The 54,520-nt window shown below is 70.8% G+C and carries 51 protein-coding genes and 3 pseudogenes; 31 read left to right on the plus strand and 23 right to left on the minus strand.

The genetic code is table 11. The annotated features are described in order from the left end of the window. Positions 1 to 28: 28 nt before the first annotated feature. Positions 29 to 451 (plus strand): hypothetical protein, encoded by a 423-nt coding sequence (locus tag ACFWRT_RS17265; protein ID WP_380951197.1) that lies wholly within the window; start codon positions 29 to 31, stop codon positions 449 to 451. Between the two features lie 109 nt (positions 452 to 560). On the opposite strand, the gene ACFWRT_RS17270 is transcribed toward ACFWRT_RS17265, so the two are convergent. Further along, positions 561 to 1,679 (minus strand): alkene reductase, encoded by a 1,119-nt coding sequence (locus ACFWRT_RS17270; RefSeq protein WP_380951196.1) that lies wholly within the window; start codon positions 1,677 to 1,679, stop codon positions 561 to 563. Between the two features lie 119 nt (positions 1,680 to 1,798). Between ACFWRT_RS17270 and ACFWRT_RS17275 the strand changes: the two genes are divergently transcribed. Next, positions 1,799 to 2,212: a MerR family transcriptional regulator gene (locus tag ACFWRT_RS17275; RefSeq protein WP_380951195.1), complete on the plus strand. Its 414-nt coding sequence runs from the start codon at positions 1,799 to 1,801 to the stop codon at positions 2,210 to 2,212. Here ACFWRT_RS17275 and ACFWRT_RS17280 read toward each other — a convergent pair. Continuing rightward, positions 2,188 to 2,667 (minus strand): annotated as a pseudogene (locus ACFWRT_RS17280) (MerR family transcriptional regulator). The gene ACFWRT_RS17275 and the pseudogene ACFWRT_RS17280 overlap by 25 nt on opposite strands. A 139-nt stretch (positions 2,668 to 2,806) precedes the next feature. Then, the gene (locus ACFWRT_RS17285; protein ID WP_380951194.1) at positions 2,807 to 3,148 is read right to left on the minus strand and encodes a cupin domain-containing protein; all 342 of its coding nucleotides are present in this window, start codon (positions 3,146 to 3,148) and stop codon (positions 2,807 to 2,809) included. Between the two features lie 341 nt (positions 3,149 to 3,489). Between ACFWRT_RS17285 and ACFWRT_RS17290 the strand changes: the two genes are divergently transcribed. After that, positions 3,490 to 3,957, plus strand: a complete 468-nt coding sequence (locus ACFWRT_RS17290) for an AMIN-like domain-containing (lipo)protein (protein ID WP_380951193.1) — start codon at positions 3,490 to 3,492, stop codon at positions 3,955 to 3,957. 70 nt (positions 3,958 to 4,027) lie between these two features. Here ACFWRT_RS17290 and ACFWRT_RS17295 read toward each other — a convergent pair whose 3' ends face one another. From ACFWRT_RS17295 to ACFWRT_RS17305, 3 genes are all read right to left on the minus strand, one after another. Further along, entirely contained in the window at positions 4,028 to 4,444 is a 417-nt protein-coding gene (locus ACFWRT_RS17295) for a hypothetical protein (RefSeq protein WP_380951192.1), read from the minus strand. 288 nt (positions 4,445 to 4,732) lie between these two features. Next, complete coding sequence (locus ACFWRT_RS17300; RefSeq protein ID WP_043972808.1) at positions 4,733 to 4,927, minus strand: DUF397 domain-containing protein; 195 nt, start codon at positions 4,925 to 4,927, stop codon at positions 4,733 to 4,735. A 13-nt stretch (positions 4,928 to 4,940) separates the two neighbouring features. Further along, positions 4,941 to 5,792: a DUF5753 domain-containing protein gene (locus tag ACFWRT_RS17305; protein ID WP_380951191.1), complete on the minus strand. Its 852-nt coding sequence runs from the start codon at positions 5,790 to 5,792 to the stop codon at positions 4,941 to 4,943. 242 nt (positions 5,793 to 6,034) lie between these two features. Here ACFWRT_RS17305 and ACFWRT_RS17310 point away from each other — a divergent pair, with 242 nt between their 5' ends. The 4 genes from ACFWRT_RS17310 to ACFWRT_RS17325 all read left to right on the plus strand — a co-directional run bounded on the left by ACFWRT_RS17310 (position 6,035) and on the right by ACFWRT_RS17325 (position 10,211). Then, on the plus strand, positions 6,035 to 6,493 hold the full coding sequence (locus ACFWRT_RS17310; protein WP_380951189.1) for an ATP-binding protein: 459 nt from the start codon (positions 6,035 to 6,037) through the stop codon (positions 6,491 to 6,493). 124 nt (positions 6,494 to 6,617) lie between these two features. After that, on the plus strand, positions 6,618 to 8,159 hold the full coding sequence (locus ACFWRT_RS17315; protein WP_380951188.1) for an MFS transporter: 1,542 nt from the start codon (positions 6,618 to 6,620) through the stop codon (positions 8,157 to 8,159). Between the two features lie 102 nt (positions 8,160 to 8,261). Beyond that, positions 8,262 to 8,810 carry a TetR/AcrR family transcriptional regulator gene (locus ACFWRT_RS17320; RefSeq protein WP_380951186.1) on the plus strand — a complete coding sequence of 183 codons (549 nt, stop codon included), beginning with the start codon at positions 8,262 to 8,264 and terminating at the stop codon, positions 8,808 to 8,810. Between the two features lie 174 nt (positions 8,811 to 8,984). Continuing rightward, positions 8,985 to 10,211: a hypothetical protein gene (locus ACFWRT_RS17325; protein ID WP_380951185.1), complete on the plus strand. Its 1,227-nt coding sequence runs from the start codon at positions 8,985 to 8,987 to the stop codon at positions 10,209 to 10,211. A 34-nt stretch (positions 10,212 to 10,245) separates the two neighbouring features. Here ACFWRT_RS17325 and ACFWRT_RS17330 read toward each other — a convergent pair whose 3' ends face one another. Both ACFWRT_RS17330 and ACFWRT_RS17335 read right to left on the minus strand, forming a co-directional pair. Next, positions 10,246 to 11,421, minus strand: coding sequence for a methyltransferase domain-containing protein (locus tag ACFWRT_RS17330; RefSeq protein ID WP_380951184.1), 1,176 nt, complete (start codon positions 11,419 to 11,421; stop codon positions 10,246 to 10,248). Between the two features lie 220 nt (positions 11,422 to 11,641). Next, positions 11,642 to 12,637, minus strand: coding sequence for a GlxA family transcriptional regulator (locus tag ACFWRT_RS17335; protein ID WP_380951183.1), 996 nt, complete (start codon positions 12,635 to 12,637; stop codon positions 11,642 to 11,644). A 155-nt stretch (positions 12,638 to 12,792) separates the two neighbouring features. Here ACFWRT_RS17335 and ACFWRT_RS17340 point away from each other — a divergent pair, with 155 nt between their 5' ends. Then, on the plus strand, positions 12,793 to 13,377 hold the full coding sequence (locus ACFWRT_RS17340) for an isochorismatase family protein (protein ID WP_380951181.1): 585 nt from the start codon (positions 12,793 to 12,795) through the stop codon (positions 13,375 to 13,377). A 24-nt stretch (positions 13,378 to 13,401) separates the two neighbouring features. Here the strand turns inward: ACFWRT_RS17340 and ACFWRT_RS17345 are convergent, their stop codons facing one another. From ACFWRT_RS17345 to ACFWRT_RS17360, 4 genes and pseudogenes are all read right to left on the minus strand, one after another. Beyond that, positions 13,402 to 14,568 (minus strand): hypothetical protein, encoded by a 1,167-nt coding sequence (locus tag ACFWRT_RS17345; RefSeq protein WP_380951179.1) that lies wholly within the window; start codon positions 14,566 to 14,568, stop codon positions 13,402 to 13,404. A 153-nt stretch (positions 14,569 to 14,721) separates the two neighbouring features. Then, positions 14,722 to 15,198, minus strand: a complete 477-nt coding sequence (locus ACFWRT_RS17350) for a nuclear transport factor 2 family protein (RefSeq protein ID WP_380951178.1) — start codon at positions 15,196 to 15,198, stop codon at positions 14,722 to 14,724. A gap of 73 nt (positions 15,199 to 15,271) precedes the next feature. After that, positions 15,272 to 15,922, minus strand: coding sequence for a hypothetical protein (locus tag ACFWRT_RS17355; protein WP_380951176.1), 651 nt, complete (start codon positions 15,920 to 15,922; stop codon positions 15,272 to 15,274). 185 nt (positions 15,923 to 16,107) lie between these two features. Further along, a pseudogene (locus ACFWRT_RS17360) lies at positions 16,108 to 17,336 on the minus strand (amidase family protein). Between the two features lie 415 nt (positions 17,337 to 17,751). Here ACFWRT_RS17360 and ACFWRT_RS17365 point away from each other — a divergent pair. Next, positions 17,752 to 18,885, plus strand: a complete 1,134-nt coding sequence (locus ACFWRT_RS17365) for a MarR family transcriptional regulator (RefSeq protein ID WP_380951175.1) — start codon at positions 17,752 to 17,754, stop codon at positions 18,883 to 18,885. Between the two features lie 133 nt (positions 18,886 to 19,018). Here ACFWRT_RS17365 and ACFWRT_RS17370 read toward each other — a convergent pair whose 3' ends face one another. Next, positions 19,019 to 20,842, minus strand: coding sequence for a bifunctional metallophosphatase/5'-nucleotidase (locus ACFWRT_RS17370; RefSeq protein WP_380951174.1), 1,824 nt, complete (start codon positions 20,840 to 20,842; stop codon positions 19,019 to 19,021). Positions 20,843 to 21,201: 359 nt separating this feature from the next. Here ACFWRT_RS17370 and ACFWRT_RS17375 point away from each other — a divergent pair, with 359 nt between their 5' ends. The 12 genes and pseudogenes from ACFWRT_RS17375 to pstB all read left to right on the plus strand — a co-directional run bounded on the left by ACFWRT_RS17375 (position 21,202) and on the right by pstB (position 33,968). Next, the gene (locus ACFWRT_RS17375; RefSeq protein ID WP_380951173.1) at positions 21,202 to 22,239 is read left to right on the plus strand and encodes a PDDEXK nuclease domain-containing protein; all 1,038 of its coding nucleotides are present in this window, start codon (positions 21,202 to 21,204) and stop codon (positions 22,237 to 22,239) included. An 85-nt stretch (positions 22,240 to 22,324) separates the two neighbouring features. Next, positions 22,325 to 23,248: a mycothiol synthase gene (mshD, locus tag ACFWRT_RS17380; RefSeq protein WP_380951172.1), complete on the plus strand. Its 924-nt coding sequence runs from the start codon at positions 22,325 to 22,327 to the stop codon at positions 23,246 to 23,248. 533 nt (positions 23,249 to 23,781) lie between these two features. Further along, on the plus strand, positions 23,782 to 24,105 hold the full coding sequence (locus ACFWRT_RS17385) for a MerR family transcriptional regulator (RefSeq protein WP_018511156.1): 324 nt from the start codon (positions 23,782 to 23,784) through the stop codon (positions 24,103 to 24,105). Between the two features lie 146 nt (positions 24,106 to 24,251). Next, entirely contained in the window at positions 24,252 to 24,674 is a 423-nt protein-coding gene (locus ACFWRT_RS17390; RefSeq protein ID WP_380951171.1) for a GntR family transcriptional regulator, read from the plus strand. Continuing rightward, positions 24,671 to 25,171 (plus strand): annotated as a pseudogene (locus ACFWRT_RS17395) (ATP-binding cassette domain-containing protein); the annotation flags it as partial. The gene ACFWRT_RS17390 and the pseudogene ACFWRT_RS17395, both read left to right, overlap by 4 nt. 464 nt (positions 25,172 to 25,635) lie before the next feature. Continuing rightward, the gene (locus ACFWRT_RS17400) at positions 25,636 to 27,888 is read left to right on the plus strand and encodes an RNA degradosome polyphosphate kinase (RefSeq protein ID WP_380951170.1); all 2,253 of its coding nucleotides are present in this window, start codon (positions 25,636 to 25,638) and stop codon (positions 27,886 to 27,888) included. Beyond that, on the plus strand, positions 27,875 to 29,137 hold the full coding sequence (locus ACFWRT_RS17405) for a CHAD domain-containing protein (RefSeq protein WP_380951168.1): 1,263 nt from the start codon (positions 27,875 to 27,877) through the stop codon (positions 29,135 to 29,137). The genes ACFWRT_RS17400 and ACFWRT_RS17405 overlap by 14 nt, the downstream gene beginning before the upstream one ends. After that, the gene (locus ACFWRT_RS17410) at positions 29,134 to 29,565 is read left to right on the plus strand and encodes an NUDIX hydrolase (RefSeq protein ID WP_380951165.1); all 432 of its coding nucleotides are present in this window, start codon (positions 29,134 to 29,136) and stop codon (positions 29,563 to 29,565) included. Before ACFWRT_RS17405 ends, ACFWRT_RS17410 begins: the two co-directional genes overlap by 4 nt. 191 nt (positions 29,566 to 29,756) lie before the next feature. After that, positions 29,757 to 30,896, plus strand: a complete 1,140-nt coding sequence (gene pstS, locus ACFWRT_RS17415; protein WP_380951164.1) for a phosphate ABC transporter substrate-binding protein PstS — start codon at positions 29,757 to 29,759, stop codon at positions 30,894 to 30,896. Positions 30,897 to 31,065: 169 nt separating this feature from the next. After that, on the plus strand, positions 31,066 to 32,067 hold the full coding sequence (gene pstC / locus ACFWRT_RS17420; RefSeq protein WP_380951162.1) for a phosphate ABC transporter permease subunit PstC: 1,002 nt from the start codon (positions 31,066 to 31,068) through the stop codon (positions 32,065 to 32,067). After that, positions 32,064 to 33,152, plus strand: a complete 1,089-nt coding sequence (gene pstA, locus ACFWRT_RS17425; RefSeq protein WP_380951160.1) for a phosphate ABC transporter permease PstA — start codon at positions 32,064 to 32,066, stop codon at positions 33,150 to 33,152. The genes pstC and pstA overlap by 4 nt, the downstream gene beginning before the upstream one ends. A gap of 39 nt (positions 33,153 to 33,191) precedes the next feature. Continuing rightward, positions 33,192 to 33,968: a phosphate ABC transporter ATP-binding protein PstB gene (pstB, locus tag ACFWRT_RS17430; RefSeq protein ID WP_380951158.1), complete on the plus strand. Its 777-nt coding sequence runs from the start codon at positions 33,192 to 33,194 to the stop codon at positions 33,966 to 33,968. Between the two features lie 154 nt (positions 33,969 to 34,122). Here the strand turns inward: pstB and ACFWRT_RS17435 are convergent, their stop codons facing one another. Together ACFWRT_RS17435 and ACFWRT_RS17440 are read right to left on the minus strand one after the other, a co-directional pair. Beyond that, a complete protein-coding gene (locus tag ACFWRT_RS17435) occupies positions 34,123 to 35,121 on the minus strand; it encodes an inorganic phosphate transporter (RefSeq protein ID WP_380951157.1) in 999 nt (332 codons plus the stop codon). 5 nt (positions 35,122 to 35,126) lie between these two features. After that, complete coding sequence (locus ACFWRT_RS17440; RefSeq protein ID WP_030566597.1) at positions 35,127 to 35,747, minus strand: DUF47 domain-containing protein; 621 nt, start codon at positions 35,745 to 35,747, stop codon at positions 35,127 to 35,129. A 302-nt stretch (positions 35,748 to 36,049) separates the two neighbouring features. Here ACFWRT_RS17440 and ACFWRT_RS17445 point away from each other — a divergent pair, with 302 nt between their 5' ends. Next, positions 36,050 to 36,484, plus strand: a complete 435-nt coding sequence (locus tag ACFWRT_RS17445) for a metal-sensitive transcriptional regulator (RefSeq protein ID WP_380951156.1) — start codon at positions 36,050 to 36,052, stop codon at positions 36,482 to 36,484. Positions 36,485 to 36,523: 39 nt separating this feature from the next. On the opposite strand, the gene ACFWRT_RS17450 is transcribed toward ACFWRT_RS17445, so the two are convergent. After that, a complete protein-coding gene (locus ACFWRT_RS17450) occupies positions 36,524 to 36,826 on the minus strand; it encodes a hypothetical protein (RefSeq protein ID WP_380951300.1) in 303 nt (100 codons plus the stop codon). A gap of 182 nt (positions 36,827 to 37,008) precedes the next feature. Beyond that, entirely contained in the window at positions 37,009 to 37,896 is an 888-nt protein-coding gene (locus ACFWRT_RS17455) for an SCO4651 family lipoprotein (RefSeq protein ID WP_380951155.1), read from the minus strand. Positions 37,897 to 38,059: 163 nt separating this feature from the next. Between ACFWRT_RS17455 and ACFWRT_RS17460 the strand changes: the two genes are divergently transcribed. Then, positions 38,060 to 38,266 carry a hypothetical protein gene (locus tag ACFWRT_RS17460; protein ID WP_380951154.1) on the plus strand — a complete coding sequence of 69 codons (207 nt, stop codon included), beginning with the start codon at positions 38,060 to 38,062 and terminating at the stop codon, positions 38,264 to 38,266. A 123-nt stretch (positions 38,267 to 38,389) separates the two neighbouring features. Here the strand turns inward: ACFWRT_RS17460 and ACFWRT_RS17465 are convergent, their stop codons facing one another. The 5 genes from ACFWRT_RS17465 to ACFWRT_RS17485 all read right to left on the minus strand — a co-directional run bounded on the left by ACFWRT_RS17465 (position 38,390) and on the right by ACFWRT_RS17485 (position 43,745). Then, positions 38,390 to 39,121 (minus strand): phosphatase PAP2 family protein, encoded by a 732-nt coding sequence (locus ACFWRT_RS17465; RefSeq protein ID WP_380951153.1) that lies wholly within the window; start codon positions 39,119 to 39,121, stop codon positions 38,390 to 38,392. A gap of 336 nt (positions 39,122 to 39,457) precedes the next feature. After that, complete coding sequence (locus ACFWRT_RS17470; protein WP_380951283.1) at positions 39,458 to 40,441, minus strand: C40 family peptidase; 984 nt, start codon at positions 40,439 to 40,441, stop codon at positions 39,458 to 39,460. 402 nt (positions 40,442 to 40,843) lie between these two features. Further along, on the minus strand, positions 40,844 to 41,320 hold the full coding sequence (locus ACFWRT_RS17475; protein ID WP_380951152.1) for a hypothetical protein: 477 nt from the start codon (positions 41,318 to 41,320) through the stop codon (positions 40,844 to 40,846). Positions 41,321 to 41,400: 80 nt separating this feature from the next. After that, positions 41,401 to 43,239 carry an alpha/beta hydrolase gene (locus ACFWRT_RS17480; RefSeq protein ID WP_380951151.1) on the minus strand — a complete coding sequence of 613 codons (1,839 nt, stop codon included), beginning with the start codon at positions 43,237 to 43,239 and terminating at the stop codon, positions 41,401 to 41,403. After that, positions 43,236 to 43,745: a hypothetical protein gene (locus ACFWRT_RS17485; protein WP_380951150.1), complete on the minus strand. Its 510-nt coding sequence runs from the start codon at positions 43,743 to 43,745 to the stop codon at positions 43,236 to 43,238. The genes ACFWRT_RS17480 and ACFWRT_RS17485 overlap by 4 nt, the downstream gene beginning before the upstream one ends. A gap of 526 nt (positions 43,746 to 44,271) precedes the next feature. On the opposite strand from ACFWRT_RS17485, the gene ACFWRT_RS17490 reads away from it, so the two are divergent. The 6 genes from ACFWRT_RS17490 to ACFWRT_RS17515 all read left to right on the plus strand — a co-directional run bounded on the left by ACFWRT_RS17490 (position 44,272) and on the right by ACFWRT_RS17515 (position 51,591). Continuing rightward, the gene (locus ACFWRT_RS17490; RefSeq protein ID WP_015610155.1) at positions 44,272 to 44,580 is read left to right on the plus strand and encodes a hypothetical protein; all 309 of its coding nucleotides are present in this window, start codon (positions 44,272 to 44,274) and stop codon (positions 44,578 to 44,580) included. Positions 44,581 to 44,761: 181 nt separating this feature from the next. Next, complete coding sequence (locus ACFWRT_RS17495; protein WP_380951282.1) at positions 44,762 to 45,634, plus strand: hypothetical protein; 873 nt, start codon at positions 44,762 to 44,764, stop codon at positions 45,632 to 45,634. Continuing rightward, positions 45,624 to 47,003 carry a hypothetical protein gene (locus ACFWRT_RS17500; RefSeq protein WP_380951149.1) on the plus strand — a complete coding sequence of 460 codons (1,380 nt, stop codon included), beginning with the start codon at positions 45,624 to 45,626 and terminating at the stop codon, positions 47,001 to 47,003. The genes ACFWRT_RS17495 and ACFWRT_RS17500 overlap by 11 nt, the downstream gene beginning before the upstream one ends. Next, on the plus strand, positions 47,000 to 48,550 hold the full coding sequence (locus tag ACFWRT_RS17505) for an SCO6880 family protein (RefSeq protein WP_380951148.1): 1,551 nt from the start codon (positions 47,000 to 47,002) through the stop codon (positions 48,548 to 48,550). Before ACFWRT_RS17500 ends, ACFWRT_RS17505 begins: the two co-directional genes overlap by 4 nt. 67 nt (positions 48,551 to 48,617) lie before the next feature. Further along, positions 48,618 to 50,036: an ATP-binding protein gene (locus ACFWRT_RS17510; RefSeq protein ID WP_380951146.1), complete on the plus strand. Its 1,419-nt coding sequence runs from the start codon at positions 48,618 to 48,620 to the stop codon at positions 50,034 to 50,036. 1 nt (position 50,037) lies between these two features. After that, positions 50,038 to 51,591 (plus strand): type IV secretory system conjugative DNA transfer family protein, encoded by a 1,554-nt coding sequence (locus ACFWRT_RS17515; protein WP_380951145.1) that lies wholly within the window; start codon positions 50,038 to 50,040, stop codon positions 51,589 to 51,591. Positions 51,592 to 51,609: 18 nt separating this feature from the next. Here the strand turns inward: ACFWRT_RS17515 and ACFWRT_RS17520 are convergent, their stop codons facing one another. Then, positions 51,610 to 52,167 carry a GNAT family N-acetyltransferase gene (locus tag ACFWRT_RS17520; RefSeq protein WP_380951144.1) on the minus strand — a complete coding sequence of 186 codons (558 nt, stop codon included), beginning with the start codon at positions 52,165 to 52,167 and terminating at the stop codon, positions 51,610 to 51,612. 160 nt (positions 52,168 to 52,327) lie between these two features. On the opposite strand from ACFWRT_RS17520, the gene ACFWRT_RS17525 reads away from it, so the two are divergent. Both ACFWRT_RS17525 and ACFWRT_RS17530 read left to right on the plus strand, forming a co-directional pair. Continuing rightward, positions 52,328 to 53,314: an ABC transporter ATP-binding protein gene (locus tag ACFWRT_RS17525; RefSeq protein WP_380951142.1), complete on the plus strand. Its 987-nt coding sequence runs from the start codon at positions 52,328 to 52,330 to the stop codon at positions 53,312 to 53,314. A gap of 184 nt (positions 53,315 to 53,498) precedes the next feature. After that, positions 53,499 to 54,407 (plus strand): helix-turn-helix transcriptional regulator, encoded by a 909-nt coding sequence (locus ACFWRT_RS17530; RefSeq protein ID WP_380951140.1) that lies wholly within the window; start codon positions 53,499 to 53,501, stop codon positions 54,405 to 54,407. Positions 54,408 to 54,520: the final 113 nt, after the last annotated feature.

The following is a 54,520-nucleotide window of genomic DNA, read 5'->3' on the forward strand; positions in this document are numbered from 1 at the left end:
GTACCGAACGCCGGATGGGGAGAGAGCCATGGTGGCCGCCGACTGGGTGGGAGACCGCAAGCGCCTCGCGGAGTGGGTTCCGGAGGGTGAACGGATGACGGCCGGCTGCCTGGTCGTCCACGAACGCCGCTGGGGAGGCCTGGTGGAACGGCGGGCGTCCCTGCTGCTGACCGACCGCAGAGTGCGCCTGCTACGCCACCGGGGCGGCGACCCGCGGTACGCCATACGCGGAGTGCTGTTCGAGATGATGCGCGGCGAGGGTGAAGCGACCTGCGTCGATCCTCAGGTGCGCGTGCAGTTGGACCACGGCCAGGAGATCGAACTGCGACGGCATGACGGAGAGACGCAGCGGGTGCGCGTCAGCGAGTACGACGCGGTGCACGCCCGGGCGCTGTACGAGGCGTTCCCGCCCCCGGCACGGGAGGAGGGGGAGGGCCCCGCGACCCCGTGACCCGTGAGCCGGAGCGCCGGTGAGCCGGAGCGCCGGAGCGCCGGTGAGCCGGAGCGCCGGTGAGCCGGAGGGCCCCGCGCGGGGCCCTCCCCCCGGCCCTGCGGACGCCTCAGCCCGCGTGCTGGTACGCCGGATACGTGACGTACCCCGCGTCACCCCCCTGGAAGTACGTCTCCGCGTCCTCCGCGGCGAGCGGCAGTCCGGCCCGCAGCCGCTCGACCAGGTCCGGGTTGGCGATGAAGGCCCGGCCGAAGCTGATGAGGTCCGCGCCCAGCCCGAGCCAGCGGTCGGCGTCCGGACGCTCGGCCCGCCGCGCCCCCATCGGCAGCACCGGGTTCATGATCAGGGTGCCGGGCCAGGCGCGCCGCAGAGCCACCAGGATCTCCTCCTCGACGGTCGCCTCCAGGTGCACGTACGCCGGTTCCAGCCGCGCCAGCTCCCCCAGCAGTACGGCGTACAGCTCGGGTACGTCCTTCTCCTCGACGCCCCAGAACGTCCCGCCCGGCGACAGCCGGATCCCGGTCCGCGCCGCGCCCACCGCGTCGATGGTCGCCTCCACCGCCTCGACGGCGAACCGTACGCGGTTGGCGACGGACCCGCCGTAACGGTCGGTGCGCAGGTTGGCGTTGGAGGAGAGGAACTGGGAGATCAAGTAGCCGTTGGCGCCGTGGAGTTCCACCCCGTCGAACCCGGCCTCGACGGCCCGGCGGGCGGCCGCCGCGTACGACCGGGCGTGCTCGGGCACCTCGGCGGCCTCCAGGGCGCGGGGCATCGGCGCGGCCTGGGGCCCGGTCGGCGTGAACACCTCACCGACGGCCGGCACGGCGGACGGCCCGACCGGCACGAGGCCGTTCGTGTCGGGGTGCGAGACCCGCCCGCCGTGCATGATCTGCGCGAAGATCCGACCCCCGTTCGCGTGGACGGCGGCGGTGACCGGCCGCCACGAGGCGACCTGCTCATCGGTGTGCAGCCCCGGCGTACCCGGGTTCGACTGCCCGATCAGGCTCGGCTGCACACCCTCGCTCACGATGAGCCCGGCGGTCGCCCGCTGGGCGTAGTACGTGGCCATCGAGGGGGTCGCGAGCCCTCCGGCGGCGGCCCGGACGCGGGTCATGGGGGCCATCACGACCCGGTTGGGGAGGGTGAGGCCACCGAGCCGGTAGCCGGTGAAAAGGCTGTCGGACCGGCTGGTGGAGTGGGTCTCGAAATCGCTGTCGACAAGGGTCATGCCGAACGTCCTCCTCGTTCCGTGGCGCCCGCGAACCGGACACTGCGGCTACGCTAAAACCTGACATCAATGTCAGAGGCAAGCCCGACAGAGGACCGAAAACGAAGAGGACGGACAGCATGCGCATCGGGGAACTCGCGAAGGCGGCCGGCGTCAGCGTCCGGTCCCTGCGCTACTACGAGGAGCAGCGCCTGCTCACCAGCACGCGCAGCCCCAGCGGGCAGCGGCACTTCCAGGAGGCCGACATCGACCGGGTCGGCTTCATCCAGCGGCTGTACGCGGCCGGCCTGTCCAGCCGCACGATCACGGAGCTGCTGCCCTGCGTGGACGCCCCGAGCGAGGCGACGTCCGACGCCGCCATGGAGCGGATGGAGCAGGAGCGGGAACGGCTCTCCGCCCACATCGAGGAGCTGGTCCGCACCCGGGACGCGCTGGACGGGCTGATGGCCACGAACCGGGCCCACCGCAGGACACTGCGGCGGGCCCCGGCCGCCCCTTCCTCCGGAGGTCAGCCCAGCCGGGCGGTGGCGTAGGCCTCGATGGCGTCCCGCTGGTACGCGGCCAGGCCCGGTGCGATGGCCTCGTACGCGGCTCGTCACTGCTCGTTGCCCACGCAGGAGCGCCCGCCCGCCCGGAACTCGTCGGCGGAGACGGGGCTCAGCTCGGTCAGCGCCCGGTACTGCCCGTCGATCTCGGCGAGTACGGCATCGGTGCCGGGCTCCACCCCCGCGGCCATCAGCTCCGCGAGCCGGATCATCAGCGCCGTACGCTCACGCTGCCCGGCCTCCACCTCGGCGGGACTCATCGCGGCGGCCCGACGGGCACCCGCCTCGGCGAGCGCCGGGAAATCCCGCAGGTTCTCCTCGTAGCGGCGGTGACCGTTGGTCCCGATCCGGGCGGGCGGCAGCAGTCCGATCTCGTCGTAGTGCCGCAGGGTGCGGGCGGTGACGCCCGACATCCGGGCGACTTCCGCGATCGGCCAGTCCATGACCGCTCCCCTCTCCGTCGCGCCTTCCGCACGAACGCGTGTCCAGGGCCGGTTCTCCCGGCCCTGGACACGACGGTAGGAGCTGCCGCAACGGCAACTGCAAGCTCAGGCGCTCAGGCGCTTCGGACGCCCACGCGTCTCAGGCGCTCATCATGGAGATGCCGAGCATCCGCGCCCCGGTCTCCGTACGCGGCCGGTGCTCACTCCCCGGCGCGAACACGACATACGAACCCGGACCGTGCCGCTCACCGCCATCGATCACCTCGCCACTGATGACGAAGTACCTCTCCTCGGTGGGGTGTTCATCGACCTCGGGCCACTCCGTACCGGCGGCGAAGTCGATCAGCCAGCCCCGGGCGTAATCGGTGGTGGGCAGCTTGCGGCGCAGGATACCGGGGGCCACTTCGCGGGGCTCCACGTCCTCGACATGGATGACCGTCTTGAGGTTGTTCCCGGTGCCGGATTGTGTCTCGTTGCTCATGACCTCACCCTGTCGCGGAAGGTGGCGTCCGGGCGAGCCTCACACGCGGTATCCAGCGTCGCCATCCGGCCAGGTCTTGCCGTCCAGGAGCATGGACCGCCTGCGGCCAGGTGGCCGGTGCTGAACGTCTCTGTGCGTTCGAGTTCGCTTCTGTTCGAGTAAAGAGACGGTCAAGGGGCAGGCGTTGGACACGAGTTGAGCGATCCGGGAGGCGGGGCTTCATGCGCGTACGACGCGTGGCTGGTTGGTCGAACGTAGCGCTGGCGTCAGCGGTGGTGATGGCGCTGACCGCTTGTGGCGGTGGCGAAAGCGAGGGGTCGAACGAGACGCGGAGCGAGTCCGTGGCGGCCACGCCGTCACTGGCGCCCTCCAAGACGCCGCAGGCCGAGGTGAGCAGCCCGCCGGAGGCGGGGGAGGGGGCAGAGGAGGGGGAGCAGGCCGCACAGCCGCCGAAGGTCACGGAGGTGAAGGTGACGGACACGGCGCAGGGTGACCGGGTCACCTTCACGTTCAACGCTGCCGCGCCCGAGTATCTGGACTCCTACGAGAAGGAGCTGAACGGCCCGGAGGGCAGGCCCATCGAGATCGAGGGCAGCAAGTTCCTCCGGGTGGCCTTCATCGGTGTCGACCCGGAGAGCCACTTCTCCCCTCCGAGCCCGAACGAGCGGGTGCTGGAGGTGCGTCACCTCATGAACTTCGAAGGTGAGACGTCCGTCGGCATAGGCATCGTGGCGCCTGACGGAGCCGCCGATCCCGCCTACGACATCACCACCAAGGGCACCCAGGTATTCATCGACATCAAGGAATGACCCGCGCGGACACATCGGATTCCAAGATCACCGGCAGCGTCAGCCACTGAGGCCCAGAAGCAGGACCGCCTCAACGGCCCTGCGCACAGAGCGCGCACACACCGCACGGCGCGGCTTCCGCGAACGACGGGTCCGTCGCACCCGCCGGATCGGCGGAGTCCCTGGGGACGGGCCGCACGACCCACTCGCTCCAACCGTCCCCGTGCCGCAGCGAGAACCCGCAGGTACGGCCTGCGTGCAGGGCACCGAGGGCCCGTACGCGGCCCACCCCCTCGGCCCATCCCAGCGCCGGGCGCTCCGCCTCCGGTAACCCGGCGAGCAGGACCTTCGCCTCGTCCCGGATGCGCTGGATCGCCAGTTCGGGCGTGGCGGCGGAGTACCGCGCGAAGCAGTCGGGCTCGTCGCGGTCCTCCGAGGCGTAGGTGGACCGCTCGCACCAGTACGCGTACGGGGCGGGGTTGGCGGGTTCGGGGACGTGGTCGAGCATGGCGCGGCCTCCTGGCAGGGACACCAGGGACGCCCCCTGCCCGCGGCCGGCGTGACGAGCTGCGGGTCGGGGGCGCCCTGGCTCACGGCTCCCCCAACGGGCGCAGACGACAGGGGAGTTGGCCGCCACATGACGAGGGCGGCACATCAGGAAGCTAGCGCGCCGGGCGCACCCGTATCAAGTGTTTGACGTCTAACGAGTGATTCTTAGCGCTAAAACAAGTGATACGAATGACAAGTGGCCCCCGCCTGCGCCGGCGAGGGCCACTCACTACCGGATCACGAAAACTCAGGCGAAGTCGTCGAACTCGCCTTCCTTCGCTCCTCCGAGGAACGCCCGGAGCTTGGCCCGCGTCGTGTGGACGACCACATCGGGGTTGTCACTCTCGCGCAGCAGGATCTCACCGCCGTACTCGGCAAGCTCCAGGCAGTTGTTGCCCTCGGCCCCTGACGACTTCGAGGACTTGCGCCACTGAATTTCCACGTACCTCACGCCTTCACACTTGTTGTGCGATCTCACGGATGAAGTCTCTCGACTTCCGAGGGTCGAGAGACAGCCCCTCGACCCGGTCCATCGTTGCCCGGTAGTTCGCCAGACGCGTCTCGGCGTCCAGGAACGCGGGCCCGGTTGCCGTGTCCGTCTGGACGGTATCCAGCTGCGGGACAGGACCGTAGACATAATGCGTCGAGCTTCCCGTCTCCGGGAAACCGCCTGCGGCGAACGGAACGACCCTGACGATGACATTCTCGCGCTCGGATTCGCGCAGCAGGTAGGCCAACTGGCCCCGCGCGACGCCGGAGTCGCCGTAGACCATCCGCAGCGCCGCCTCATGGATGAGGAACGTGCAGGTGGGCGCAGCCTCCCGGTCCAGGACGTCCCGGCGCTTCAGCCGATGGGAGAGCAGCCGGCGCCTGCGGGCCAACGGCAGCTCGGGCACCGCTTCCGCGAAGACGGCCCGCGCGTAGTCCTCGCTCTGGAGCAGCCCCGGCATGTGCATGAGCTGCACCGACCGGATGCCGGCCGCATGGTGCTCCAGCTCGGCCAGATCGAGCGGCCCGCTGGTCAGCTCGTTCCGGTAGTCCTCCCACCAGCCGCGCCCCCGCTCCTCGGCCATCGCGACGAGCGCCTCCACGTACGCCTCGTCGGCACACGCATAGCCCGCCGCCCAGGTGCGGACCCGCTCGCCGCTCACCCCGAAACGGCCCGACTCCGTGTTGCTGATGGTGGTGCGGTCCGTGCTGAGCAGGGTGGCGGCCTCGGCGAGGGCGAGGCCCGCGTTCTGCCGCATCTTGCGCAGCTCGATCCCCACCCGGCACTGCCGCGCCGTGGGCGCCTTCCTCGGTGGCATCGGCCCCTCCTTCTGTCGCCCCACAGTGTCGCTGGAGGCCCCACCGTAATCCATCTGGTTACTCAATGGTCCGCTTAGGTAAAACTAGTGAGACTTCGCGCTATGGTCCCCTCAGCGCCGCACTTCGGAGGCCCGAAGTGCGCCTGCATGGGCGCATGTTCACACGCGCGCCCATGCAGCCGTCAGCACGGGCCTGAGGCGGCGAGCCAGTTCGCAGAACCGGACCTCATGGGGAGACCGACATGTCCGCTGCAACCCCAACTCCCGTACAGCCGAACCCCCTTGGCGGCGAGAGCTACTGCCTCACCCTTCCGAACACCGCCAACGCCCCCAGACTCGCGCGGGACTTCCTCACCTCACTGCTGAGGGTCAGCCGACACCCCGGCCTCGTCGACGACGCCCGCCTCTGCGTCACCGAGCTGGTCACCAACGCCCACCGCCACACCCGTACGCCCCTCATCCGGGTCCACGTCGCCGTCAACCGGAAGCGCGTCACCGTCGCCGTAACGGATGACGGCGGAACGGCAGGCACGGCGCTCGCCAGGACCCCGCGGACGGGTGACGAGCAGGAGGAGCACGGGCGCGGGCTCGTCCTCGTGGAGAGCCTGGCGCTGGCGTGGGGGACGGGGAGCGGGGGCGGGCGGCACCCCGGGCGCACGGTCGTGTGGTTCACGCTGGGGCGGCCGGAGGTGACCGCGTGAGTGGCGGCGACCCCAGGCGGGAGAGCGGCATCGGACGAGAAATCCCCAGGTCAGCATGTCCGCGAGCCCAGAGAGACCGTGCACCGCACTCGTAACTGTACCTTTCGGAAGGTACAGTTACGGCATGAGAACGGTACCGACCGAGAGGTCTGCGGAGACAGCTCCGAGTGCGCGGCACCGCTGGCTGCTGCTGGCGGTGGTGAGTGCGGGGCTGCTCCTGATCACCCTGGACAACTCGATCCTGTACGCGGCACTGCCGACGCTCGTCCAGGATCTCGGCGCGAGCAGCTCCGAGGGGCTGTGGATCATCAACGCGTATCCGGTGGTGATGGCCGGGCTTCTGCTGGGCAGCGGCACCCTGGGTGACCGGGTGGGGCACCGGAGGATGTTCCTGATCGGTCTGGTGGTCTTCGGCGCCGCCTCGCTGGCCGCCGCGTTCTCCCCGACCCCGGAGACCCTGATCGCGGCGCGGGCGCTGCTGGCCGTCGGGGCGGCGGCGATGATGCCCGCGACGCTGGCGCTGATCCGCATCACGTTCGAGGAAGAGCGCGAACGCAACGTGGCTATCGCGATCTGGGGCACGCTGGCGATCGTCGGCAGCGCGCTGGGCCCGATCATCAGCGGGCTGCTGCTCCAGAGCTTCTGGTGGGGGTCGGTGTTCCTGATCAACGTGCCCGTGGTCGTCGCGGCGCTCGTGGCCACGCTGGTCCTAGCGCCGCCCAACGAGGCGGACCCCGGCCGGAAGTGGGATCTGTCCTCGTCCTTTCTCGCGCTCGTCGCCCTGGTGGGGCTCGTCATCGCGATCAAGGAGACCGCGAAGCCGGAGCCGGCCCTCCTGCCCATCGTGGCGGCCGGGCTGGCCGCCGTGGTCGGCGGGTGGGCGTTCGCCCGGAGGCAGCGCCGCCTGCCCGACCCGCTGCTGGACTTCTCGATCTTCCGCAACCGGGCCTTCCTCGCCGGGGTCCTGGCCGCCGGGTTCTCCCTGTTCGCCATCGCCGGTATCCAGCTGATCACCACCCAGCGGTTCCAGTTGGTGGAGGGCTTCACCCCGCTGCGCGCCGGGCTCCTGGTCGCCGCCGTCGCCCTGGGAGCGCTGCCGACGGCGATGGCGGGCGGGGCCACCCTGCACCGGGTCGGGCTGCTGCCCATCATCGCGGGCGGCCTGGCCCTGAGCACGGTCGGCTCCGCGCTGATCCTGCTGACCTTCGACACCAGCATGGGCCTGCTCGTCACCGGGCTGCTCATCACCGGGGCGGGCCTCGGCGCGGCCATGTCGGTGGCCTCCAGCGCGATCATGGGCAACGTTCCGGCCCGCCGCGCGGGCATGGCGTCCTCCGTCGAGGAGGTCTCGTACGAATTCGGCAGCCTCATCGCGGTCGCCCTCCTCGGCTCCCTCCTGACCTCCGTCTACACCGCGACCATCGATCTGCCGGCCGGGGCCCCGGACTCCGCGCGCGACAGCCTGGACAGCGCGCTCGCCCAGGCCGCGGACCACCCGGGCCTGATCGACGCGGCGTCCACCGCCTTCGACGGCGCCTACGCCACCGTCATGGTGGTGGTCACCGCCGTCATCGCCGTCGGTGCGATCATGACGGGCGTCCTCCTGCGCCGCCACGGCCCCGGATCGGCCCTTTCCACCCCCAGCACTGACACCGCCGGGCACTGACACCAACCGGTACTGACACCCCCCAGCACCGACACCGCCCGGCACTGACACTCCCGAGCACCGACACCCCCCAGCACCGACACCCCCGCCCAGGGAGCACCCATGCGGACGAGCAAACGGACCCAGATCCTCGAAGCGGCCACGCGGGTCGTGGAGCGCGAAGGCGTCAAGAGCGTCACCTTCGACTCCGTGGCCGCCGAAGCCGGCCTCACCAAGGGCGGCCTTCTCTACCACTTCGCCTCCCGCGACGACCTCGTACAGGCCATCCATCAGCACCTGGCCGACGCGTGGGAAGCCCAGATGGTCGCGGCGGCGGGCAAGCCGGCCGATCTGGCCACCCCTGAGGAGAGGCTGACCGCCTACAGCCGCATCTCCTCCCAGAGCGCCAACCGGGCCGAGCTCCTCCTCATGCTCGAAGGGTCCACCACTCCCGGGCTCGCGGCTCCCTGGGACGCGGTCATGGAACGGTGGGCCCCGTCCCTGACCACCGACGACGTCGACGACCGAGCCGCGCTCGACCGGTTCATCGCCCGCCTGGCCGCCGACGGCCTGTGGCTGTACGAATCCCTCAACACCGAACCGCTGGCCCCGGAGCTGCGCCGCGCTCTGGCCGAGCGCATCGCCGGGGCCCTCGACCACGAGGGGACCTGAGCCCGCGCCGGCGAGGCGTCGAACCGGGCCGGACCGGGCCGGTTGTCAGTGGTGTGCAGCATGATCGGTGCTACGCGGCCGGCTCGCCCAGCGCCACGGTGGCCGTCCTCGACAGGGGATACAGGAGATACAGGGGATACAGGGGGTGCCGTGCGCAGGCCGGTCTCAGGTGAAGTGCACGTCCAGTACAGCCAGATCTACGTCGAGAGCGATCCCGACGGTACGAACCCGGGGCTCCGCGAGGCGTTCGCGGGGCAGAGCGGAGGGCTCTGCGGGGCGGCGGTCCCCGGTGCGCTGTGGCTGGTCACCGGACTGCACACGGGCAGCGTCGGCTTCGCTGTGGAGGTCCACGACGAGGCACCACCGCTGACCCCGGAGTGGGAGGACGTCGTCGAGGTGTCCTTCCGGCCGGTGTCCGAGGACACGAGCCTGGTCCAGTGGAGCGGCGAGGCCGCCTGGGACCTGGAACTCCCCATGACGGACCACCGGGTGCGGTACAGCGCCCGGGGCATGGACCAGGGCCGCGACCTCGACACCAGAACGGCCAAGGAGCCGCAGGCGGACAGCTACCTCCTCCAGTTCTGGCCCGCCCCTCCCCGCCCGGACCAGGTGATACGCGAGACCTCGCGGATCGCCGCGTACTGGCACAACCACGCACGCGGCCTGCCGTCCCCGCCCACCCCCAAGCAGCGGGCCGAGGCGGAACGCCTGGCCCGCCAGGCGAAGGAACGGGACGCCGAGGACCGGCGCCGGCACTACGAACGGTGGCAGTGGGGCGGGCGGTTGCCGAACGAGGCGCTGCGCGCTGCCCGGCTGAGCAACGTTCTCGGGCTCCTCACCTTCGACAGCGACCTGGTACACACGCTCGGCGCATCGTCCCCCGAGGTGCAGCACACGGTGGCGCTGCTGTCCGCGCGACGAGCCTGCGAGGCCGCCGGTCTGACCGACGTACCGTGGGTCGCCGACGCACTGGCCGCGCTGGAGGCGGGCCGGCCGCTGCCGCCCCCGTTCGACGATCCGGCCGGACTGTCGAAGGCCCTGCGCTCCGACCCCCGGGTCCCGGACACCTCGGTGCTGGAAGCGGTGCCGCCCGAGCGCCCCCCGTACGAGCCTCCACCGCCCGGGCCAGGCGATCCGTACACCGTCATGGTGACGTTCCCCCGCACACCGCGCGCCCTCAACCGGATCTCCCAGCCGCACTACGCGCTCCCCGCCGTGCTCGCCGCCGCCGGTCCCGCGCCGCTCATAGCAGCGTTGGACGCGGTGTGGCACGCGCTGAACACGTGCGGGGAGCACTATCCGGCGTTCCTGGACGAGATCCGGGCGGTGTGCGCCGGCGCAGTGCCCGCACCCTCGAAGGGGGACCGTGGCAGCCGGCCGACGGGCCGCGCGCCGAAGTAGGGATGAACCGGCACCGCAGGCCGCCGGCGCCGCGTCAGTCGCAGATCCGCCGGTGCGGCGGTGGATCCGTGAGAGCGGAGAGGGGGTGTTCCGGGGTGTCCAGCCAGACCCGCTGCCCCTCGGCGGCGACGGACAGGCCCGCCCGGTCGCGGGACGGGCGCCCCAGTGCCTCCCAGGTCCGGTAGGCCGCCTCGGCTTCGTCCCACAGCCTGCGGGGCCCGTACTGGGTGACGGCGTAGTCGCCGACGTCCGGTGCGTAGTCGGCGGAGGCCCAGGACGTCCGGTCGTCCGCCAGAATCCAGAGGGTCATCTCCCCGCTGCCGTCGTCCGCCGGGACGGGCAGGTGCCAGGCATCGGGCAGGGCAAGGCCGACGTAGAACAGTGCGTCGGGGTCCTGTGCGATCCGCAGGGGCGAGAGGCTGGTCGCGGTGGCGTCAGCGGCCTCACGGTGGTGCAGGAAGTCGTCGAGGAAGCCTCGGGCCGGACGCGGGTTGCGGGACCGCATGAAGGCCGGGTAGCCGGTGAACCTCCCCTCCGCACGGCCGTCCCGGACATCGAGAACAGCAAAAGAGTAGGGGAAGAAGGACCCGCCCCAGGGGGCGACGATCCGGCCTTGCGGGGCCGCCACCTGCTCCACCCAGGCGTAGGGGATCGCCGTGACCGCGTAGGTGGCGATGACACGCTGGTACGGGGCGCCGGTAGGCCGGCCCTGCTCACCGTCGCCCTGGACGATGAGCGGGGAGAGGCCCGCTGCCTGGGTGTTCTTGGCCGCCTGCTCGGCGAGTACGGGATCGAACTCCACCGACACGACGCGGTCGGAGCCGACGCGGTGGGCGAGCCACGCCGCGTTGAGCCCGGTGCCGGAACCCAGTTCGAGGATGCGGTCGGTGGGCTGGACATCGAGCAGCGACAGCATCTCCAGCATGACGGAGGGCTGCGAACTGGATGACGTCGGCAAACGGTACTCATCCGGTCCCGTCGGGCGGCCGTCGTTGACCTGAGTGGTGACCGACACGTCGCTGTAGGCCACTTCCAGCCACCTCGCCGGGGAGGTGGCGCGCGAGACGAGCTCGTCCCCGACCTCGATCTCGTCGGGCAGGAACAGCTCCCGCCTTACGGAAGCCACAGCGTCTCCCCACGGGCCGAGGGGCGTTGCCTTCTCGCGCAGGATCTCCAGCAGGCCCGCAGGTGAGGCCTCGGGCTTGGTCACTTCTTCTTCGGCGGATTGCTCACCGGACCGCTCCACTGACCGTCCGACTCCTTCGGCGACTGCTTCTTGTCGCCCTCGGAGCCGCCCTTGCCGTCGCCGTGCTGCCCCATCGCATCTCTCCTCGCGCCTCGCACCATCGGGAAGGTTACGTTGGGGATTCTCCCAGCACCGGAAAGTGACGAACAGGTGGAGTTGAGCCACCCCTACGCACAGCGCCCCGTCAGCCCGCGTACGACGACCTGAACCGCCGCCGGTACTCCGTCGGCGTCGTGTCCAGCCGCCGTCGGAACGCCCGTACCAACGTGTCCACCGTGCCGAACCCGCAGGCGGACGAGATGCGTTCGAGGGTGGCGTCGGAGGACTCCAGCTCGTTACGCGCCTTCTCGACCCGTATGGACTCGACGTAGGCGTACGGGGTCATGCCCAGCTCGCTCTTGAAGATCCGGGTGAGATGGCGGTCGCTGACGTGGGCGAACTCCGCCAGGTCCGTCACCGTCAGCGGCTCCCCGAGGTGGCGAAGGATGTGGTGGCGCAGGTCCTCGATGCGACGGGTCGTCGCGACCTGCTCCAGCGGCACGCTGAACTGGCTCTGCCCGCTCGGCCGCTTCACGTACATCACCAACTGCCGTGCCACGCGCAGCGCGACGGCCTCGCCGAGGTCGTCGGCGATCAGGGCGAGCGACAGGTCCAGGCAGGCGCTGATGCCCGCCCCCGTCCACACATCGCCCTCGCGGATGAAGATCGGGTCGGCGTCGACCTCCACCGCCGGGTGGTCGTCGGCCAGTTGGCGGGCGGTGGACCAGTGGGTGGTGGCGCGCTTGCCGTCCAGGAGGCCGGCGGCTGCCAGGAGATGCGCTCCGACGCATACGGAGGTGACCCGGCGGGTCCGCCCCGCGAGGGTCTTCACCCAGCGGACCAGGGCCGGGTCGACGAGGGCACGCACCCGGCGCTCGCCGTCGATCTCGACCGATCCGGGCACGATCAGGGTGTCGATGCTCCGCGTGGCCGCGTCCTGGAACGTGGTGTCGGGGAGGATGCGGACCCCGGCGCCGGTGGTGACGGGCTCCAGGCTCTCGGCGGCGAGCACGACCTCGTACCCCGCCGCGTCATCCGTCTCGCGCCGGGCGAGCGAGAAGACCTCCGGCGGGCCGGTGACGTCGAGCAGATCGACACCGTCGAAGAGGACGATGAGGACGAGTCGTCGGGCCTTGTCCACTGCCCCGGCTCCCCCTCGCTTGCCACCCCATGTCCGTATCTGCATGTTAGCTGTCATTGCCGACATCCCGCAGGGGTCGTAGCGTCGAGGGCAGGGCCCGCCCATGTCCGAGCCCGCCCTTACTCCTCCACGCACGGCCCGAAGGCGGTACACCCATGTCCAGAACCACCCTGCGCGAGCTCAACGGCTTCTACGCGGCCCCCGCCACCCTGTCCGGCTCGACGCTGGTCCTGATCGACTTCCAGAACACCTACACGCGCGGCGTGATGGAACTCGACGGCTGGCAGGCCTCCCTCGACGCCGCCGCCCAACTGCTCGCCCGGGCACGCGAGGTGGGCACCAAGGTCGTCCACGTCATCAACGACGGCGGCGAGGGAACCCCGTACGACATCCGGGCCGAGATCGGCCGCATCCACCCGGCCGTCGCACCGGTCGCCGGCGAGCCGGTCGTCGTCAAGCAGGCGCCGAACGCCTTCCACGGCACCGACCTGGGCGCATACGTCCCCGAGGGGCAGGACGTCATCGTGGCCGGCTGGATGACCCACATGTGCGTGGCGTTCACCGCGCAGGGCGCGTTCCTGCGCGGCAACCACCCCACCGTCGTCGCGGACGCCTGCGCGACCCGGTCGCTGCCGCTCCTCGGCACCGACCTCGACGCAGGCCAGGTGCACGACAGCGCCCTGGCCACGATCGGGGACCTGTACGGGGTCGTCGTCGCCTCCCAGAAGTCGCTGGAGTGACGCTTCGGCCTGCTTCGGGGAGCCTCAGCCCTTCGGCGTCAGCTCTTTCTCTGCCCCGCCCTCGTCCGCACCCGTTGCCCGGCCCCCTGCCACCCGCAACGTCACGGCAGCCGCCGCCCCCGCCAGCAGGCCGAACGTCAGAGCAGCCGGGACGCCCCCGCCGATACCGGCCGACAACTGCACCAGCCCCCAGCGCATCCCCCCATCGCTCAGGGCCATCTGCGCCAACTGGCTGACCAGCAGCCCGAGTACGGTCGCGCAGACCGCACCGGCCGCCATCGCCGGAACCGTGGCCCGGGTCAGCAGCACGGGCAGCCACCGCAGCGCCCACCACACCACGGCGAGCACCAGCGCGTCGGCCACGCGGTACAGGAACCAGTCGCCCACCGGCGTACCGGCCGGGCCCGCCCACGAGCCCAGCAGCAGCCACTGGCGCAGGAGGTCGCCCGGCTCGGCGAACAGGCCGCTGCCCGTGGACGCGGTCTGAAGACGGGCAGCCACCGGCTGGTACGAGAGGACGACCAGCGACACGGCGATCACCACGGTCCCGACGGTGGCGGCCAGGCGGGCGGCCGCCACCGGGACGGCCGCCCGGGGCAGCGGTCCGGCGCCCTTGGCCGTGACCCGGGCCGCGAGCACCGCGACCACCGCCGCGGCGCCGGCGGCGAACACCAGGATCTGGCGGCCGCCGGAGGCCATGCCCGCGAGCTGCGGCAGGAAGCGGTAGCTGCCGCGCCCGTTCGCCGCGATCAGCCAGGGCGCGGAGACGGCGACGGCCAGGCTCCCGGCCACCATCCCCCAGCCCCAGACCGCGACGAGGGTGGCGGGCGCCCGGCCGTTCACCGGCGGCAGCCGGCGGACCAGGAGCAGCGCACCGGGCACGAAGAAGAGCAGGACCGCCACGAACCGGATCTGCATCCCCGTCGTATACAGCGACAGATACCGGGAGTTGTCGATCGCGGCCCCGTCCTCACCCACACCGAACGTCTCGGCGCCGATCCGGACGGAGGGCGGAGGATCGTACGACCACGGGGTGAGCCAGTGTTCGAGCTGGGCGGCGGTCAGGCCGCCCAGCACATCGACGGTGCCCGGCAGTCGCAGCGCCTGGGTGCTCGCCCCCGCCCACCAGAGAAGCGCCGTGAGCAGCAGGCCGCCGAGCAGTGCCGGTATCGCGGCGCGCCGGTATTCCATGTACGTCCCCCGTCTCGCCCGGATGTGCTCTCGCCTGCCGGACGTCCCCTGTCGGAATCCTCTGCCGGGTCCCGCCGAGGGGAGACTACGGGGCGTTGATCACGTACGGATCACTGTCTGCACATGGTCACGCAAGGCCGCTCAGAAAGCCGTTCAGAGGGTTCCGCCCGCTCCGCCCACGTTCTCGGTGGGCCCGCCGAAGGCCAGGAACAGGGCCCGCCTGCTGAGCAGCCACCGGCCGTCGACGTCACGGAAGGTGTCCTCGTAGTGGCCCACCTGCGTCGGGGGCCGCGGCGGCAGCATTCCGCCGGAGTGGCCGTCGACGCGGTACGTCGTGAAGTAGGTGGTCGCCGTCGCCGTCGACGCGGAGGTCAGGGTCACCAGGATGTTCGTACAGATGCGGCGCGAGAGCCGGTCGGCGGGACGGGCGCCGAAGTAGCCGCGCAGCGCCTCCCGCCCCTCGATCCTGCGGCCGCCCTCGGCCCACTCCCAGACCCCGTCGGGGGTGAACAGCTCGGCCACCCGGCCGGGTTCGCCGAGGTCGAGCTCGTGAACGAACTGAACGACCAGGCGTTCACAGGCCCGTTCGGCGGTCAGGCGGTCGAGGGGAGCGATCGATTCATCGGCCATCACCCCTTCCTAGCCGCTCGACAGCGCCCGTGCGAAGTGTTTTTCGCGCTGCTCGGCCGCCGATACCCCGCAGTCAGGGTGAGGGCGGCGGGGGCGGCAGCTCGGCATGCGTGACCACGTACCCGCCCTTGGTCACCGGGGCGTACGGGGCAGGGGCCATGCAGGTGCCGACCGGGGCCTCCGCGGGCGCGGCGCTGCCCTTCGGCAGCAGGTTCACACCGTTCCAGGAGAAGCCGACGCGGTCCTTGGAGCGCCCCTTGCTCTTCTCCTCTCCCCCGTCGTAGACGCTGAATCCGACCCGGTTCCCGACGATGGGAGGCCCCCCGGGGCTCACCTCGGTGATGACCGCCGTCAGGGTCGCGGTGCGCACTCCGGTGACCAGGCAGTCCACGCGCCCCTTGGACGTGTACGTGGTGTCCCGCTCGGCCGAGTAGTGGGACACCGTGACCGTTCCCCGCGCGTCGGTGGGCAGACCGCCGGGGATGCCGGGCAGCGGACGGCTGTACGGGGCCGCCCGGGCGTCGAAGGTGAAGGACCGGACGTCCTTGTCCTGGTGGTAGGGCAGGACGAACTCGGCGCTCCCGACGACGCTCGCGCGGACCGGCCGCGGCCTCTCCCCCTGATCGGCGGAGGCGGAGGCGGTGACGGCGGCACCGGCCAGGGCGAAGCCTGTGCCGAGTACGGCCATCGCGGCCAAAGTTCGGCGCCCGAAACGAGACGTCATGGTGATCTCCTCTGCTGTGGCGGGGACTTGCTCTCGACGGGTTTCATCCTGCGCGCCCGCGCCGCCCCCGCCATCGGCCTCCGGTCTGGACCCCCGGCACCCGCTGCCGCCACACGGCGGAGACGCCGTCACCCTCAGGTCCCACGAGGCGGGGCGAGTGCGGAGCGAGCACGGGCCGCCACCCCCTACTCCGGCGCCTGGAATCCGCCGATCTCCCGCTCCAGCAGCTCGGCCAGCCCCAGCGGGGTCCGGTCCTCGAACATCGGCCCGATGAGCTGCACCCCCACCGGCAGGCCCTCGGAGGACCGGCCCGCCGGAATGGCGGTGGCGGGCAGACCGGGCATGGTGGGCAGGCCGGCCCAGACGAGCTGGTCGAAGTACGGGTACGCGACGCCGTCGATGGCGATCAGGCGCTCCAACGGATCGGGGTGGTGGTCGTGCGGGAAGGCGGGCGTGGGCGAGACGGGACACACCACGGCGTCGAACTCGGCGAACAGCCGCCGCCAGCCGTGGCGGTGGGCCTCGCGACGGTTGTTCACCTCGATCCATTCGCGGTGGCTGAGCACGGTGCCGCGCAGCCGGGCCGCGTCGAGACTCCGGTCGTCCGCCGCCAGCCCGGCGGCACGGGAACGTAGTTCCTCGTACCGCGCCTGGGGGAATCCGGCGGAGGAGCCCGCTGCCAGCAACTGCATGTAGATCAGGGCGGCTTCCGCCAGATCAGGCAGCAGTGCGCTGTGCCGCTCGACCCGGGCTCCGCCGCCGATCAGCGCATCGGCCACCCGGCCCACGCCGGCCCGCACGGCAGCGCCGGTCGGAAGGAGCGGATGCTCGTCGAGGATGAGGACCCGGAAGTCGCGCAGCCGCTCGTGCCGCGCGGGCGGCAGCGTCACGCTGTGCGCCACCCCGAACGTGAGCGGGTCCGGTACGGCCATGACATCGAGCAGGAGCCTGAGATCGCGGGCCGTACGCGCGATCGGACCGACGACGGCGAGGTCGAGGTCGGCTCCTGTAGCCCGAGCGGCACATTGGTCTTGCCCAGCACCACCGTGCCCGCCGCCTTGAGCCGCGAGACCTGCACCGCGTCCTCGGCCGGCAGGTAGTCGCGGTGGAGCGGCATACCCCAAGTCGTGGGCAGCCCGGCGATGTTGTACGACTCCTTGACCGTCACCGGAACGCCGAGCAGCGGCCGGTCCCCACCCTGGCCCGCGCCCCGGCCCTCACCCCGGGCGCGCCCCCGGTCGGCGTCGTGGGCGGCGGCCCGCGCCCGGTCGAAGTCCGGCACGCATATCGCGTTGACCGCCTGGTCGTCCCGCTCGATACGGGTGATCGCCGCGTCGGTCAGTTCCGCCGAGGTCACGTCGCCGGCGCGCAAGGCGCGCACGAGGTTCTCTGCCGCCTCAAAGTTCCCATCCACACGGCCGACCGTAGAGACCATCGGTCGAGGTCATAAAACGCCGCGTCGCACAACGGGTTGGCGTACCCCGCTCCCGGGTCTCGGCTCTCGTGACACGAGCCTCGGAGACGGTCGGTTCACTCTTCCGGGTGTACGTCGGCGAGGGCCGGGCCCGACGCTCGGAGCCCGGGATTCGAGCGCCGGGACCCAAGACCCGGGATTCGAGCGCTCTCTTTAACTGGTTGGAAAAGAAGGGAGGTTGGGAGAACCTCCCCACCTCCCTCACCCGTAACGGCCAGCAAGTATGACTAATCGTGACAGCTTGCGGCGCAGCGTCACGACTGCTTACGGTTCGAGAACCAAGCGACCCCGGCGCGGTGTTGTAAGCACCAGGCCGGGGTCTGACCGCAAGATCGAATCCCAGAAAGACGACCTCGTGGCTACCCAGCACACTAGCCCCGCCCAGCCCGCGCCCGCATCCTCACCCGCGTACCCGATGGCCAAGCCCGGCTTCGGCAAACGCACGACGACGGACCAACGCCCGCACACTCCTGACGAGTTCAGCCTCCTGCCGACGCGCGAGCGGTACGTGGCGGGGTTCATCGACCGCCTCCCCGACGAGGCGGCGATGGGCGTGAAGTCCCTCGCCCGCCAACTCCCGCTCTACGGCCAGCAGGCCATCGGCTCCGCCTTGAGGGCCCTGGCGGTCGCCGGACACCTGAGGCGCGTGCGGTGCGAGGTCGGCCGGGAGGGCCAGGTCCGCTGGGTCTCGCGGACGTTCTGGTCCCGCACCGCACGGGACAACGAGTGGTGGAACGCCTATCTGGCCACCGAGCGGGCCCGGTTCACCGCCGGTACGGAGCACACTCCGGCGCCCACGCCGCCTGCGGCCGCCCCGGTGACCGCTCCTCCCCCGCCCCCATGGGTGCCGGAGGAGGAGCCGCCCCCCGGCCACCAGCGCCCCGACGCCGAAGCCGCACCCGACCCCGTATCCGTACCGCAGCAACGAACGACGGCACCCCCAGCGCCGACACAGCCCGCGACAGGGACACAGACGCCGGCACCGGCCCCACCCCCAGCACCGGTCCCCTCCCCCGCCTACCTCGCCCTCGCCCAACTCGGGCACATCGACCACCGCGTCGGCCTCTCCGCCGCCGACTGCGCCGCGCTCGAAGGACTCGCCGCCGCCTGGCTGGAGCGAGGGGTCAGCGCCGAATACGTCGTCCACGCCCTCACCGCCGGGCTCCCCCAGGCCGTCGATTCGCCGGCCGGGTTCGTCCGCCGCCGCCTGGAGACCAAGATGCCGCCCCACCAGCCCGCCGCCGGCCCCGCGCAACCACCACCGCCCGGCGCTCCGGCCCGCCGCGTCCTGGTCGAATGCGCCGAGTGCGGGGCCCCAGGGCGCCCCGAGGCACTCCCCGACGGCCTCTGCCGCCCCTGCCGGTCCGGCACCGACGGCACCGACGGATCCGACGGCACCGAGGAGCGCACCCGGGACGACGGACTCCCCGTACAGCGCGACATCGCCACGTACGTCAGCGACCTCCGCGACCGCCTCAGGCTCCCCTGAACACCAGGGGAGACGGGCAGCACAACCACCGCGGCCCTCACACCGTCCGGAGAAACGGTGAGGGGCGGCAGGCCCGTCAGCCCACCGCCCCTATCCCGTAAGGGAGTTCCGCATGAGCGTTACTCCACGAGCGTTACCGCACGACCGTGATCCGGTCCGTCGCCGGCGGGGCCAGCGGTGCGGCGGCCGTGGAGTGGGCCGCCAGGTAGGCGTTGAACAGGTCCAGGTCCGAGGCGCCGACCAGCTTGTTCGTGCCCTGGCCGAGGGCCGGGAAGCCGTCGCCGCCGCCCGCGAGGAACTCGTTCATCGCGACGCGGTAGGTGCGGGCCGGGTCGATCGCCGCGCCGTTCAGCTTGATGGAGTCGGTGACCACGCGGGCCGCGCCGGTCTTCGTCAGGTCCAGGGTGTAGGTGAGGCCCTTGGAGACCTGGAGGATCTTCGGGCTCGCCTCGTTGGGCCCGCTGACCTGCTGCTGGAGCGCGGTGACCACCTGGGCGCCGGTCAGGTCGACGACGTTCATCATGTTGGTGAACGGCTGCACGGTGAACGCCTCGCCGTACGTGACGACCCCGTCGCCCTCACTGCCGGACGCCTTGTGGACCAGGTCCGCGCGGATGCCGCCCGGGTTCATGAACGCGACTTCCGCGCCGCCCTTGTCCGCCGGGGCGAGGCCTTCGAGCTGGGCGTCGGCGATGACGTTGCCGAGCGGCTTCTCGGGGGCCGTGGAGCCGCGGCCGTTGATGTCGGCGCTGATCCAGCCCTGCGGCCGGTTGGCGATCGGGGCGGCCAGCTTGTTCCAGCGCTCGATCAGGCTCGTCATGTCGGCGGCCTTGGGCTGGTCCCTGGTCACGACGTGGTTCGCCGACTTCACCGACGTACGGACGATGTCGTTGGTGCGCCGGTCGTAGGTGAGCGTGGTGTCCGTGTAGAGCTTGCCGAACGACGACGCCGAGGTGACCATGCGCGGCTTGCCCGCCGGGTCCGGGACCGTGCACACGTACGCCTGGTGGGTGTGGCCCGTGACCAGGGCGTCCACCTTCGGCGTGATGCCCTTGGCGATGTCGACGATCGGGCCGGAGATGCCGTCGCCCGCGCCCGGGCTGTCGCAGTCGAAGTTGTACGACGTCGAGGCCGGGGCGCCGCCCTCGTGGATCAGGGCCACGATGGACTTGACGCCCTTGCGGTCCAGCTCACGCGCGTACTTGTTGATCGTCTCGACCTCGTCGTGGAACTTGAGGCCCTTGACCCCGTTCGCGGTGACGATGTCCGGCGTGCCCTCCAGGGTCACGCCGATGAAGCCGATCTTGACGCCGTTCCTCTTCCAGACCGTGTACGGCTTCAGCAGCGGCTTGCCGGTCTTCTCCTTGGTGACGTTGGCCGCCAGGTAGGGGAAGTCCGCGCCCTTGAACTTCCTGCCCTTCTCGTAACAGCCCTCGACAGGGTGACAGCCGCCGTTCTGGAGGCGGGCCAGCTCGGTCGCTCCCTCGTCGAACTCGTGGTTGCCGACCGCCGAGACGTCCAGCTTCAGCTTGTTGAGCGCCTCGATCGTCGGCTCGTCGTGGAAGAGGCCCGACAGCAGCGGGCTCGCGCCGACCATGTCGCCGCCGGCCGCCGTGACGGAGTACGGGCTGCCCTTGCGCGCGTTGCGCAGCGAGGTCGCCAGGTACTCGACGCCACCGGCCGGGATCGCCTTCACCGTGCCGTCGGGCTGCGTCTCGGAGACGTTGCCCGCGGAACCGGCCGGAGGCTCCAGGTTGCCGTGCAGGTCGTTGAAGGACAGCAACTGCACATCTACGGTACGGGGCTTGTGGCCGTGCCCGTGGCCGTGACCGCCCCCGTGGCCCCGGTCATGGGCCCCGGCCGGCATCGCGGCGACGAGCGCGCCCACGGTGGCCAGACCGGCCGCGGCGGCGAGCACCCGCCGGGAGGCACGTTTCTTCTGCGGAGTCGCTGACATCGGTCCCCTTGTGTGTCAGTTACGTCAGTGGTGTCACTTCTGGAATCCTGCGTGCCGCAGCCTAGAGTCAACGCGCGTAGCGCAACAGGTGTTCGGGGTTACGGACTGGTTGCCATCCGGCCAAATGGCTCGTCAGAGTCGTTTCATCTGCGCATCTATCATCCGTATGGCTTACATATGGGGGCAGAAACGTCACGGCACACAGGGCATCCGGAAGTCTGTGCGCCATGGAGAACGAACTCGCGTCCACACCGAAGGTGCCGGGCCAGCAACAAGCACGTCCGCAATCGCGTCCGACGTCACGTCCGCGGTCACGTCCGCAATCACATCCGGCGGAACTCCCCGCCGGATTCCTCGACATGGTCGACGACCTCAAGACGATCGTCCGCGGGGCGCACGTCCGGGCCCAGCTCAAGGTCAACACCGAGATGCTCCGGATGTACTGGGAGATCGGGCAGATCATCCTGGAGCGCCAGCGCGGGGAGAAGTGGGGCACGAAGGTCATCGAGCGGATCGCCACCGAGCTGCGGACGGAGTTCCCGCAGCAGCGGGGATTCAGTACGCGCAACCTCCAGTACATGCAGCAGATGGCCCGGACCTGGCCGGACTCAATTGCGCAACAGACTGTTGCGCAATTGCCCTGGGGCCACGTCGTCCTCCTCATGGGCAAGTGCGCCACCCGCTTCGAGCTGGACTTCTACGCCCAGCACGCCGTCCACCACGGCTGGTCGCGTACGCACCTGGAGTCGGTGATCCACCGGCAACTGCACCTCGCGGAAGGCGCCGCCGCGAACAACTTCGACGTCAGCCTGCCGGGTAAGTCCGACGCCGTACGGCAGATCCTCAAGGACCCCTACCGCCTCGACTTCACCGAGCTCACGGGCCGGCCCGCCGAGCGCGATCTGGAGGACGCGCTCGTCGACAACCTCGTGCGGTTCCTGACCGAACTCGGCGTCGGGTTCGCCTTCGTCGGACGGCAGTACCCGATCGTGGTCGGCGACTCCGAGTACCGCATCGACCTGCTCTTCTACCACTGCAAGCTGCACTGCTACGTCGTGCTGGAGCTGAAGACCCGCAAGGCGCGGGCCGAGCACTTCGGGCAGCTCGGGTTCTACGTCTCGGTGGTGGACGACCTGGTCAGGGACAAGGAGCGGGACGACCCCACCCTCGGCATCCTGATCGCCGAGAGCAGGGACCGGGCGATGGTGGAGTACGCGCTGCGCGGGTACAACACCCCGCTGGCCGTCAGCACGTACGCCGGGCTGCCCGAGGGAGTGAGGGAGCTGCTGCCCAGCGCGGAGGACCTCTCCCGCATCGCGGACCACGTCCTGAACGCGCCTGCGCCTGCCCCGTCCGAGGCCGAGCCCGAGGACGAGGCCGAGCCCGAGGACGGATGACCGGCGCCGATCGACCCCCGCCCGCGCCCCGCTCGTCCCCCTCGCGCACCCCCGCCCGCGCCCCCACCCCCCGTACGCTCGTCCCATGACGACTGACGCACCCCTCCCCTCCCCCGGACGCGAGATTCAGGCCCTCGACGCGCTCGACCCCGCCCAGGCCGACGCCGTCCTCGAACTCCTCGGCGAGGCCGCCCGGTTCGACGGCAGGCAGGCGGTCTCCGAGCAGGGGAGGCTCCGGATCCGGGGCGGTCACCGCGACGGTGTACGCCACTTCCTGCTCACCAGCGGCGGCACCCTCGCCGGGTACGCGCAGCTTGAGGACACCGACCCCGTCGAGGCCCCGGCGGCCGAGCTCGTCGTCCACCCCGAGCGGCGCGGCACCGGTCACGGCCGGGCCCTGGGCGCCGCGCTCCTCGCCGCGACCGGCAAGCGGCTGCGGGTCTGGGCGCACGGCGGCAGCTCGGCCGCCCGGCACCTGGCCCAGGTCCTCGGCCTCTCCCTCTTCCGCGAGCTGCGCCAGCTCCGTCGGAGCCTGATCCCGCTCGACCTCGCGGAGCCCGTACTGCCCGACGGCGTCACCGTACGGACCTTCGAGCCCGGCCGTGACGACGCCGCCTGGCTCGCCGTGAACCGCGCCGCCTTCGCCCACCACCCCGAGCAGGGCTCCCTGACCCAGCAGGACCTGGACGACCGCAAGGCGGAGCCGTGGTTCGACCCGAAGGGGTTCTTCCTGGCCGAGCGGGACGGGGAGATCGTGGGCTTCCACTGGACGAAGGTGCACGCGGAGGAGCAGCTCGGCGAGGTGTACGTCGTCGGCGTGCTGCCCGACGCCCAGGGCGGCGGCCTCGGCAAGGCACTGACCTCCATCGGCCTGCACCACCTGGCCGCGCAGGCGCTGCCCACCGCGATGCTCTACGTCGACGCCGACAACACGGCGGCCGTGGCGGTGTACGAGCGGATCGGCTTCACCACCCATGAGGTGGACCTGATGTACCGCACCGAGTCCTGAACCTCGCACCCCCACCCTGGAGAAAATCTGTCGTGGCGGTGGTAGACATCCCGCAGTCGACGGGTCTAGTGTTTTTCTCGTAGCCGGACAGCGAGGACGGCACGGCAGTGGAGTGGTGGAGCCGGAAACGGTGGGTTCCAGCGCTGATTGCCGGGCCGGGCAGCCTTCAGGGGCCGCGCAGCGAGACTCCGACCTGTCCGGTCCGGTCCGACGAACGAACCAGACCGAGAACAGAACCAGAAACCGAGAACAGACCCGAACCGACGAGGTAAGGAGCAGACGCCATCAGGATCGCCCGGGCGAGGCACGCACCGCTCGGGTACCGCAGGCCCCAGATCGGAAGGTGGTCCCCGGTCACGCATCCGCGATCCCCGCTCTCCCGCCCTCTCCGGCGGACCGGCGGAAAAAGAAGGCCGACGTGAGTCACGTCGGCAGATGGTGTTGAAGCTCGGGGCCCGAGTGCCGGACGGCACTCGGGCCCCCCGACGTGTCCCCACGCCGGCCACCGACGTACCCCCGAAAGAAGAGGTGCTATGCCGCCTAGCAGTACCCGCCCCACCGACAACCTGGACGACGACGACTACCCCGCCTACACCATGGGCCGGGCCGCCGAGATGCTCTCCACCACACCCGCCTTCCTGCGCGCACTCGGCGAGAACCGCCTGATCACCCCCCTGCGCTCCGAAGGCGGCCACCGCCGCTACTCCCGCTACCAGCTGCGCATCGCCGCGCGCGCCCGGGAGCTCGTGGACCAGGGCACCAAGATCGAGGACGCCTGCCGCATCGTCATCCTTGAGGACCAGCTCGAAGAGGCCCAGCGCATCAACGAGGAACTGCGCGCCGCACGGACGCGGTAGACGGACACGGACGCGGACGCGGACGCGGACACGGTAGACGGACGCGGTAGCCCGCCCTCCCCGTCCCCCGTACGTGCAGGGGCGGCGTCGTTTGACGCCGCCCCTTCCTTGGTACACCCTTTCACTACTCAATTAGTGAAAGGGTGGTGACCGTGGCAGAGTCCGCAGCGGTCGAGTTCCGCATCGACCGGCGCAGCGGCGTCGCCACCTACCTCCAGATCGTCCAGCAGACGAAGCAGGCCCTGCGCCTGGGCGTTCTGCGGCCGGGGGACCGGCTGCCCACCGCCCGCGAGGTCGTGGAGGCCACCGCCATCAACCCGAACACCGTCCTCAAGGCGTACCGGGAGTTGGAGCGCGAGGGCCTCGTCGAGGCGCGGCGCGGGCTCGGCACCTTCGTCCGCAGGACGCTCGGCGGCGCGGTGGAGGCCTCCGCCTCCGACTCACCGCTGCGCACCGAACTCGCCGACTGGGCCCGCCGGGCGCGGTCGGCCGGGCTGGAGAAGGACGACGTCAGCGCGCTCTTCACCGCCGTGATCAACCGTACGTACAAGGGGGACCAGGACAGATGACAGGTGCTGTGATCGAGGCTCGCGGCCTCGCCATGACCTACGGGCGGAGAGGGGGCGCGCACACGGCCCTGGACGGCTGCTCCTTCCGCCTCCCCGCCGGGCGCGTCTGCGCACTCGTCGGGCCCAACGGGGCCGGGAAGTCCACCCTGTTGAACCTGGCGGCGGGCCTGGCCCGGCCGAGCGCCGAGTCCCTCACCGTCCTCGGCTCCGCCGACCCCTCCGCCGTAGGCGACCGCATCGCCTACGTGCCCCAGGACAAGCCGCTGTACCCGCAGCTCACCGTGGCCGACACGCTGTGGGCGGGCGGCGAGCTGAACCCCGGGCGCTGGGACGCCGCCATCGCGGGCCGGATCGCCGCGCCGCTGCCGCGCAAGGCCCGTGTCCGTACGCTCTCCGGCGGGCAGCGGACCCGGCTCGCGCTGGCCCTCGCGCTCGGCAAGCGGCCCGAACTGATGCTGCTGGACGAGCCCATGGCCGACCTCGACCCTCCCCCAAGGCCTTAAGGGCCAGGGGGGACCCCCTTCCCGGCACGAGCTGGTCGAGACCGGCATCCTCCTCGCACTCGCCGCGCTCGCCGTGTTCGCCGCCTTCCGGGTCCTGCGCCGCCTGCACGGCTGACGCCAAAGCCACCCGACCTCGCCGTCCGGGCCCTACGAGGGGTGGGCCCGGGCGGCGATCACGTACCCGTGCGCAGTCACGTACAGTCACCGAGCGACTGACCCGCAGGCACACCGCTTCCTGTACGTCATGTCGCCGTTACCGGCCATTCAGACGCCCTTGCGACCCTCACGGGATGCAGCCAGCTCTGCCAGCCCCCCGCCGCGACGGGAGCGGCCGGGGTAACGCCTCCGCCGCGTCCCCGGGCCGGGAACCCGGCCGTGACCCCGGGTTTCCCGGGCCTTCCGCGATCTTTCCCGGCTCCGACGCGCCTACCGGGGCCCCCACGCGGAACAATGGGTTCATGAGCCAGCAGCCCAGCTCCGAGGTCCCGGTCCAGCCCGCCCAGCCGTCCGTCGGCGCACTCGCCGCGCACCGGCCGCACGCCGTCGCGCACCCCTCCTCCAGCAACGTCGGCTTCTCCACCGCCGCCGACCTGGACCCCGATCTCGACGCCGACGCGGACGCGTACGAGCCCGACCGGGACGGCGACGAGCTGCCCCAGGGGCGGTTCCTCGACCGCGAGCGCTCCTGGCTCGCCTTCAACGAACGCGTGCTGGAGCTGGCCGAGGACCCGGCGACCCCGATCCTGGAACGCGCCAACTTCCTGGCGATCTTCGCCTCCAACCTGGACGAGTTCTTCATGGTCCGGGTGGCCGGCCTCAAGCGCCGCATCGCCACCGGCGTCGCCACCCGCTCCGCCTCCGGTCTCCAGCCGCGCGAGGTCCTCGACCTGATCTGGACCCGCTCGCGCGAGCTCATGGCCCGGCACGCGGCCTGCTTCCAGCAGGACATCGCCCCGGCCCTCTCCGACGAGTCGATCCAGCTCATCCGGTGGCCGGATCTGACCGAGAAGGAGCAGGCCCGCCTGTTCACCTTCTTCCGGCAGCGCGTCTTCCCCGTCCTGACCCCGCTGGCCGTCGACCCCGCGCACCCCTTCCCGTACATCTCCGGGCTCTCCCTCAACCTCGCGGTCGTCGTCCGCAACCCGGTCAGCGGCCACCGCCACTTCGCCCGGGTCAAGGTGCCGCCGCTGCTGACGCGCTTCCTGGAGGCGTCGCCGCAGCGGTACGTGCCCATCGAGGACGTCATCGCGGCCCACCTGGAGGAGCTGTTCCCGGGGATGGAGGTGCTGGCGCACCACATGTTCCGGGTCACCAGGAACGAGGACCTGGAGGTCGAGGAGGACGACGCGGAGAACCTGCTCCAGGCGCTGGAGAAGGAGCTCATGCGGCGCCGCTTCGGCCCGCCGGTGCGGCTGGAGGTCGAGGAGTCCATCGACCCGTACGTCCTCGATCTGCTGGTCCGCGAGCTGAAGGTGTCCGACGCGGAGGTCTACCCGCTGCCCGGCCCCCTGGACCTGACCGGCCTCTTCGCGATCGCCTCGCTGGACCGGCCCGAGCTGAAGTACCCGAAGTTCATCGCGGGTACCCACCGGGACCTGGCCGAGGTGGAGTCCGCCTCCGCGCCCGACATCTTCGCCGCGCTGCGCGAGCGGGACGTCCTGCTCCACCACCCGTACGACTCGTTCTCCACCTCCGTCCAGGCCTTCCTGGAGCAGGCGGCGAGCGACCCCGACGTGCTGGCCATCAAGCAGACGCTGTACCGCACCTCCGGCGACTCCCCGATAGTGGACGCCCTCATCGACGCGGCCGAGTCCGGCAAGCAGGTCCTCGTCCTCGTCGAGATCAAGGCCCGCTTCGACGAGCAGGCCAACATCAAGTGGGCCCGCAAGCTGGAGGAGGCCGGCTGCCATGTCGTGTACGGCCTCGTCGGGCTGAAGACCCACTGCAAGCTCTCGCTCGTCGTCCGCGAGGAGGGCGACACGCTGCGCCGCTACTCCCACGTCGGCACCGGCAACTACCACCCCAAGACCGCCAGGCTGTACGAGGACCTCGGCCTGCTCACGGCGGACCCGCAGGTCGGGGCGGACCTCTCCGACCTGTTCAACCGGCTCTCCGGCTACTCCCGCCGCGAGACCTACCGCCGCCTCCTGGTCGCGCCGAAGTCCCTGCGCGACGGGCTGATCGCCCGCATCAACAAGGAGATCGCCCACCACCGCGCCGGGCGCCCCGCCTACGTCCGGATCAAGGTCAACTCGATGGTCGACGAAGCGATCATCGACGCCTGCTACCGGGCGGCCCAGGCGGGCGTGCCCGTCGACATCTGGGTGCGCGGGATCTGCGCGATCCGCCCCGGGGTCGCGGGGCTCTCGGAGAACATCCGGGTCCGCTCCATACTAGGGCGCTTCCTCGAACACTCCCGGGTCTTCTCCTTCGGCAACGGCGGCGAGCCCGAGGTGTGGTTCGGCAGCGCCGACATGATGCACCGCAACCTCGACCGCCGGATCGAGGCCCTCGTCCGGGTCACCGACCCCGCTCACCGCGCCGCACTCAGCCGACTCCTGGAGACCGGTATGGCCGACACCACCTCTTCCTGGCACCTGGGCCCCGACGGCAACTGGACCCGGCACGCCACGGACGCGGAGGGGCAGCCGCTGCGGCACGTCCAGGAGATGCTCATCGATGCCCGGAGGCGCAGGCGTGCGACGCCCTGACCACCAGACGACGCCCCGCCCGCCCGCTGCGGAGCCTGCCGCGGCCGGGGGCCCGGAGAAGACCTACGGGGGCCGGGAGGACGGGGCCCCGGAGGAGGCGAACCCTGCGGGGCGGCCCCTCCCCGCAGGGGCCGCCCCGCCCCGCCCCGGCTTCCCGACGCCCTCCGGGAGCCGCCCGGCCGACGGCGTGAGCGCCGACGCCGTCCTCGCGCCCTACCTCCAGGGGCAGGCCGGGGACTTCCTCCGCAGCCTGCGCCTGCACCGCGAGCACAGCGCCCCCTCCGGCGCGAACGGCCAGGGCGCCGAGGCCGCGGCCCGCGCCCTGCGCGGCTCGGCCCGGCGTATCAGCGGCTCCCTGCACACCTTCCGCACCGTCCTGGACCCGGTCTGGGCCGACCACCTCCGTACGGAACTGGCCTGGCTCTCCGGCACCCTCGCCCGGGAACACGCGTACGCGGGCCGGCTCACCCGCCTGCTGGACGCCCTGCACCAGCTCTCCGGCGCCGCCCTCCCCGCAGCCCGCGGTACGAGGCCCGCCGCCACGAAATCCGGGGGTGCCGGGGGATCCGCAGGCGCCGGGGGCGCCGGGGGATCTGCGGGCGCCGGAGCCTCCGCCAGCCCCGGGGCCGCCGGTTCCGGGGCCCCGGACGCCGCCCAGGGCCGGGCCGCGCTCGGCGTCGGGGCGGCGCGGGCCGGGGCGCTGCTGGAGCGGCAGCTCACCCTCGCCCGGACCCGGGCCCACTCCGCCGCGCTCCAGGCCCTCGGCTCCTCCCGCTTCCACGCGGTCGCCGACGCCGTGGCGCTGCTCGCCTCCGAGGTCCCGCTCGCCCCGGGCACCACGGGCCGGGGGGCGGAGGCGCTCCTGGAGCCCGCCGAACGCGCCGAGCAACGGCTGATCGGCGCGGTGGCGGCGCTCCCGCCCGACGCGTCGGCGGAGCCGTACAACGAGGCGCAGGACGCGCCGTGGCACCAGACCCGCCTGCTGCTGCGGCTGCACCGGTACGCCCACGAGGTCGTCCTCGGCGCCGCCGACCCGGTCCTCACCGGCGCCGGGCACGCCCTGGACCTGCACCGGGACGCGGCGGAGGCGGCCACGGCGGCGGCAGCGGCGGCCCGCACCCCGCGCATCGCCCCGGCGACCGCGTACGCCCTCGGGGTCCTCCACGCGGACCAGCGCCACGAGGTGGAGGCCGCGCGAGCGGTGTTCCGGGAGACCTGGCCGTACGCGACGGCCATGACGGCCCCATGAGCGGCCCCCAGCACACGGCGTCGACCATCCGGGCCGCGGGCTGCGTCCTGTGGCGCCGCGCCCCGGACGGAGGCGGCGGGGTGGAGGTGTGCCTCGTCCACCGGCCCCGCTACGACGACTGGAGCTTCCCCAAGGGCAAGCTGAAGCGCGACGAGGAGCCGCTGGCCGCCGCCGTACGGGAGGTCCTGGAGGAGACCGGCCACCACTGCGTCCCGGGCGCCCCGCTCCCCACCGCCCGGTATCTCGTCGACGGGCGCCCCAAGGAGGTCGCCTACTGGGCCGCCGAGGCGACGGGCGGCGCCTTCGAGGCCAACGACGAGGTGGACCGGCTGCTGTGGCTGACCCCCGAGGCCACCCGCGTACGCCTCACCCAGCCGCGCGACCGCGAACAGCTCACCGCGCTGCTCGCCGTGCTCCCCCACAGCTGAGCCGGGCCGCGCCCGCACCCGCCTGCCCGACACGGTTCACCTGCCGTTCACTCTCTCCCGTTGGCGGCTTCACCTGTTCTGCCTAATTTCGGACGTACACGGTGCGCGGCGCCAAGCCGTAGCAACCCTCCTCATCGCACGCCGTCGTAGAACGAACAGATCACGGCGGCTCCTGGAAGGAACACCCGAAAGTGAAGCTTCAGCGCAAGAACCGGCTTCGTGCCACCGCGCTCGGTGCCCTCGCCGTCTCCGGCGCCCTGGTCCTCACGGCGTGCGGTTCGGACGACAACACCGGCAACGGGACCACCGGCGGCTCCGGTGAGCAGTCCGCTGCCGCGTCGAGCATCGACTGCGGCAAGGCCAAGGGCCAGCTCCGCGCCTCCGGCTCCAGTGCGCAGAAGAACGCCATGGACCTCTGGGTCAAGAACTACATGGCCGCCTGTTCCGGAGTGGAGATCAACTACAACTCCTCCTCCTCCGGCGAGGGCATCGTCGCCTTCAACCAGGGCACCGTGGGCTTCGCCGGCTCCGACTCCGCGCTGAAGCCGGAAGAGGTCGCCGAGTCGAAGAAGGCCTGCAAGACCGGCCAGGGCATCAACCTCCCGATGGTCGGCGGCCCGGTCGCGGTCGGCTACAACCTGGAGGGTGTCGACAAGCTCACGCTGGACGCCCCGACGCTCGCCAAGATCTTCGACACGAAGATCAAGAAGTGGAACGACCCGGCGATCGCCAAGCTGAACGACGGCGTCAAGCTGCCGGACAAGGCGATCCAGGCCTTCCACCGCTCCGAGGACTCCGGCACCACGCAGAACCTCGGCAAGTACCTCGGCGCGGCCGCCGCGGACGACTGGAAGTACGAGGCCGAGAAGAAGTGGCCGGCCCCCGGTGGCCAGGCCGCGTCCGGCTCCTCCGGCATCGCCGCCCAGGTGAAGCAGGTCGACGGCGCGATCGGCTACTTCGAGCTCTCCTACGCCAAGTCCCAGAGCATCTCCACGGTCTCCATCGACACCGGCGGCTCCGCCCCGGCCGAGGCCACCTCGGAGAACGCCTCCAAGGCCATCGCCGCCGCCAAGATCAAGGGCACCGGCAAGGACCTGGCCCTCGACCTCGACTACACCACCAAGGCCGACGGCGCCTACCCGCTGGTCCTCGTCACGTACGAGGTCGTCTGCGACACCGGCAACAAGCCCGAGACGCTCGACACCGTCAAGTCCTTCCTCTCCTACGCCGCCTCCGACGACGGCCAGAAGATCCTGACCGAGGCGGGCTACGCCCCGATCCCGGCCGAGATCAACGCGAAGGTCCGCGAGACCGTCAACGGCCTCTCGTAACGGCCCGGAGCGCGGGGGCCGTCCCCGCGCTCCACGCACCACCGGCAGGCCGGCCCGGCGCACCCCTCCGGACCGGCCCGCCACCCCGGTACCAACCAGCCCCAGCCCCAACCATCCGGTGCACCGCCGCCAGGGGAGCCTCGGCTCCCCCACACAGACCGGAAAGACCATGGCTTCCACCACACCGATAGACACACCACCGGCCCCGCCGGCACCCCCGGACCGCACGGAGCGCCCCCAGTCCACCGGGCGCATGGGCGACAAGGTCTTCGTCGGCCTGTCGCGCGGCTCGGGCATCCTGCTGCTCGTGATCATGGCGTCGATCGCCGTGTTCCTCAGCTACCGGGCCGCCATCGCCATCTCGAAGGACGAGGGCAACTTCCTCACCACCTTCGACTGGAACCCGGCCGGCGACCCGCCGGTCTTCGGCATCGCCGTCCTGCTCTTCGGCACGGTCGTCAGCTCGATCATCGCGATGATCATCGCGGTTCCGATCGCTGTCGGCATCGCGCTGTTCATCTCGCACTACGCGCCGCGCAAGCTGGCCGCCCCCATCGCGTACGTCGTCGACCTGCTCGCCGCCGTCCCCAGCATCGTCTACGGCATCTGGGGCGCCCTCGTCCTGGTGCCGTACCTGGAGGGCCTGAACCTCTGGCTCGACCAGTTCTTCGGCTGGACGTACATCTTCGAGAAGACCGAGGTCGGCGTCGCCCGCTCGCTCTTCACCGTCGGCGTGCTGCTGGCGATCATGATCCTGCCGATCGTGACCAGCGTCAGCCGCGAGGTCTTCCTCCAGGTCCCGAAGATGAACGAGGAGGCCGCGCTCGCGCTGGGCGCCACCCGCTGGGAGGTCATCCGCCTCTCGGTGCTGCCGTTCGGCCGCTCCGGCATCATCTCCGCCTCGATGCTCGGCCTCGGCCGCGCGCTCGGCGAGACGATGGCCGTGGCCACGGTCCTCTCCCCGAGCTTCATCATCTCGCTGCACGTGCTCAACCCGGGCGGCGGAACCTTCGCGCAGAACATCGCGGCGAAGTTCGGCGAGGCAGACGAGTTCGGGCGCGACGCCCTGATCGCCTCGGGCCTCGTCCTCTTCGTCCTCACCCTGCTGGTCAACGGCGCGGCCCGGCTCATCATCGCCCGCCGCAAGGAGTACTCGGGGGCCAACGCATGAGCCACGCATCCACCGCCGTACAGGAACGCCCGACGCCGCCCACCGGCCCCGGCACCCCGAAGTCCGGCCTGAGCAGCCGCTCGCTGCCCCGCCTGGCCCCCGTCGGCTTCGCCGCGCTCGCGATCGCCCTCTCCGTCGGCATCTCCACCGCCGCAGGCTGGCACAGCAAGGTGCAGTGGGGCATGATCGCCGCGCTGCTCTTCCTGGGGATCTCGTACGTCGCCACGAGCATCGTCGAGAACAAGCGCCAGGCGAAGGACCGCCTGGCCACCAGCATCGTCTGGGTCTGCTTCCTGATCGCGGTCGTCCCGCTGGCCTCGCTGCTGTGGACGACGATCACCCGCGGCGCCGAGCGCCTGGACGGCTACTTCCTCACCCACTCCATGGCCGGTGTGCTCGGCTCGGAGGCCAGCGGCGGCGTCTACCACGCGCTGATCGGCACCCTGGAGCAGGTCGGTATCGCCACGGTGATCTCCGCCCCGCTCGGCCTGCTGACCGCCGTCTACCTGGTCGAGTACGGCAAGGGCGCGCTCGCCAAGGCCGTCACCTTCTTCGTCGACGTCATGACGGGCATCCCGTCCATCGTGGCCGGTCTCTTCATCCTGTCGATCATGCTGATCTTCGAGATCCAGCCCTCCGGCCTGATGGGTGCGCTCGCCCTGACGATCCTGATGATCCCGGTCGTGGTGCGCTCCACCGAGGAGATGCTCAAGCTCGTCCCGAACGAGCTGCGCGAGGCCTCGCTGGCCCTGGGCATCCCGAAGTGGCGCACTATCCTGAAGGTGGTCCTGCCGACCGCGATCGGCGGGATCACGACCGGTGTCATGCTGGCCATCGCCCGTATCGCCGGTGAGACCGCCCCGATCATCCTGCTGGTCTTCGGCAGCCAGCTGATCAACGCGAACCCCTTCGAAGGCGCTCAGTCCTCGCTGCCGTTCTACATCTACGAGCAGTACAAGATCGGCGAGGCCGCCTCGTACGACCGCGCCTGGGCAGCGGCCCTGGTGCTGATCGCCTTCGTCATGATCCTCAACCTCGTGGCCCGCGGCATCGCCCGCTGGAAGGCCCCGAAGACCGGTCGCTGACGCGGCCATCAGCGACCTCCGAAAGAAGCAGTGATCACCATGGCCAAGCGCATCGACATCAGCGGCCTCAGCGCCTTCTACAGCAACCACAAGGCCATCGAGGACATCTCGATGACCGTGGAGCCCCGCTCCGTGACCGCCTTCATCGGCCCGTCCGGCTGCGGCAAGTCCACCTTCCTGCGCACCCTGAACCGGATGCACGAGGTCACCCCCGGCGGCCGCGTCGAGGGCAAGGTGATGCTGGACGACGAGAACCTGTACGGCTCCAACGTCGACCCGGTCACCGTGCGCCGCACGGTCGGCATGGTCTTCCAGCGCCCCAACCCCTTCCCCACCATGTCGATCTTCGACAACGTGGCGGCGGGTCTGCGGCTCAACGGCAGCTACCGCAAGAGCGAGCTGAACGACGTCGTGGAGAAGTCCCTGCGCGGCGCCAACCTCTGGAACGAGGTCAAGGACCGGCTCAACAAGCCCGGCTCCGGCCTCTCCGGCGGCCAGCAGCAGCGCCTGTGCATCGCCCGCGCCATCGCGGTGGAGCCCCAGGTCCTGCTGATGGACGAGCCGTGCTCGGCGCTCGACCCGATCTCGACCCTCGCCATCGAGGACCTGATCGGCGAGCTGAAGGAGCGCTTCACGATCGTCATCGTGACGCACAACATGCAGCAGGCGGCCCGTGTCTCGGACCGCACCGCGTTCTTCAACCTCGCGGCGGTCGGCAAGCCCGGCCGGCTCATCGAGATAGACGAGACGGAGCGGATCTTCTCCAACCCGTCGGTGCAGGCCACGGAGGACTACATCTCGGGCCGCTTCGGCTGAGCCGTACGCCTGCTCCTCCCCCACATACGGCCTTGCGGTGCTGCATGGCGGTGCCACCACAAGGCGAAAGGGTCCGCCCCCGCTCTCCCTGGTACGGAGAGCGGGGGCGGACCCATGTCTGTGTCTTCCGGGGCCTCGGCTGTCTTCCGGGGCCTCAGCCGAAGAGCAGCAGCACCGCGCCGTAACTCAGCGCCGCGACCAGCGCGGCGGCCGGCATGGTGATGAACCAGCCGAGGATGATGTTCTTCGCGACGCCCCAGCGCACGGCGTTCACGCGCTTGGTGGCGCCGACGCCCATGATCGCGGAGGTGATGACGTGCGTCGTGGAGATCGGGGCGTGGAAGAGGAACGCCGAACCGAACATGATCGACGCGCCGGTCGTCTCGGCGGCGAAGCCCTGCGGCGGGTCCAGCTCGATGATCTTCCGGCCGAGCGTACGCATGATGCGCCAGCCGCCCGCGTACGTACCCAGCGAGAGCATCACCGCACACGCGATCTTGACCCAGACCGGGATCTCGTCGTTCGGACCTTCGATGTCGGCGATGACCAGGGCCATCACCACGATGCCCATCGTCTTCTGCGCGTCCTGGAGGCCGTGGCCGAGCGCCATGCCCGCCGCCGAGACCGTCTGCGCGATCCGGAAGCCGCGCTTGGCCTTGTGCGGGTTGGCGTTCCGGAACAGCCACAGGATGGCGACCATCACCAGATAGCCGGCGATCAGGCCGACGAACGGGGAGATGAACATCGGGATGACGACCTTCTCCAGCACCCCGGACCAGATCACGTCCGTGCCGCCGGCCAGCGCCGCGCCGACCATGCCGCCGAACAGGGCGTGCGAGGACGAGGAGGGGAGGCCGAAGTACCAGGTGATGAGGTTCCAGATGATCGCGCCGACCAGCGCCGCGAACAGGATGCCCATCCCCTTCTGCCCGACGGGCGTGGCGATGAGGCCTTCGCTGACGGTCTTGGCGACCCCCTGGCCGAGGAAGGCGCCGGCGAGGTTCATCACCGCCGCCATCGCCAGAGCCGCACGCGGGGTCAGCGCCCGGGTGGAGACCGAGGTGGCGATGGCGTTCGCGGAGTCGTGGAAGCCGTTCGTATACGTGAAGCCGAGCGCGACACCGATGGTCACGATCAGCGCAAAGGTGTCCACGAGGTTCAGGACTCCTTGACCGCGATGGTCTCCACGGTGTTGGCCACGTGCTCGAACGCGTCAGCCGCCTCTTCCAGCACGTCCACGATCTGCTTGAGCTTCAGCACCTCCATGGCGTCGTACTTGCCGTTGAAGAGCTGGGCCAGCAGCTTGCGGTGGATCTGGTCGGCCTGGTTCTCCAGCCGGTTGACCTCGATCCAGTACTCGGTGAGGTTGTTCATGGTCCGCAGCCCCGGCATGGCCTCGGCGGTCAGTTCCGCCGCCCGGGCCAGCACCTCGATCTGCTGCTCGACGCCCTTGGGGAGCTCCTGGACCTGATAGAGGACGACCAGGTCGACGGCCTCCTCCATGAAGTCCATGATGTCGTCGAGGGAGGACGCCAGCTTGTAGATGTCCTCGCGGTCGAACGGCGTGATGAAGGAGGAGTTCAGCTGGTGGAAGATCGCGTGGGTGGCGTCGTCCCCCGCGTGCTCCGCTGCCCGCATACGCTCCGCGATCTCGACCCGGGAGGCAGAATCCGCCCCGAGCAGTTCCATCAGGAGTTTCGAGCCCGTGACAATGTTGTCCGCGGACGCGGAGAACATGTCGTAGAAGCTCGTCTCCCTGGGGGTCAGACGAAAGCGCACGTGGGGTCCTCGGGATGCTTTGGATTCGGTCAGGCTGATGCTAGGCGCATCATCCGGCCACGGCTAACCGGCGTTCTTCAGTGTCGCCCATCGCGAACGGGGATCAGCACCGGCCCCCGGTCACGTTTCCGCCGGATTCGTTACGATATACCCGGCAGGGGTATATCGGGATCAGGTGCGCGGAACCGCGGCGTGAACGGCCGGCGGGCGGCACCACCGGCCACATCAGGCCAGAGCGGGCGGCAAGCAGGCTGTAACAGGTCGTACGAGGGCAACGGCACCAGGACAACGGGAGGACGCACATGACCACCACCGAGACGACGGGCGCGGGAGCGGGAGCGGGCGCAGGCGCGGCAGCGGAACCGGCGGAGGCCCCGGCGGCGGCCGCACCGACCGCCGCGGCCGCACCTGCTCCGGTCGGCGCCGAGGAGATCGTGACCGACCACGACCTCGGGATCCACGGCTACCACCACCAGAAGGACGAGCACCTCAAACGGCTGCGCCGGATCGAGGGCCAGATCCGCGGCCTCCAGCGCATGGTCGACGAGGACGTCTACTGCATCGACATACTCACCCAGGTCTCGGCCTCGACGAAGGCCCTGCAGTCCTTCGCCCTCCAGTTGCTGGAGGAGCACCTGCGCCACTGCGTCGCCGACGCGGCGGTCAAGGGCGGCGAGGAGATCGACGCGAAGGTCGAGGAGGCCACGAAGGCGATCGCCCGGCTGCTACGGACGTGAGACCGGCCCGGTCCCGGGCCGGTCTGGGTGCCGGGGGCGTCATCGCCGGGGAACCGCCTGCCGGGGAACGATCGTCCGAGCCCCCGCGCCACCGACAGCGAGGCCGGCGCCCACGGCACCTTCTACGGCACCGTCACCGCCACCTACTGCGTCGCCGCCACCTTCTTCAGTACCGGTGCCGGCCCCGGGCGCCTCATCCCCGACGTTGAGCACTTCGTCGATACGGTCGGGACTGAGGCGCTCCTCACGCGCCGCCGAGGCCGCGATCATCAGCTCGCCGCAGAGCTCGATCTCGGCGAGGGCCACACAGTCCTGAGCGTTCGGAGCGCTGAGCGTCACCACCTGCGTCACCTCTCTCTGCCGTCGCCGACCCGTCGCCGACCCTTCGGCGCACCGGCTTCCTAGCGTAGGGAGCGCGATACGCACCGCGCATGGCACGGACGGACCATTTAGCCCCCTCCCAACCGGCCCCTCCCGCCCCGTCCTTCCCGTAGGGGGCGCGGCGGCGGGCGGCGGCCGGCCGCTCAGCCCTGCCGGATCTCCCCCGTGTAGATGTCGTCCTCGTCCGGCAGCTTCACCGTGACCGGCGCCCCGAACCCGTACAGCAGCAGCGTCGAGACCACCGTGACCGGCGCCGCCGCCTGGCCCTCCTGGCCCTTCTGACCCTCTTGAGCCGCGGAGGCGAAGCTGAAGCGGTGGCGGACCTTCCGCAGCCGGCCCTCCTCATCGAGGTACGCGTCGAACGGGACGGCGTCCTTGCTGAACCCTTTCGCCGCCGCGCTCATCGCCCCCCGCGACTGCGGCGACGCCTCCCGCGCCGCGCGGTTCAGGTCGGCGACGCCCTGGTAGTGATGCACCGTCACCCCGGCCAGCTCGGACTTCCCCACGTACGTCACATCACCGGCTCCGCGCAGCAGTTCGGCGGCGGCCATCGGATCGGTGACCCCGCCGGTGACGAGGTTGCCGTCCTCCAGGGCGGTCGTGTCGATCCTGACCCACTTGTCGTCGGGGACCCCGGCGCCGCGGTTCTTCATGTAGAGCGCGCCCGGCGCCAGCAGCTCGGTGATCGGCCGGCGGTCGTCCGCGCCGGCCGCGTCCGTGGGGAGCACCACCTTGAGCCGCCCCATCTGCGTGCGGAAGTCGTACGTGCCCTCCCCGCGGATCGTCACCCGCGTCCCGCCGGCCGCGGTCTCCATCGACGTACGGGCTTCCGCGCCACCCGCTTCGGCGAGTACGCCGGCGGCCCGGCCGAGCACATCGAGCGGGCGCTCCGCGGCCACGGCGCGCTGCCCGGACCCGTCGCTTCCCCCACCCCCGCCGACGCATCCGGCGGTGACCGCGATCACCCCGGCCACGGCGAGGGCGCGGGCAGCGCGGGCCCCGCCTCCGTCCCTGTACTGCTGCACCACCATCGCCTGCCAACCCCCAACGAATGCCGCCCGGCCGAGCCCTCACCCGCTCCGCATAACGACCACCGGCGCCCCCCGTCACGCCGCCCCGGCGCGTCCGCCGTGCGGGCGGGGGGGTACGGCACACGGCCCCCCGTTCGGAGGCCGTCCCCAGTACCGTGGTCAGGTGCACGAGGAACTCTCCGCCCCAGCCCGCGCCACGGCCCCGCACCCCTCTTCGTGCTCCGCGCCGCCCCCGGCCGGGCACAACGCCACGACGATCGAGCGCGGCTCGTTCTGCCTGGCCCGCTGCACGTGCGGCTGGACGGGCCCTGCGCGCAGATCGCGGGACCGGGCCCGCACGGACGCCGCCGAACACCTGGCGGCGTCCTGACCCTCTCCTCTCCCCTCACCTCCCCTCGCCCCAGGACATGACCGGAAACAGCACGATCCCCCAGGTGCTCGGAGCACCTGGGGGATCGTGATGGACGTCGGTCCGACCCCGTCGGCTACGGAGTCAGGCGGCGAGATCCTTCTCGCCCGGATACCCCTGCCCGGAGCCCGGCCGGGGCTCGGGGATGCCGCGCGTGTCCCCGTACTCCTCGGCGTACGCCGTGTCCGCCTTCTTCGACCGGACGATCCAGCCGACCCGGTCGGAGCGGGAGACCGCCGCCATCAGCGGGGTCAGCAGGGCCATCGCGAGCGGCGCCAGCAGCAGGGCGACGGCCGTCCCGAGGGCGAAGCCGCCAATCACGTCGGTGGGGTAGTGGACGCCCATGTAGACCCGGCTGACGCCCGCGAAGACCGCGAGGCCGAGCGCGACGAAGCCGAACTTCCGGTTGGCCACGAAGATGCCGACGGCGAGGGCCATGGCGAGGGTGGAGTGGTCACTGACGAACGAGTAGTCCGTCTTGCCGTGGATCAGGACCTCCAGCCCCTCGTGGTCGTTGAACGGGCGTGGCCGTTCGACGAAGCCGCGGATGGGGATGTTGATCACGACCGCGAGGGCGGCGGCGAGCGGCGCCCAGACGAGCGCGGCGACGGTGGCCACCGAATCCTCGGCGCTCCCGCGCTTGCGCATGCTCCACCAGCACCAGAGACCCACCAGGACGAGGCCGAACATGGTCCCGTACTCACCGACGAACTCCATGACCCGGTCGAGCCAGGTCGGAGCGGCCTTCGCCAGCCCGTTGATGCCGTAGAGCACACTGACGTCCGGGTTCGACCCTTCGAGTTCGAGTCCAGCCATCTGCTGCGGCCCCTTGCCTTGTCTGCTTCTTCTGTGGCGACGCGCGTCCGTGCGCGCCACCGTGGTCGAACCCCCGTGATTCGGTGTGGTACCGCTCCGCGCGCGCATGGTCAGTGCGCATGCTGTCCGCTGTCCCTGTCCCGTTCCCTGTCCAGGGAACGGCCCGGTGCCCGCCCGCGTTCCACTCTCCACCGAATGATCACCATGACGTTATCGAAGAGTGACTGGTCGTCGCAGCTCAGGGCCCAGGCTTAACGGAGAGTTCCGGCCACGGCCGACTCACCGTCAGCTCCACCGACCCCCGCCCAAGCCCCGGGGGAGATGGCTCACAACGACTCACCCTGGTGGAGAATCCTTCGGAAGGTCGGTCGGCAGGGCCGCGGCACCGTCCTTGGTGACGCGGGTCGCACCGAAGTAGTCCGGCGTATCGATCTTGTCGAACCGGATGACCGCCCCCGTGAACGGGGCGTTGATCATGTACCCGCCCCCGACGTACAGCCCGACGTGCCGAATGGCCCGCGAATTGGTCAGATCGTCGGAGAAGAACACCAGATCCCCCGGGAGCAGCTCGTCCCGCGAGGGATGCGGCCCGGCGTTGTACTGGTCGTTGGCGACACGCGGCAGCTCGATCCCGACGGTCCGGTACGCGGCCTGGGTCAGCCCGGAACAGTCGAACCGCCCCTGCTGCTCCGGCGTCCCGTTGCCGCCCCACAGATACGGCGTACCGAGCTTCTTCTGCGCGAAGTAGATGGCCCCGGCGGCCTGGCGGGAGGGCGCGACGCGACCGACGGGACGGGCGAAGCTCTTCTCCAGCGAACGGATGATCTTTACGTAGTTCTGCGTCTCCTTATAAGGAGGCACGCCGCCGTACTTGATGACCGCGTAGGCGCCGGCGTTGTACGCGGCCAGCATGTTGCTCGTCGGATCGCCGGGCACCTTCTTGACGTACCCGGCGAGCTCACAGTCGTACGAAGCGGCCGAGGGAATCGCGTCGGCCGGGTCCCACACGTCCCGCTTGCCGTCGCCGTTGCCGTCGATGCCGTGCGTGGCCCAGGTGCCCGGGATGAACTGCGCGATGCCCTGCGCGGCGGCATGGCTCTGCGCCCTCGGATTCCACCCGCTCTCCTGGTACAACTGCGCCGCCAGCAGAGCCGGGTTAATAGCCGGACAGAGGTTGCCCCACTTCTGGACCAACGACTGGAACCGCGCCGGCACCGCCCCCTTGGCAAGCGCGACGGCCCCACCTCCACCCGCCCCGGCGAGACCGGCGGCGGCCGAGTACGTACCGACGAGGAGCAGCGCCATGAAGGCCGCCGCCATGCCCACGCCGATGCCACCGAAGACCCAGAATTTCCGCACCCCCCAACCATCCCCCATCGGGGAACGGTTCCGGGGTGTTTTCGACGGTGTGTACGAGTCATCCGCGGCACACCACCGGCGCACCCGGAGCACAGGGGGGCGGTGACGGCTCAGGAGCCACGCAGGTGACGGCCGCTCAGTTCCCGAGTCCCGGACCAGACGTCGGACCGAACCCCGCCTCCGTGACGGCGTAGACGGCGGGAAACACCTCGTCCTTGTCGACGGACTTGATCCAACACCGCCGACTCCCCGGCCGCGCGAACAACACGGCGATCACCATGAGCAACGCCAACCGCGCACGCCCTTGCACCCCGGCCCCACCGCTCAGCCCAGCCCAGCCACGGCAGCGAGGACGAGCCCCAGTCAGCGGCCGGGCGTCACTCCGACTTCGGGCGTCTCCGCCGACCAGAAGTCGGAGTGGATGTGGGGGCGGGGGATGAACTCCCCTTCGTAAAGGGGCGCGGTCGCCTGACTGGTGGAGTCAGCCACTGCGGACTCTCGCACGCACGGAGTGTCCACCTGGAAGAAGGCTTGTCCCTTGCCGCCAATGCGAAGCCTTACACCGAATCCATCAGGTGTCCGGGCGTAGACGGCGGGAAATTCCGCATCATTGTTCACGGCCGTCATGCGATACCCACTCTTACGCCAGAACCGGTCGACGACCCCTAAGAGGTTCCCTCTACGCGTGGCGGAGATATCTGTCATCACGACACGTCTGCGCGACACGTCGCAACTGCCCACCGTTGTGGGGCCATGCGCCCATCGAAGCTCTGGCTGAATCTCTCGGAGCACGGCATCAAGGATCACATCAGATCGCTCCGCCGCAGTCTGCATATCCATGTTCGAGCCCCTATCCATCGCACATCCAACTGCTACTAGCCCAAAAGATCCGGCAATCAACACAGATCGAAGGAAGCGCCTCAACGCCCGCCCTCCTGCTTGACCTGATGACCGCGGCCTGCCACGACCATCGCAATGCTGTCGGCTGACGCTGAATCCAGCTTCGGATCGAAATACTGCGAGTGTGCATCAAGAGAGACGCCCCCCAAGCCGATCAGCGGCGGCCCCGGATCCGCCACAAAGCGGCGCGCACCGAAGTCCTCACTGGCCGGATCCTTGCCGAACCAAAGGTCGTCATCACCTGGATGGACAACATCCAGCGCCAAGGATCCTGCGGGCCCGAGGGCGCGCCCTGCGGCTGCGAGCAGCCCCTGTTCCTTGGAGGGAAGGCGAGTCACTACGTCATTATCCGCAGCGCCGACGAATACGTGATCCTTCCCCACTCCGAGGTCCTCCGCACGGTCCACGCCAAGCCCAGGGCTACCGACCAGAACAATGTCATCAACCCCAGGGATGCCGCCGTCTTGTTGCGTTGCCGCTCCGACTGTTCGCGAACCATACGAGTGCCCGATAGCCGTCATGTGCGGATCGCCATGATCATTGGAAGTCTCCAGCCCGGACATAAACCCCCGGAACGCGTGGGCTCCGGTCTCCGCTCTCTCGGTGCCAGCGACGGCCAAGCTACTCAGTCCGTCAGGACTCTGAGGTGCGTCGTATCCCAGCCAAACGACCGCCGCTGTTGAATGATCGATTTCTCTGGCAGCTGCAGCCGTGTCGCGCGCCCGCTTCAGATCCCCCTTGGCGAATTCCTCATCCAGCGACGTATTCAGCCCCGGCACATACGCCGCCACATTCCGCGACGTATCCGGGTTCCCGTACGAAACGATCGCCCGCCCATTCCCCTGGTCCCCGATGCCGAGCAGATACATCGGCGGCTCCCCCGGCTCCCGCACCGCCTGCAACTGCCGGTCGATCTCACGCAACGCCGCCAGCTTCGTCATCGCGTCCTCGTCGTCCCGGCCCGCCAGCTTCCCCATCAGCAACTGGAGGTTGTCCCGGTTCGCCGCGTCACGGACCAGCGCCGGGATCCCGTCCAGGTTGCCGATCTGGTCCGGGTACACCGCGAGGTACTCCTCGCGCTGTTCGTCCGTCAGCCCCGCCCACCACGCCTTCCGCTCCGCCGGAGACGCGTCGTGCGGGATGCCCTGCGCCAGGTACCCGCTCGCCGCCTGCCGCACCGCCGCCGCATCGCCCGCAGCGTCCGTCCATGTCGCGGCGGGAACACCCAGGCCGTCCTCCGCCGTCAGCGCCCGCAGGATCTTCGCGTACCGCCAGTCCACGTCCGCCGCCGTCCGCACCGCCCGGGCGACCCGGTCCGCGATGTCCTGGGCCTTCGCGGCGTTCGGGTTGGGCGCGACAAGTCCGGAGGGGGCGGCCAGCCCCGCGTTCGGGACTCCGGACGCCCGCCCACCCGCCAACGGCTTCCCGTCGACGAGGCCCTCGCCCCCCACCGGATACGTCACCGACCCGTCCGGGTGGACCGTGAACCTCAGGGCCGCCGCATCGTCGAGCGCCCCCTGAAGCACACGCTGCTGGGCCTTCAACTCATGGGCCAGACTGTTCAGCGTGGTCCGCAGCAGCCCGCACTCCGTATAGATGTACTGGAAGTTCATCGACAGCCGACGCAACCGCCTGACCGCCGCCTGTGCCGCCTCCCCTTTCTGCGTCCGGCGCAGATCGTCGACGAGCTGGGTGTCGATACGGTCCCGGGCGGCGTCGGCACGGTTGCCGGCCCTGCCCCACCCGTCGGCCGCCTCCTCCAGCTCGGCGCACCTCACCTCACGTAACTTCGCCCACGTCAGCGTCGCCCCCAGCGCCCCCAACGTGCTCAGCCCACCCGGCCCACCGAGCCCGCTCACGGCTTCTCACCCGAGGTTGCGCCCGCTCCCACTCCCGCTCCCACTCCCGGCCCCGGACCTGGACCCACCCCCGGCCCCGCCACCTTCACCCCATCAAAAGACCCCTTCACGGCGTCGTTCACCTCAAACTGAGTGACGGTCACCGACCGCAGCTTCCCGGCCAGGCTCCGGCACTCGTCGCGGGCGGTCTCGATCCGCCGCTCCCACGAGGACCGTACGGTGCCCAGCTCGGCCAGCGCCGACAGCTCCCCGGCGCCGGCCGCCAGGCCCCGGTGCGCACGTCCCAACTCGGCCTTCACCGGACCGAGGTGCGCGACCAGGCCCTCGGCCCCGCCGGCAGCCCGCATCCACGGCCCATCGCTGTGCTCCAGGTCACCGCCTGCACCAGCGCCCCCGCCACCACCGCCACCACCGCCACCATCCGTCCCACCGCGCGGCTCGACCCACCACCACGGCCGGTCACCCCCCGGCTGCGCCAGCACACCCGCTCCGCTCACACCGCTCACCCCGTTCCTCGATCGTGGAGCGGCACTGTGCCAAAAGCGGCGCGGCCGACATGCCGTCCGCCCGCACCACCGGGCGGCACGGCCGGGGCGGGCGGCGCGCGATCACCGGGCTTCCCGCCGCACCGGGCGAACACGGGATTCACCCGGACGATGGACGCGAGACGCCCTCAACCCCTGCGGAAGAACCGCCCTGACGGCGCATCGCCCCGGCTCACCGGCGCACCACCGACCCTCGAACGGCGCATACGAACACGCCGTGCCCCACGAACGCTGCAACCGCATCAACAACCCATGGCCACCGTCGTTGCTCGCGGTCACACCGCATGATACACAGAGTAACCAGGCATATGCGTGCGGATATCGGGACGAGCCGCAGGTCAGGGCGGCCGTGTCGGTCGAACGTGCGAGATCCGGGTAAAGAGACCGGGAAGGCGTCGTGCGAAGGCGGTTTCATCAGCGAAGATAGAAGGCAACCCGTGCCACACGGGCGCGGACAGCTAACTACCCAACAGGGGCGGTGACTTACATGATCCTGGCAGCAGAGAAGGGCGACATCACCACCATCATCGGCGGAATCGCTCCCAACTGGGGGCCGTTCGGCACGCTGGGCAACGAGGCGCGCATCATGATCGAGGTGGTGATGGCGATCGCCATCCTGCTCTGCCTCGGCATCGCGATCTGGGGCGCGGCGAAGCAGCGCATCGGAGCGACGGCGCTGCGCGACACGTTCAGCGCGGAACAGGGCAAGGGCCTGATCGTGGCAGGCCTGACCGGGGTCTTCATCATCGGCTCCCTCGGCACTCTCTTCACCATCGTGTACGGAATGGCTGTCTGACCGACCGTCGGCCAGCCCGCACCGGGCCGTCCCCGCCCGCTCCCCACCATCCGTCCGTCGTGCCCACCGGCTGAGGTTGCGTCTCCCTGATGTCGAGTCACTCCACCGCGCTCACGCGGCAACCAGCACCGCTACCGTCGTCATGCGCGGAACCGCACACGACCGAGGGGGCGAACGCGGCATGAGTCCCGGCGACGAGCACGACTACCGCGGCATGGACCAGGGCGGGCGCGCGGACGACCCGTACAGCACTCTCGGCGGCACCCGCCAGACCCGTACCCGCCTCCCGGACGGCGACGCGGGCCATCCCCACGCCCGCCGGCCCGTCCGGAACTCACGCTCCCTCGTCACGATCACCGGCGTGGTGGTCCTCCTCATCGCCGCGATCGCCTTCGCCAACCGGGGCGGCACGAGTAACGACGACAACGCCTCCCCGGGCACGAAGAACCCGGGGACGGCGGGGTCGGCGCCCACCGCCGCCACCGGCACCAAGCCGGTCCAGGGCAAGAACGGAACGATCGCCTCCGGCTTCGCCCAGGACGAGCAGGGGGCGCAGAGCGCGGCGGCGAACTACTCGGTGGCGCTGGTCTCCGCAGAGATCCTCAAGCCTGACCAGCGCACCGAGATCGTGCGTCGCATCTTCACCAATGACAAAGCTGACGAACTGAAGGACAGGTTCGATCGGGCCTACGACAAGGAGTTTCTCGACAAGATCGGTTTGGACTCAGAAGGTAACGCGGCTGCCGGTCTCACCTACGTGTCGAGGACAGCTCCGGTCGGAACCAAGGTGACCGAATACTCTCCCGCAACCGCGACTGTCGAGGTCTGGTGCACCGGTGTCTTCGGGACAGCCGGCGTCAGCTCGACCAATCCGGTCAGCAACGACTGGTTCACCATGACCTTGAAACTTCGCTGGGCCGACGAGGACTGGAAGGTCGAGAGTTTCGCGCAAAAGGACGGCCCTGCCCCCGTGAACACCGACCGCACGGCTTCCAACGCTGACGAGATCGCCAAAGCAGTCGAGCAATTCGGGGGGTTCACCTATGCCCGCTAACTCAAGCAGGGCAGGCCGAGTCGCGGCTTTGCTGGGTGGCCTGCAGACCACCACCCTGATCACCGCATCTCGTGCCATGGCCGCAGAGCCTTCGCCGACGCCGAGCCCCACCCCGTCCGACCAGGACAGGTGCGACCTCATCGTCGGCCCCGCCAAGGACTACTGCGAAGGCGGCGAAGGCGCCGGCGCCCGAACCCAGGACGTCGCGCCCACCGACGCCCTCGACCCCCTGACCTCCCTCGCCCAAGGCTGCGCCGACGCCGCGGCCTGGATCGTCGGCAAGCTCAGCGAGGCCGTCGAGTCCACGGCCGACGTCGACTTCACCAACCCCAAGTTCCTCCAGCAGTACGCCGTCATCTTCGCCGCCTCCACCATCCTCACCCTCGTCCTCTGGCTCCTCGCCGTGACCAAGCGGGCCATCCGCGGCGTCCCCCTCACCACCGCGATCTCCGAGGCCGTCGGCTTCCTCTGGCTCACCGTCCTCGCCTCGGCCTTCACGCCGCTGATCCTCTACACGATCGTCTCCGCCACCGACGGCGTCACCGAGGTCATCGCCTCCTCCACCGGCGGCCAGACCGACGTCTTCTTCGGGTCGTTCGCCGAGGCCCTCAAGAAGGGCACCGACATCGGCGGCGGACCGATCATGCTGATCGTCGTCTCGCTCGTCTCGATCGTCGCGGCCGGCATCCTGTGGCTGGAGCTCGTCATCCGCGCCGCCCTGCTCTACGTCGGCGCCCTCCTCGGCATCGTCGTCTACGCCGGTCTCGTCGACAAGAACATGTGGGGCCACGTCCGCCGCTGGGCCGGCATCATGATCGCGGTGATCATGGTCAAGCCGGTCATCGTCATCGTCCTCGGCCTCGCCGGGGCACTCTCCGCCGGCGACGGCCCCGACGCCTTCTCCGCCGTCGTCTCCGGCCTCGCCATCATCCTGCTGGCCATCTTCGCCTCCGCCATGATCTACCGCTTCGTCCCCGGCTTCGGCGACGAGATCCAGGGCGCCCGCACCAACCGCAAGCAGGCCACCGACGGCGCCCAGGCCGCCGCCCTCATCAGTTCCCCGGCCGCCCTCGTCTCCCAGGGCATCAAGACCCACAGCGGCCGCACCGAGCAAGGCGGAGGCGGCGGAGGCGGCGCCCGCCCCTCCAACCCGGTCGGCGGCGGCGTCGCCGCCCACAGCTCCCGCACCTCCGGCGGAGGCGCAGGTGGCGGAGGCGGGGTCGGCGGCGGATCTGTCCCCTCCGCCGCACCCTCGCCCCGCAGCGGCGGCTCCAGCCCCACCTCCGGCACCCCCCACAGCAGCCGCCCCTTCAGGGGAAGCGGCTCCGGCAGCACAGGTAACTCGAGCACAGGAGGTGGAGGGCGTTGACGACTCAGTCCCACACGATGACGCCCCGCCGTACGTATCTCATCGGCCGCGCCCGGCCGAACGCGATCGTCGGCAAGAACCGCGAGACCGGCGAGATCGCCCTCATCATCGTCGGCGCGTTCCTCGGCATGATGAGCGGACTCCTCGTCCCCGTCCTCTCCCTCCGCATCGTCTGCCTCGTCGGCTTCCCGATGCTGGCCCTCGCCGTCGTGTACGTCCCGTACAAGGGCCGCACGTTCTACAAGTGGTTCGAGATCAACCGCAGCTTCAAGCGCTCCCTGCGCCGCGGCACCGCCTACCGCTCCAGCGCCATGGAGGCCGGCGTCAGCGCCGACGGCCGCGAGGTCGAGATCGGCCCACCCCCCGGCATCGGCCGGATCAGCTGGCTCGCCGCCCCCTTCGGCCCCGACGAGATCGCCGTACTGCTCCACGCCGACCGCCGCACCGTCACCGCCGCCATCGAGATCGAGGGCCCCGGAGTCGGCCTCCGCGACAGCGAGGACCAGGAAGCCCTGGTCGACCGGTTCGGCACCCTCCTCAAGCACGTGGCCAACGGCGACGGCTTCGTCACCCGCCTCCAGATGCTCGCCCGCACCCTCCCCGCCGACCCCGACGCCCACGCCAAGGACGTCGCCCAGCGCGGCGACAAGGCGTCTCCCGGCTGGCTCCAGGACTCCTACGACCAGCTCCAGTCCATGGTCTCCACCTCCAGCGAGCAGCACCGCGCCTACCTCGTCGCCTGCATGCACTACAGCCGCGAGCTCGCCGCCGAGGCCAACGCCATCGCCCGCGCCGCCCGCCCCCACGGCGGCCGCAAGCTCGACCGCGACGCCGGGCTCGCCATCGTCATGGCCCGCGAGCTCACCGACATCTGCGCCCGCCTCGCCGAGGCCGACATCCGGGTACGCCAGCCGCTCGGCCAGAGCCGCCTGGCCTCCCTCGTGCACTCCATGTACGACCCCGACCACCCCATCGACCACATCCAGGCGATGACCAAGCGCAACGCCTGGCCCGCCGAACTGGACGCGGTCGAGCCCACGTTCCTCCAGGCCAAGACCCGCGAGTCCACCACCCGCGCCCCCTGGTGCCACGCCACGGCCTGGGTGAAGGAGTGGCCGATGACCCCCGTCGGCGTCAACTTCCTCGCCCCGCTCCTCGTCCACACCCCCGACGTCATCCGTACGGTCGCCGTCTGCATGGACCTCGAACCCACCGAGGTCGCCATCGAACGCATGCTGACCGAGAAGACCAACGACGACGCCGAGGCCAGCCGCCAGGCCAAGATGAACCGCACCGTCGACCCCCGCGACATCGCCGCCCACGGCCGGCTCGACCAGCGGGGTGAAGATCTCGCCAGCGGCGCGGCCGGGGTCAACCTGGTGGGGTACATCACGGTGTCGTCGCGTTCACCGGAGGCCCTCGCCCGCGACAAGCGCACGATCCGCGCCTCCGCCGGCAAGTCGTATCTCAAGCTGGAGTGGTGCGACCGCGAACACCACCGCGCCTTCGTGAACACGCTCCCGTTCGCCACCGGCATCCGCCGCTGACCCGAGCACCCGCACACCCGCACACCAACACCGAACCCAACCCGCAGGAAGAGAGGGCACCCCCACCATGCGAGACCCCCTGTCCGCATTGTCGGATGCCTTCACCTCCTTCCTCTTCGGCAAGGTGGAGACGACCCGCCTCCCCGTCCGTACGTCGACGGGCCAGGCCCAGGCCGTCTACCTCCCCACCGCCGCCCCCGGCCTCGGCGACTCCGGCGTGATCATCGGCCGCGAGGTCTACAGCGGCAAGGGCTACATCTACGACCCCTTCCAGCTGTACGGGCAGCAGCTCCCCGCCCCCCACTGGCTCGTCCTCGGCGAGTCCGGCAACGGCAAGTCGGCGCTGGAGAAGACCTACGTCCTGCGCCAGCTCCGCTTCCGCGACCGCCAGGTCGTCGTCCTCGACGCCCAGGGCGAGGACGGCGTCGGCGAATGGAACCTCATCGCCCAGGAGCTGGGCATAACCCCCATCCGCCTGGACCCGACCGCAGCCCTCAACGGCGGCATCCGCCTCAACCCCCTCGATCCCTCGATCACCACCACCGGCCAGCTCGCCCTCCTCCGCACGATCATCGAAGTCGCCATGGGCCATGGCCTCGACGAGCGTTCCGGCTTCGCGCTGAAGGTCGCCCACGCCTACGTGACCGCGACCAACACCGACCGCCAGCCGGTCCTGATGGACATCGTCGAGCAGCTCCGCCACCCCAAGCCCGAGTCCGCCGAGGCGATGAACGTCGACCTAGACGATGTACGGGCCTGGGGCCTGGACGTCGCCCTCGTCCTGGACCGGCTCGTCGACGGTGACCTGCGCGGCATGTTCGACGGCCCCACCACCGTCGGCATCGACCTCGACGCACCCCTCATCGTCTTCGACCTCTCGCACATCGACCGCAACTCGATCGCGATGCCGATCCTGATGGCGATCGTCGGCGTCTGGCTGGAACACACCTGGATCCGCCCCGACCGCAAGAAGCGCATCTTCCTGGTCGAAGAGGCCTGGCACATCATCAACTCCCCCTTCGTCGCCCAGCTCTTCCAGCGCCTGCTGAAGTTCGGGCGCCGGCTCGGCCTCTCCTTCGTCGCCGTCGTCCACCACCTCAGCGACGTCGTCGACGGAGCCGCGGCGAAGGAAGCGGCGGCCATCCTCAAGATGGCCTCCACCCGCACGATCTACGCCCAGAAGTCCGACGAGGCACGCGCGACCGGGCGGGTCATCGGCCTGCCCCGCTGGGCGGTCGAGATCATCCCGACCCTCACCCCCGGCATCGCGGTCTGGGACGTCAACGGCAACGTCCAGGTCGTCAAACACCTGATCACCGAGGCCGAACGCCCCCTCGTCTTCACCGACCGCGCCATGACCGAAGGCTCGTCGGACGACCTCCTCCCCGAGGACATCCGCGCCGCCGAACTGGAGGCGGAGCAACGGGCGGCCCGGATCGAGAACCAGCAGCGCATCAACGACTCGTCCCGCTCCACGGTGGCCTGACATGGCACGCCGGCCGGCCCGCAGCCCCGTACCGGAAAGACCCCGCCGGAACAGCCCTCGCCGCGAGGACGGCAACAGCGGCGGCATCCCCGACGGCCTGCTGGTCGGCCTGCTCGGCTTCCTGTTCGCGGCGACCCTGCTCGCCTGGACGGCCACCGGCCTCGCCGGCCTCCTCGCGCACGGCTCCTGGCCGGACGGCGTCACGTTCACCCAGACCCCGCCGGCCCTCCGCGAACTGGCCACCGCCCCGCAGGACCTCCCCGGCGCCTGGCCCCACACACCGGCCTCCCAGCTCTCCGGCTACGGCCTGTTCTGGGGCCTGTTCATCGGCGAGCTGATGGTGCTGGTGGTCCTGACCGTGTTCGTCCTCGGGTCCGTGGCCCGATGGCGGGCCGTACGGGAACGGCGCCGCGAGGAACGCCTGTACGGCCCACCTCAGGAGAAGTACGAGACGTACGAGGCATACGAGCCCCACGGATCCCACCAGCCGCACCAGCCGCACCACTCCCACGACATCCCCGCCCAGCCCCCGGCCCCCGCCCCCACCACACTCACGCAACCCCCCGCACCACCCCCGCCCAGGACCACACCAGGGTCCCCCCTCCCCTCCCCTCGCACCCCCCTCCTCGTCTACGCCCCCGCCCGCGACCGGCGCCCCACCGTCGTCCAGGCGATCCAGGACGCCGAGGGCCCCGCCCTGGTCGTCACCTCGGATCCCACGGTCTGGGCGGAGACGAAGGACGCCCGCGCCAAGCTCGGCCCGGTCCTCGTCTACGACCCCGGCCACCTCTGCGACACCCCGGCCCGCCTCCACTGGCCGCCCACCGCCGGCTGCGAGGACCCCGACACCGCCGCCGTACGCGCCGTCGCCCTCCTCGCCCCGGTCCGCCCGCAGGCCAGGATCGACGCGGCGGTGGCCGACACCGCGCAGACGCTCCTCCAGTGCTGGCTGCACGCCGCGGCGGTGGACGGCCGCCCGTTCCGCCAGGTCGCCCGCTGGGCCTCGGGGGCATCCGCCCACGAACCCGTACGCCTCCTCCGTACGCACCCCAAGGCCGCATCCGGCCTCGCCGGGCTGCTGGAGTCCGCGCTCACGGGGTACCCGGAACGGCGGGACGTCGCGCAGGAGTTGAACGTGCGGGCCTTCTCGGCCCTCTCCTCGGTGCACATCCGCGAGGCCTGCGCGGCCAACCGATCGGATGCGGCCGCGCTGGAATCTTTTGCTTACGAGGGGGGAACGCTCTATGTAGTCGGTGAACCCATCGAGGATCCCCGTACCCACCCCGGCGCGATGCCCCTCCTCACCGCGCTCGCCTCACACGTGGTCGAGCACGGCCGCCGCATGGCCGCACGGTCATCCGACGGTCGGCTCGACCCACCAATGACGCTCGTCCTGGACGACGTGGCCGCCGTGGCCCCGCTCCCCCAGCTCCCCGAACTGCTGGCGAGGGGCCAGGATCTGGGCCTGCCCGCGATCGCCCTGCTCCGCTCCCGCGAACAGGGCCGGGCCCGCTGGCAGCAACACCTGCACGCCCCGGCCCCGGGCGCCGTCTGAGCGCACGGGGGTGGCCGCCTACCCCCGCTCGATCACGTACTCCAGCTCCCACTCACGCCGCTCACCCGGCCCCGGGACCAACATCCGCTGCCCCGACGGTACGAACCCGAACCGCCGGTAGAACGCCGCTGCCCGCGGGTTGTCCTCGTGCGCATACAGGCGCACCCGCTCCAGCCGCGGCGCGGACAGCGACCAGCACCAGTCCACAGCCACCCGGAACAACGCGTCCGCCACCCCGGCCCCCCGCACCTCCGGCCGGACGAAGACCCCGACAAGGTGCCCCTGGTTCACCTCGGCGGGCTCCCCGAAGCGCACATCGTCCTCCGGGCGCTCGATCAGCACGGTGACCGTGCCCACCCACTCCCCCTCGGGCGACTCCGCGACGAACTGCCGTACGTCCCCGCCCTCGGCGGCCGCAGCCGTACGGTCCTGCCAGAAGGCATCGGGCCGCTCGACCGCCGCCTCGTACGAGTCCAGGAACGCCACGGGCGCCGCCGGATCCTGGAGGGCATCCAGCCGCAGCTTCCTGGCCAGGGGCCATTCCTCGGCCCGCACGGAACGCATCACATAGTCCATGACCCGATCCTCACCCGCCACCCGCACACCGCTCAACCGACTAAACGACGAGCCACCGACGAAACGAAGAGTCACCGTCGTACCCCGGTACTACACCCCCACCCACCTCCCACCCCCGGTAGGACGACCACCCCCGGCCCCGCTCCGTAGCGTCGACCGCATGATCAAGGCATACGGACTCACCAAGCGGTACGGCGACCGGACCGTCGTCCAGGACCTCGACTTCACCGTCCACCCCGGTACGGTCACCGGCTTCCTCGGCCCCAACGGCGCCGGGAAGTCGACCACGATGCGCATGCTGCTCGGCCTCGACACACCGACCCGCGGCCGGTCCACGATCGGCGGGCGCGCCTACGCCGCCCACCGGGCGCCCCTCACCCAGGTCGGCGCCCTGCTGGAGGCCCGCTCCGTGCACCCGGGCCGATCCGCCCGCAACCACCTGATCGCCCTCGCCCACACCCACGGCATCCCCCGCGCCCGCGTCGAGGAGGTCATCGCGCTGGCCGGTCTGACCGGGGCCGCCCACCGAAGGGTCAAGGGCTTCTCCCTCGGTATGGGCCAGCGCCTCGGCATCGCCGCCGCCCTCCTCGGCGACCCGGCCACCGTGATCCTGGACGAACCGGTCAACGGCCTCGACCCGGAGGGCGTGCTCTGGATCCGCACCCTGCTCAGGTCGCTGGCCGCCGAAGGCCGTACGGTCCTCGTCTCCTCCCACCTGATGAGTGAAATGGCCCTCACCGCCGACCACTTGATCGTCATCGGCCGGGGTCGCCTCCTCGCCGACACGACGGTCGACGAACTGGTCCGCCAGGCGGGCGGCGCGTCCGTGAAGGTCGTCACCCCCCAACCGGACGATCTACGAACCCACTTGGCGGCCCCGGACGTGGAGATCACCACAGTCACCAGCGCCGCCACCACCACAACCGCGGCCCCCACCGCCCCTCTCCACGAACTCCTCGTCCGGGGAGCGGAGTCGGCCCACATCGGTGCCGTAGCCGCCGCGCACGGAATCACCCTCCACGAACTCATGCCGCAGAAGGTCTCGTTGGAGCAGGCCTTCATGGACCTCACCCAGGACGCGGCCGACCACCGTTCCCAGCCACCGGTCACCCCACTCCCCGCCCACCTCACCGGAGCCGCAGCATGACCACGACGACACCGACACGCCCGCCGCCACCCCCACGCCCCCAGCACCCCCGTACCGCTCCGCGCCGTACCGCATCACCCCGACCCGCGTCCTGCGCTCCGAGTGGCACAAGCTCCGCTCCCTGCGCTCCACCTGGATCACCCTGACGACAGCGGCCGCGCTGGTCCTGGGCGTCGGCCTGATCATGGGCGGCACGTACACCTCCGGCGGCGGGGACTCCGACGTCGACATCGTCGTGCTGACCCTGTACGGCAGCCTGCTCGGCCAGCTCTGCGTGATCGTCCTGGGCATCCTGGTCACGGCCGGCGAGTACGCGACCGGCATGATCCGCTCCTCGCTCACCGCCGTCCCCAGCCGGCTCCCCGTGCTGTGGGCGAAGGCAACGGTCTTCACCGCCACCGTCCTCACGGTGATGTCCGCGACCGCCCTGACCACCTTCGCCGCGGCCCAGCTCTTCCTCCACGACACCGACCAGGCAGCCGCGCTCACCGACCCCGGCGTCCTGCGGGCCCTCGCCGGCAACGCCGCCGGCATCACCCTGCTCAGCCTGATCGCCCTCGGCCTGGGCTCCCTGCTCCGCTCCGTACCGGGCGCGATCGGCTCGTTCATCGGCGGGGTGATGATCCTCCCCGAGGTGCTCGGGATGCTCCCGTACGAGACCGTCGAGCGCGCCCTCGCCTACTTCCCCACCCAGGCGGCCGGAGCTCTCGGCTCCGCCACCCCGATCCCGGGCACCGCCGCCCCCGGCCCGGCTCTGCTGGCCCTGCTCCTGTGGGCGACGGCGACACTGGCGGCGGCCACCCTGACCCGCCCCCTCCTGGACGCCTACGCACACCATCTGCCGACCGCACCCGACGGCGGCGCCCCGGCAGCTCCGCCGGATCCCCGCATCGCCGCTCTGACCGACCGGGAACGGGAAATCCTGACGGTGATCGGCCAGGGCTGGTCCAACACAGAGATCCCCGCCCGCTTCCACCTCGCCGAGTCCACCGTGAAGACGCATGTCACGCGCATCCTCGCCAAAACCGGATCCCGGGACCGGGTGCAAGCGGTCATCCTGGCCTACGACAGCCGCCTGGTGACGCCCGTCTGAGAACTCTGCGTCCGGGCCCAGAACGCAGAAAAGCCCCGCACCATACGGTGCGGGGCTTTCCCGGAAAAATTGTTCGGCGGCGTCCTACTCTCCCACAGGGTCCCCCCTGCAGT

The sequence above is a fragment of the Streptomyces cyaneofuscatus genome, from assembly GCF_042718795.1.
Taxonomy (GTDB): Bacteria; Actinomycetota; Actinomycetes; order Streptomycetales; family Streptomycetaceae; genus Streptomyces; species Streptomyces cyaneofuscatus_A.

Bases quoted from the DNA above. Each gene is read 5' to 3' on its own strand.
- ACFWRT_RS17270 (WP_380951196.1), bottom strand. From the start codon at position 1,679: ATGACCCTTGTCGACAGCGATTTCGAGACCCACTCCACCAGCCGGTCC.
- ACFWRT_RS17495 (WP_380951282.1), top strand. From the start codon at position 44,762: ATGAGTCCCGGCGACGAGCACGACTACCGCGGCATGGACCAGGGCGGG.
- ACFWRT_RS17465 (WP_380951153.1), bottom strand. From the start codon at position 39,121: ATGGCTGGACTCGAACTCGAAGGGTCGAACCCGGACGTCAGTGTGCTC.
- ACFWRT_RS17515 (WP_380951145.1), top strand. From the start codon at position 50,038: ATGGCACGCCGGCCGGCCCGCAGCCCCGTACCGGAAAGACCCCGCCGG.
- ACFWRT_RS17305 (WP_380951191.1), bottom strand. From the start codon at position 5,792: ATGCCACCGAGGAAGGCGCCCACGGCGCGGCAGTGCCGGGTGGGGATC.
- ACFWRT_RS17355 (WP_380951176.1), bottom strand. From the start codon at position 15,922: ATGACGTCTCGTTTCGGGCGCCGAACTTTGGCCGCGATGGCCGTACTC.
- ACFWRT_RS17385 (WP_018511156.1), top strand. From the start codon at position 23,782: ATGCCGCCTAGCAGTACCCGCCCCACCGACAACCTGGACGACGACGAC.
- pstC (WP_380951162.1), top strand. From the start codon at position 31,066: ATGGCTTCCACCACACCGATAGACACACCACCGGCCCCGCCGGCACCC.
- ACFWRT_RS17370 (WP_380951174.1), bottom strand. From the start codon at position 20,842: ATGTCAGCGACTCCGCAGAAGAAACGTGCCTCCCGGCGGGTGCTCGCC.
- ACFWRT_RS17510 (WP_380951146.1), top strand. From the start codon at position 48,618: ATGCGAGACCCCCTGTCCGCATTGTCGGATGCCTTCACCTCCTTCCTC.
- ACFWRT_RS17520 (WP_380951144.1), bottom strand. From the start codon at position 52,167: ATGGACTATGTGATGCGTTCCGTGCGGGCCGAGGAATGGCCCCTGGCC.
- ACFWRT_RS17500 (WP_380951149.1), top strand. From the start codon at position 45,624: ATGCCCGCTAACTCAAGCAGGGCAGGCCGAGTCGCGGCTTTGCTGGGT.
- ACFWRT_RS17320 (WP_380951186.1), top strand. From the start codon at position 8,262: ATGCGGACGAGCAAACGGACCCAGATCCTCGAAGCGGCCACGCGGGTC.
- ACFWRT_RS17400 (WP_380951170.1), top strand. From the start codon at position 25,636: ATGAGCCAGCAGCCCAGCTCCGAGGTCCCGGTCCAGCCCGCCCAGCCG.
- ACFWRT_RS17410 (WP_380951165.1), top strand. From the start codon at position 29,134: ATGAGCGGCCCCCAGCACACGGCGTCGACCATCCGGGCCGCGGGCTGC.
- ACFWRT_RS17310 (WP_380951189.1), top strand. From the start codon at position 6,035: ATGTCCGCTGCAACCCCAACTCCCGTACAGCCGAACCCCCTTGGCGGC.
- ACFWRT_RS17530 (WP_380951140.1), top strand. From the start codon at position 53,499: ATGGGCGGCACGTACACCTCCGGCGGCGGGGACTCCGACGTCGACATC.
- ACFWRT_RS17285 (WP_380951194.1), bottom strand. From the start codon at position 3,148: ATGAGCAACGAGACACAATCCGGCACCGGGAACAACCTCAAGACGGTC.
- ACFWRT_RS17470 (WP_380951283.1), bottom strand. From the start codon at position 40,441: ATGGCGGCGGCCTTCATGGCGCTGCTCCTCGTCGGTACGTACTCGGCC.
- ACFWRT_RS17475 (WP_380951152.1), bottom strand. From the start codon at position 41,320: ATGGATATGCAGACTGCGGCGGAGCGATCTGATGTGATCCTTGATGCC.
- mshD (WP_380951172.1), top strand. From the start codon at position 22,325: ATGACGACTGACGCACCCCTCCCCTCCCCCGGACGCGAGATTCAGGCC.
- ACFWRT_RS17345 (WP_380951179.1), bottom strand. From the start codon at position 14,568: ATGGAATACCGGCGCGCCGCGATACCGGCACTGCTCGGCGGCCTGCTG.
- ACFWRT_RS17315 (WP_380951188.1), top strand. From the start codon at position 6,618: ATGAGAACGGTACCGACCGAGAGGTCTGCGGAGACAGCTCCGAGTGCG.
- ACFWRT_RS17350 (WP_380951178.1), bottom strand. From the start codon at position 15,198: ATGGCCGATGAATCGATCGCTCCCCTCGACCGCCTGACCGCCGAACGG.
- ACFWRT_RS17455 (WP_380951155.1), bottom strand. From the start codon at position 37,896: ATGGTGGTGCAGCAGTACAGGGACGGAGGCGGGGCCCGCGCTGCCCGC.
- ACFWRT_RS17375 (WP_380951173.1), top strand. From the start codon at position 21,202: ATGGTCGACGACCTCAAGACGATCGTCCGCGGGGCGCACGTCCGGGCC.
- ACFWRT_RS17265 (WP_380951197.1), top strand. From the start codon at position 29: ATGGTGGCCGCCGACTGGGTGGGAGACCGCAAGCGCCTCGCGGAGTGG.
- pstB (WP_380951158.1), top strand. From the start codon at position 33,192: ATGGCCAAGCGCATCGACATCAGCGGCCTCAGCGCCTTCTACAGCAAC.
- ACFWRT_RS17525 (WP_380951142.1), top strand. From the start codon at position 52,328: ATGATCAAGGCATACGGACTCACCAAGCGGTACGGCGACCGGACCGTC.
- ACFWRT_RS17490 (WP_015610155.1), top strand. From the start codon at position 44,272: ATGATCCTGGCAGCAGAGAAGGGCGACATCACCACCATCATCGGCGGA.
- ACFWRT_RS17340 (WP_380951181.1), top strand. From the start codon at position 12,793: ATGTCCAGAACCACCCTGCGCGAGCTCAACGGCTTCTACGCGGCCCCC.
- ACFWRT_RS17275 (WP_380951195.1), top strand. From the start codon at position 1,799: ATGCGCATCGGGGAACTCGCGAAGGCGGCCGGCGTCAGCGTCCGGTCC.
- pstA (WP_380951160.1), top strand. From the start codon at position 32,064: ATGAGCCACGCATCCACCGCCGTACAGGAACGCCCGACGCCGCCCACC.
- ACFWRT_RS17295 (WP_380951192.1), bottom strand. From the start codon at position 4,444: ATGCTCGACCACGTCCCCGAACCCGCCAACCCCGCCCCGTACGCGTAC.
- ACFWRT_RS17445 (WP_380951156.1), top strand. From the start codon at position 36,050: ATGACCACCACCGAGACGACGGGCGCGGGAGCGGGAGCGGGCGCAGGC.